Genomic DNA, 57671 nt, shown 5'->3' with positions numbered 1-57671 from the left:
AAAGTAGACCGCGAACGCGTAGAAAGCGGCGAAAGCCGATCCCTTTACGAATTGTCGGTTGTAAATTTGGCCCAAGCCCATGAAAACAGCCGAGAGCGCTGCTGCCGTAATCCGATGCTGGCGCAATGTCGGACTCTCCTCTCATTGGACAATCACCCGCAGAAGTTTACGGGTGATTGTCGGTTAATCGAAATTCTTGCCTGCCGTAAAACTAATTACTTCGATTGCTGAATCAGCGTCTTCATGTCGGAGACTGCTTTGTCCAGCGTCGCCTTCACGTCCGCGTTGTTATCCCAGATTTGCGGATAGACGGCGCCCATCGCGGTCCAGAACGAAGCGGTCTCCGCGATCGAAGGCATCGCCTCCACGTTCTTGAACTGCTCGACGAACGCGGCGACCAGCTCGTTGCCCGCCAGCGCCGGGTCTTGATCCAGCCCGTTGCGTGCGGAGACGACGCCGGACATCTGGTACATCTTGATCGCGGCGTCCTGCGAGGAGACGAAGTGCGCGAACAGCTTGGCCGCGTTCGGATATTGCGAGAATTGGCTGACGAAATACGCCTGCACGCCGGCGAACGGCTTGGGAGATTTGCCGTTCGGCATCGGAGGCAGCGGCACGGCGCCGACGTCGAAGCCCAGCTTCTCCTTCGTGAACGAGCCGAGCTGCCAGATGCCGTCCATATCGATGGCGAGCTTGCCCTTTTGGAACAGGTCCGTCTTCACGTCCGGTGTCGCGTCGGCCACCTTGAACGGCATGACTTCCTTCATGCTCTGCATGAACTTGAGGCCTTCGACCGATCCTTCGTTGTTAAGGCCGATGTCTCCCGGGTCGGTGTTGTTGTTGCCGAATACGTAGCCGCCGTTGCCGCCCATGAATGCGTAGTTGAAGTAGGAATCGTCCAGCTTCCACATGATGCCGAATTTTTTCTCTGCCGGTACGTTGTACGCTTTCGAAAATGCCTTGATCGCGTCCCAGGACGCCAGATCTTCGGGCTTGGCGAGATTTTTGTTATAGAAAAGCAGATACGTTTCGATATTGCGAGGGTAGCCGTACAGGATGCCGTCGGTCGCCGTCACCGCATCGACGGCGGTCTTGGCGAAGTTGGCCTGGGTATCTTCGGCGTAGAAGTCGTTAGGAAGAATGACGCCCGCTTGAACCGCGCGGTTCAATTGATCGTGCGCGAGCATGAACACGTCCGCGCCGACGCCGGCAGGACCGTCCTTTACGATCTTGTTGAGCGCGTCGGCCGAACCCACTTTTTGAAATTCGACCTTGATGCCGTATTTCGCTTCGAATTCTTTGCCCATCGTTTCCAGGAAATCCTTCTGTTCCTGGGCAGCCCACACGACAAGCTTGGCGCCCGCTTCAGGCTCGATGTCCGTCGCTTCCGGCGATGCGGATTCGGACGGCGCCGAAGAAGTTGCGGAAGCGGAAGGCGAAGCGGCGGATGCCGACGGCGATGCGTTGTTGCCTCCTCCGTTGTTGCCGCTGCAAGCGGCGAGCGATACGGCCATCAGGGACAGGGCGGAGATCATCGTCAAAGATTTGTTTAATTTCACTGCTTTTTCCCCTCTCTTCAGATCGAGTGCGAGCTCGGACACCTTGCGCAAACGTTTGTACGAATGGGCAAAAAAAAGGACGGAACATCTCCTTTTAACGATTCGATAATCGTTTAAGTTGTCCCGTATTCCCCTGTCTTCCGTCATGGAAGCGCTTTAGGCGCCGCACCAATAATATACAACATTTTCCCTGTATGTAAAAACGATCGCGGATGCCAAAAACAGATTGGATTTCCTTCAAAACTTCTAATTTCTCATGAATTCTCTTTATTTCTCACTAATTCTAAAATCTCATTTCTTTTTTATTACATTTATAAAAGCAGGTACACAGAAATAGTACCGGTTTCCCTTTCTGATTATTTTCCAGTCTAAGGTACCGTTTACAATAACGGAGCGTTCATGTAACATAGAATTATTAAAGAAGTTCAAACGCTTGCACAAGTGGAGGTCGCCATGACAGTCACGATTAAGGACGTCGCCAAGAAGGCGGGCGTATCCCCGTCCACCGTCTCCCGCGTGCTCTCCAACCACCCGCGCATCAGCAAGGAAACGTCGCAGAAGGTGAAAGAGATCGTCGAGGAGCTTGGCTATCATTCGAATATTATGGCCCGCGGGCTCATCAGCAACAAGACGTACACGCTTGGCATGGTGCTGCCGCGTCCGGCGGAGGAGCTTTTTCAGAATCACTTTTTCTCGGAGAGCATTCGGGGCATCACCACCCAGGCTTCCCGCCAGGGCTACGATGTGCTGATGACCGCCGGCAGCTCGGAGCAGGACGAAGTGGAGGCGGTCACGCGCCTGGTCAAGGGAAGACGCGTCGACGGCATCATTTTGCTGCAGTCCCGGAAGAACGATCCTATCATTTCGTTTTTGCAAAAAGAAGCGTTCCCCTTCATTCTGATCGGTCACTACGGCAGCGAGAATATCCTGTGCGTGGACAACGACAACGTGCAGGCCTCCTACGACGCCACCGTCCATCTGATCTCCCAGGGACACGAGCGGATCGGCTTCGTCAGCGGACCGACCAATCTCACCGTGTCAGACGACCGTCTGAAGGGCTACAAGAAGGCGCTGTCCGAACACGCGCTCCGGATGGAGCCGGACTGGATCGTCGAGGGAGAGTTCCTTCAGGAGAGCGGCTATCGGGCGATGGCCTTCTTCATGAATCTTCCGGAGCGGCCTACCGCGCTGGTCGTCATCGACGACATCGTCACCTTCGGCATCCTGCGGGGATTGACGGAGCTCGGCTACAAGGTCCCCGACGACCTGAGTCTGGTCAGCTTCAACAATATCGCGCTTTCCGAGCTGTCTTCGCCTCCGCTCTCGAGCGTGGACATCGGCATTTACCAGCTCGGCTACATGGCCTCGCAGCTGCTTATTCGGCATATCGACGAAGACAAGACCCAGCAGTTGCGCACGATCGTGCCGCACAAGCTGATCGTCCGCGAATCTTCCGTTAATCTCAAACGCAATTGGAGCTGAACCTCATTGAACGACTTTACGCTTAACAAACCGCATTTGATCGACGCCGTCGCGGGCAACGGCCGCATGCTTGCCTCGCTGGGACGGACAGGACGGCTGTACCGGCTTTGGTGGCCGCATGTGGATTTCCCGCAGCACGTCGACGAGATTCGTACCGGACTCAAGCTCGACCATTCGACTTCGGGCACGGTCTGGTTCGACGACGGCGACGACGGCTGGCAGCACCGCATCGCATACGTGCCGCACACCAATATCGTCCAGGTGCGCGCCGAACATCCGAGCTTTCCGCTCGCGGTCGAACAGACCGACTATGCGGTGCCCGGTCAGGATTTTCTGGTGCGGGCGTACAAGATCGACAACCGTTCCGCAGAGCCGCTCTCTTTCACTTTCGTCTGGTACGCTTCCTTTCGCATCGAAGAGAGCGCGCTGTACAATACGACCCTGTTCGACGAGACGAACGATGCGATGGTCCATTACCGTCACCGCTACTTTTTCGCCGTCGGCAGCGATCGCGAATGCGTCGGCTTCCAGTGCGGATCGTCCCGAGAGCAGGCGGAGCATGCCTGGCTGAACGGCAACGATATCGACATGCAGCCGGACGGCGCGCTCGTCTGGCGCATCGAGGAGCTTCAGCCCGGCGAATCGTTCGTCCTCCCCGTCTACATCGCAGCAGGCCACAACCGGCAGGAAGCGCTCGACGCGCTGGCGCACGCCAAGAGCCGCTCCGTCTCCGAATGGCGCGAACGGACGACAGACGATTGGCATCAGTACCTTCGCGATGCCAATCGCGCGCCGGCCGGCGTCGATCCGGCGATCGCCGAGGCATACGAACGCTCGCTCCTGACCTTTAGGCTGATGGCGGACGAGCGAACCGGCAGCCTGCTCGCGGCGCCCGAGCCGGACGAGCAATTTTCCCGCTGCGGCGGTTACGCCTATTGCTGGGGCCGCGACGCGGCGTTTATTACGACCGCGCTTAACAAGTCCGGATTAACGAGCGTCTCCGAAAAGTTTTACGAATGGGCATTAAGCGCCCAAGAGCCGGACGGCTCCTGGCAGCAGCGGCATTACCACGACGGCAGCCTCGCGCCTTCCTGGGGGCTGCAGATCGACGAAGGCGCCTCAGTCATCTGGGGCATGTGGCAGCTGTACGAGCACAACCGCGACGCGGCGTTCGCGGAGCGGATGTGGCCGGCCGTCGCCAAGGGCGCGGCGTTCCTCGCGGGCTACATCGACGAGGAGACGGGGCTGCCGCTTCCCAGCATGGACCTGTGGGAGGAGCGCAAAGCCGAGCATACTTACTCCGCCGCAGCCGTTTGCGGCGGACTGCGCGCCGCCGCTTCGTTCGCGGAGCTGAAGCACGAGACCGGGCTGGCCGGCCGCTGGCGGGACGTCGCGGACCGGATCGCCGCTTCGATCGAGTCGCTCTGCTGGAACGAAGACGCCGGCAGCTTCTACCGCGGGCTTAAGCTCAAGGTAGATGGCGGCGTGTACGCGCATGCCGCCGCTCAAGGTTTGGAAGGCAAGGCCGGCCGGACTGCCAAGGGCTACGAACATTACGAGCTGCGGCACGATCCGATCGTCGATATCAGTCTGCTCGGCGTATCCATCCCGTTTAACGTGCTGCCGGCAGAGCATCCGTATATGCAGCGGACGGCGGATACGATCGCCGGCTTGCTGCATGTCGAGGGCGTGGGCGGCATCAAGCGCTACGAGAACGACGGCTACATCGGCGGCAATCCGTGGATTCTGACGACGCTGTGGCTCGCGCAGTATCGCGTGCGCAACGGTCAGTTGGCAGAGGCGTACGCGCTGCTGCAGTGGGCGGCCGCACACCGCACGGAGACCGGCCTGCTGCCCGAGCAGATCGACCGCGTCACCGGCGAGCCGGCCTGGATCGTGCCGCTCACCTGGTCGCATGCGATGTTCGTGCTGACGGTGTCGATGCTGGAAGAGGCAGGTTATTGGGCGAAATAAATGAAGAAGAACCGCTGCGATGCGGTTCTTTTTTCACTACCATCCACAAGGTCGAAATGTCTGCACCAGCGTCCCCCGCCCCCGCTTCGACGGCAACCTCGGCATACGCCCCGTTGATAAGCGTCAGCTGCGGCGGCTTGTGTCCGCAATCGATATCATACGCGACCGGCACGCCGATCTCTTCTGCGATCTCTTCGAACAGGTCGAGCTCGGTATAGCCTTCTCTCGGAATATGCACGCCGCTGCGTCCGAACAGAATGCCCGAGCAATTTTCAAACCAGCTGAGCGACCGCATGACGCACGAACCAATGCCGTTCCTCGGAAACGCCCGATGACGGCGCCATGACCCCGATCGCAGCCTGCTGCGGCAATTTCGGATAAAAGATCATCGCATTAGCCTCCCGGCGGCTTCGCCAATCGCCCTTGCCGATCATCTGCGCAAAAAAGCAGCGGCCTCGGCCGCTGCTTCGCCATCTTAAGCATCAAATGCTCCAATGCTGCCAATCCCGCTGCCGCTGCTCGTACCCGCCGAGCCAGTCGCCCGTCGCCTTAAAGAGCTGTTCCTTGTGCTCGCCCTTCGAATACGTATGATCAGCCTGGAAAATAATCGACTTCTCGCAGCGCCCTTCGCCGCGAAGCCAAAACGTCTTCTCCAGCAGAAACGTATAGTCGACTGGAATCGTCTCGTCCCCCCGTGCCGTGCACGAGGAACACGTCGCCCGGGAACTTCTGCGTCTCCTGAAACGGCTGATGCTTCATCAGCGCATCGAAAAACGCGGGCTTGATCTCGTAGCCGAGGTAGTCCGCTCGACCTTTGGTGACGGCTTCGTCGTACGCCTTGCGTCCGACGATCCGGAGAATGTCGTTAAACGGGTAGGCAACCGGCGACCAGAGCGCCAGCGACTTGACGCGCCGGTCGCGCACGCCCGTCAGCAAGGCGACTGCGCCGCCCAGGCTGTGACCCAGCAGCGTGACCCGCGTCGGATCGACGATATCGAGGCCGAGCGCATAATCGAGCACCGCCCGCGTCTGCTCGATCATCGAATCGAGCCCGTGGTCGCCGTAAGCGCCCTCGCTCTCCCCGCATCCCGCGAAGTCGAAGCGGATCACCAGATTGCCCCGTCCGGCGAATTCCCGCGCAGCCAGTAAGAACAGCCGGTCCACGCCGATACGATTGCCTACGAAGCCGTGATTGATGATGACGAGCGGCAGCTTATTGCATTCTGTCTTCCCTTCCTGAGAAGGATAATGAATCGTAGCCGCCAGCGACAAATCGCCGTATCGTATCGTTAAAGCGCGCTCCATCAGCGCCGCCCCCCTTTTCCGTAAATTCCGATTAATTTACTGTGTTTTTAATATAACCTGAGCTGCCTCTCCTGTCAACACGGCCGGCGAGAAATAAAGGCGCGTCCGGGGAACACTACCATAACGAATCGCATCAACCATTGAGGAGGTGGAGACGGATGGAAGCATTCACCGACTGGGTGTCCGCGCATGTACTCACGTCGATGCTGATCGTCGGATCGGTCGTCGCCGTCGTATTCGTATTCGCGAACCGCAAGACGCTGTTCTACAAGCAGTAACGGAAAGAGCCGCCCCGTCGCTGTATCAGCGCGGAAGCGGCTCCCGTATTCATTGCGATTAAACCAACGCCTTCGCGGCGATGTCCGTTCGGTTCTGCTTGCCTTCGAACGTAATGCCGGACGCGGTGCGATAAGCCGCTTCGCGCGCTTCGGCGATGCCTGCGCCAAGACCCACGATGCCTAGCACCCTGCCGCCTGCCGTCACGATTCGGCCGTCTTTTTCCGCGGTACCTGCATGGAAAACGAGTCCTTCGGTTGCCGCATCGAGTCCCTCGATCGGCAGCCCCTTCGGATAGGAACCGGGGTAGCCTCCGGACGCGAGCACGACGCAAACCGCCGCCTCGTCGCTCCATTCGATCTCGACGTCGCCCAGACGTCCTTCGAGCGAAGCCAGAATGATCTCCAGCAGATCGCTCTTCAGTCGCGGCAGCACGACCTGCGTCTCCGGGTCGCCGAAACGCGCGTTGAATTCGACCGTCCTGGGACCTTCCGCCGTCAGCATGAACCCGCCGAACAGCACGCCGCGGAACGGGCGTCCTTCGGCGACCAACGCCCGCGCGGTCGGCTTCACGATGTTCTCGATCGCGTCGTCGATGACCGACTGCGGGATGTGGGGCAGCGGCGAGTAGGTGCCCATGCCGCCCGTGTTCGGACCTTTATCGCCGTCGTACGCCGGCTTGTGATCCTGCGCCGCCGGCATCGCCCGCACCGTCTCTCCGTCCACGAACGCCAGGATCGACATTTCCTGTCCGGTCATGAACTCCTCGATGACGATGCTGTCGCCGGCCGCGCCGAACGACTTGTCGACCATCGTGTCCTTGAGCGCCTGCTCCGCTTCCTCGCGGGTGAAGCACACCGTGACGCCCTTGCCCGCCGCCAGCCCGTCGGCTTTGATGACGATCGGCACGGGCTGAGAAGCGAGATAATCGCGCGCCGACGCGTAATCGGTGAACGTCTCGTATTTCGCGGTCGGAATATCGTACTTTTTTGAGCAGGTTTTTCATAAAAATCTTGCTGCCTTCGATCTCCGCCGCAGCCTTGTTCGGCCCGTAAACCGGAATCGACGCCGCTTCGAACGCATCGACGATGCCCGCGGCCAGCGGATCGTCAGGACCGACGACGACGAGGTCGATCGCCTGATCCTTGGCGAACTGCACGAGCTTGTCGAACTCCAGCTCGCCGATCGGCACGAGCTCGGCAAGCTGCGCGATGCCGGCGTTGCCCGGCGCGCAGAAAATGTGCTCGGCCTTCGGATTTTTGCGCAGCGCCCAAACGATCGTATGCTCCCGGCCGCCGCGGCCGATGACTAAAATACGCATGTATTCGTGCTCCCCTCGCCGATCAATGCTTGAAGTGACGGACGCCCGTGACGACCATCGCGATACCGGCCGCATTCGCGGCTGCGACGGATTCCGCATCCTTGACGGAACCGCCCGGCTGGATAATCGCCGTGATGCCCGCTTGTGCAGCCAGCTCTACCGTATCGCCCATCGGGAAAAACGCATCGGAGGCGAGTACCGCGCCTTTAGCCTTGTCGCCGGCTTGTTCGATGGCGATGCGAGCCGCGCCGACGCGGTTCATCTGCCCGGCGCCTACGCCGACAGTCATGCTGTCCGCCGCGAGCAGGATGGCGTTAGACTTCACGTGCTTGACGACCTTCCATGCGAAAAGCAGCTGCTTCAGCTCTTCCGCCGTCGGCGCGCGCTCCGTGACGACCTGCAGGTCGGACTCATCCAGCGAATGAACGTCGCTCTGCTGAACGAGCATGCCGCCATCGACGCTCGTCACGAGCCATTCCGGCTTGCGCTCGGCCGCGGCCGTCGCTTGTTCGTTGCCCGTCGCGAGCAGACGGATATTTTTCTTGCGGCTCAAAATCTCCAGCGCTTCAGGCGTGAAATCCGGCGCGATGATGATCTCGAGGAAAATTTGCGCGAGTCGGTCGGCCGTTTTCGCGTCGATCGTGCGGTTTGCCGCGACGATGCCGCCGAAGATCGACGTCGGATCGGACTCGTACGCTTTAACGTACGCCTCGTCGATATCCGCGCCGATGCCGACGCCGCAAGGGTTCATATGCTTGATGGCCACGACGGCCGGCTCGTCGAACTCGGAGACGATCGCGAGCGCCGCGTTCGCGTCGTTAATGTTGTTGTAGGACAACTCCTTGCCATGCAGTTGCTTCGCCGTCGTGATGCTCGGGCCTTTCTTGGCGAGCGGCTTGCGGTAAAAGGCGGCCTGTTGGTGCGGGTTCTCGCCGTAGCGAAGCTCCTGGACCTTTTCGTAGGTAAAGGTCAGGCTCTCCGGCAGCGGATCGCCGAGCTGTTCGGCGAAGTATTCGGAGATGAGCGCATCGTAAGCGGCGGTGTGGCGGAACACTTTTGCCGCAAGTCGTTTGCGCGTCTCAAGCGTCGTGTCGCCGCTCGCCTGGATTTGCGCGAGCACATCGGCGTAGTCGCCTGCGTCGACGACGACGGAGACGAACGCATGGTTCTTGGCCGCGGAGCGCAGCATGGTCGGACCGCCGATGTCGATGTTCTCGATGGCGTCTTCATAGCTGACGTCGGGTTTGGATACCGTCTCCTTGAACGGGTACAGGTTCACGACGACGAGATCGATGTAGTCGAGACCGAGCTTTTCCATCGCCTCGACGTGCTCGGCGCTGTCGCGGATCGCGAGCAAGCCGCTATGAACGGCGGGGTGCAGCGTTTTGACGCGGCCGTCGAGAATCTCGGGGAAGCCCGTCACGTCGGAGATGCCGATAACCGGCACGCCTTCGCGTTCTAGCAGCGCATGCGTACCGCCCGTCGAGATGATCTGCACGCCTTGCGCGGCGAGCGCGCGGCAAAATTCGGTGATGCCCGTCTTGTCGGAAACGCTGACCAGCGCTCTTTTGATAGCCATGACTGTTCATTCACTCCTAGTAATAGGTTGATTAATGCCGGCGGGGTGGGGTTATCCCCTTCACTCAGTCACGGCTGCGCGCTGGTTCCTGAGCGAACGGGATAAGCCCACCCCGGGACGGTCTTGCGGTAAGTTCGGGGTGACGCAAACGGCCGATTAAAACGGCCGGTTTATCCAACTAAAACGTTTATTCGTTTTGCCAAGCGGAGGTTGAGGTGCAAATTGCGGCGCGCATTGCGGCACGGTAAAGCGTAATGCGGCAGTATCGGCGCGCTTGGCCTGGTAAATAGCGATACGGCGGATCGTTATTCGCAAAGTGTGGCGCGTCTTTGGACATATAGCGATGCGGCGGATCGTTATTCGCAAAGCGTGGCGCGTCTTTGGGCAGTTAGCGATACGGCGGATCGTTATTCGCAAAGTGTGGCGCGTCTTTGGGCAGTTAGCGATACGGCGGATCGTTATTCGCAAAGTGTGGCGCGTCTTTGGGCAGTTAGCGATACGGCGGATCGTTATTCGCAAAGTGTCGCGCGTCTCCGGGCAGATAGCGATACGGCGGATCGTTATTCGCAAAGTGTGGCGTGTCTTTGGGCAGTTAGCGATACGGCGGATCGTTATTCGCAAAGTGTCGCGCGTCTTTAGGCAGTTAGCGATACGGCGGATCGTTATTCGCAAAGTGTGGCGCGTCTTTGGGCAGTTAGCGATACGGCGGATCGTTATAGTACGGCAACCGCCCGCTTATCGGCGGTTAGCGATACGGCGCATCGTTGCACCGCGCTCCCAAACTAAGCGTCAACCGTGACAATACGCCCGGACAGCGAGACGCGGCCTTCCGCGATCAGGCGCACCGTTCCCGGCAGAAGCTCGTGCTCGATGGCATGAATGCGCGGCGCGAGCGTCTCCGCCGTGTCGCCGGGCGCAAGCTCGATCACCCGCTGCGCGATAATCGGGCCGCTGTCGAGGCCGCCGTCCACATAGTGCACGGTCACGCCGGTTACCTTGACGCCATAATCGATCGCCTGCTCGATCGCGCGAATCCCGGCAAAAGCGGGCAGCAGCGACGGATGAACATTGATCATGCGTCCTTCGTAGGCGCCGACCAGTACGTCCGTCAAAATGCGCATATAGCCGGCCAGCACGATCAGGCCGATCCCCCCGCGCGGCCAGCTCGGCCGCGATTACGGTCTCGTAAGCTTCGCGGGAAGCGTACTCTTTCGGCCGGAAGACGAAAGTCTCGACGTCAAGCTCGCGCGCGCGTTCTACCGCCTTGGCCTCCGGCTTGTCGCAGACGAGCAGCGCGATCTCGGCAGGACCGAGATCGCCGGCCTTCGCCGCTTCGGCCAGCGCCTGGAAGTTGCTGCCGCTGCCGGACGCGAATACGGCGATGCGGAGCTTGTCGCGGCTCATTCGAATTCGGCGCCCCCCGAACGTCACGACGCGAGAGCCTTCGGTCACGCGGCCGATGACGTAGGCTTTTTCGCCAAGCTCGCCTGCCAGCGCGACGGCTTGCTCCGCCTGGTCCGCCGGCACGACAAGCACCATGCCGATGCCCATGTTAAACGTCGTGTACATATCGCGGTCGCTGATCGCGCCGTCGCGTTGCATAAGCCCGAACACAGGCTGCACCGGCCATGCGCCGAGATCGATGTCGACGTTGACGCCTTCCGGCAGCACGCGCGGGATATTTTCGATGAAGCCGCCGCCGGTGATGTGCGCCATGCCTTTTACCTGCACGCTCTCGATCAGCTTCAGCACCGACTTCACATAGATGCGGGTCGGCTCGATGAGCACCTCGCCCAGCGTCTTGCCTTCGAGCTCGGGCAGCTTGTCCGAAAACTTGTAGCCCTTCGTGTCCAGCAACAGCCGGCGCACCAGCGAGAACCCGTTGGAATGAACGCCGCTCGAGCCAAGGCCGATAACCGCGTCGCCGGCCGCGATGCCGCTGCCGTCGATGGCCTTCGGCTTGTCCACGATGCCGACGGTGAAGCCTGCGATATCGTACTCGCCGTCCTGGTACATGCCCGGCATCTCCGCCGTCTCGCCGCCGATCAGCGCGCAGCCGGCTTGCTCGCAGCCGTCCGCGACGCCTTTGACGATCGCTTCGATCTTCTCGGGTACCAGCTTGCCGCATGCCAGGTAGTCAAGGAAAAACAGCGGCTCCGCCCCTGTCACGACCACGTCGTTCACGCACATCGCTACCGCGTCGATGCCGATCGTATCGTGCTTGTCCATCTCGAACGCCAGCTTCAGCTTCGTGCCGACGCCGTCCGTGCCGGAGACGAGCACCGGCTCCTCGTACTTGTCCTTGTTCAGGCCGAACAGCCCGCCGAACCCGCCGAGTCCCGTCAGCACCTCCGGACGCATCGTGCGCTTCACGTGCTTCTTCATTCGTTCGACCGCTTCGTTGCCGGCGGCAATGTCGACGCCGGCTTGTTTGTAAGCTTCGGACACTTGGGTTAAGCCCCCTTGGGTATAATTGTAAAACCAAACGGTTCCGCTATTGCACCACAACCACATCGGCGCAGGCACATAGCGGAAATACGTTCCGCTATTCGAACCACAGCAACATCGGCGCGGGCACTTAGCGGAAATATGTTCCGCTATTCGATCCATCGCATCCTCGGCGCGGGCACTTAGCGGAAATACGTTCCGCTATTCGATCCATCGCATCTTCGGCGCGGGCACTTAGCGGAAATATGTTCCGCTATTCGATCCATCGCATCCTCGGCGCGGGCACTTAGCGGATATATGTTCCGCTATTCGATCCATCGCATCCTCGGCGCGGGCACTTAGCGGATATATGTTCCGCTATTCGATCCATCGCATCCTCGGCGCGGGCACTTAGCGGATATATGTTCCGCTATTCGATCCATCGCATCCTCGGCGCGGGCACATAGCGGAAATATGTTCCGCTATTCGATCCATCGCATCTTCGACGCGGGCGAATAGCAGAAATATGTTCCGCCATTCGCCCTGCACCCCACCACAGCGCAGGCACTTAGCGGCATCAAACGCCGCTATTCCGCGTCCGCGGTGGCCGAGGCACCACGCGCCGCGCCAGTCACTAGCGCCATGCCTCAGTCGCAGCTGCAGCTCGTCGCCTTGGCATCCTCGAATTCGACCGGCGTCGGGTAGTCGTTGGTGAAGCAGCCGAGGCACAGGCCGCGGTCGTATTCGCCCTCCGCCCCGCCGACCGCTTCGAGCAGGCCCGGCTTGCTGAGGAAATACAGCGAATCCGCGTTGATCGCCTTGCGGATCTCCTCGACCGTCTTGCTCGACGCGATCAGGTCGCGGCGGTCCGGCGTATCGATGCCGTAGTAGCAAGGATTCGCGAAAGGCGGCGACGTGATGCGCACGTGCACCTCGAGCGCGCCCGCCTCGCGCAGCAGATTGACGATGCGCAGCGAAGTCGTGCCCCGCACGATCGAATCGTCGATCATGACGACGCGCTTGCCTTGCACGACCTTCCGGACGGCGGAGAGCTTCATTTTGACGCCCTTCTCGCGCAGCTCCTGGGAGGGCTGGATGAAGGTACGTCCGGTATATTTATTTTTGATAAGTCCGAGCTCGTAAGGAATGCCCGTCTGCTCCGCATAACCGATCGCGGCCGAGATGCTCGAATCCGGCACGCCCGTCACGATGTCGGCGTCGACGAACGACTCCAGCGCGAGCTGCTGGCCCATGCGCTTGCGGGCGCTGTGCAGATTGATCGCGTTGATGTCGCTGTCCGGACGCGCGAAGTAAATGTACTCCATCGCGCATACCGAGCGACGCTGAAGCGCCGCGTATCGCTCCTCGCGGCAGCCGTGCCGGTCCAGCACGATCATCTCGCCCGGCGCCACGTCGCGAACGTACTCCGCCCCGATCACTTCGAACGAGCAGGACTCGGACGCGAAGATGTACGCGTCGCCGAGCCGACCCATGACCATCGGACGAAGGCCGTTCGGGTCGCAGGCCGCGATCAAGACGTCCTTGGTCATGATAAGGAACGCGAAGCCCCCCGATCAACCGCGCGAACGCGTCCTTGACCGCTTCGACCAGGTCCTTGGACGAGCGCGCGATCATGTGCGCGATGACCTCGGTATCGCTCGTCGTCTGGAAGATCGAGCCGGACTCCTCGAGTTCGCGCCGGATGATCGGCTCGTTGACGAGGTTGCCGTTCGTGCAGACGGCCAGATCGCCGCCGCGGTACTTGAAGACGAGCGGCTGCGCGTTCGCAAGACGGCTTGCGCCGGCCGTCGAATAGCGGACGTGCCCGATCGCGTTGGCGCCGACGAGCGAGTCCAGCCGGTCGCGGTCGAACACTTCCTTCACGAGACCCATGCCGCGGTGATAGTGGAAATCTCCGCCGAGGTTCGCCGTGCAGATGCCGCAGCTCTCTTCGCCGCGGTGCTGGAGCGCATGCAGGCCGTAGTAGGATAGCTCCGCGGCGTCTTTATGGCCGAACACGCCGAACACGCCGCATTCTTCCTTCAGCTTGTCCATCATGCCGGACGCCTGATCGTTGCCCTGATTATAATAATCCCCCGGTCCAGAAACGCGCCTCGGCTGCCGGCAGGCCCTCCGTCTGCGAAGACGGCAGTTCGCCGGTCCGGACGCTCATGTCGTAAGGCTGGATGCTCGCGGTCGGACCGTGCGGATGCATGTCCATGTCGCCAGGGGCTCTCGCACCCTCGGCGACAGGCAGCACGCGGCCCGCTCCGGCGATTATTTCATCCGGCATGGGATCGCTTCCTTCCATTCTTTGCGGAATTCGTTCACGGATGCCTGAATTGCCGTATGTCCATTGACCGCAATGACAAGCTCTTCGCCGCCGACGACGCCGAGCTTCTGCGCCGGCACGCCTTGTTCCGACAGCCAAGCTTCGAGCGCCGCAGCGGATTCCGGCTTCGCCGACAGCAGAATGCGCGACTGCGATTCGCTGAACAGCGCCAGATCCGGACGCAGGTTCGTCGTGAAGTCGACCTTCGCGCCGAGACCGCGGCCGAACGTGGACTCCGCTACAGCCGCAGCCAGTCCGCCTTCGGACAGGTCATGCGCAGATGCGACGAGCCCTTGGCGGATCGCGCCGAGCACGGCGCCGTGCAGCGCTTTTTCCAAGGCCAGGTCGATGACCGGCGGGCGGCCTTCGGTCAAGCCGTGCACCGCGTATTGGAACTCGCTGCCGCCGATCTCCGCCTTCGTCTCGCCGAGCAGGTAGATGACGTCGCCCTCTGCCTTGAACTCCTGGGTCGTGATATGGTCGATGTCCGTGATCAGGCCGACCATGCCGACGACCGGCGTCGGGTAGATCGCGCCCTTCGCGTTCTCGTTGTACAGCGACACGTTGCCGCCGATGACCGGCGTCTCCAGGAAGCGGCAGGCTTCGGCCATGCCGTCGACCGACTTTTCCATCTGCCAGAACACTTCCGGCTTCTCCGGCGAACCGAAGTTGAGGTTGTCCGTGATCGCGAGCGGCTCGCCGCCAGAGCAGACGATGTTGCGCGCCGCTTCGGCGACCGCGATGCGTCCGCCGACCTCGGGATCGAGATATACATAACGGCCGTTGCAGTCCGTCGTCATCGCGAGCGCCTTGCGCGTGCCGCGGATCGCGACGACGGCGGCATCCGAACCCGGCACGACGGCCGTGGACGTGCGGACTTGATAGTCGTACTGGCTGTAGACCCATTCCTTGCTGGCGAGCGATGGCGATCCGAGCACTTTCTTCAAAGAATCTGTCAGATCGAGCATTTGCTCGTAGCGGTTCGTATCGATGGAGCCGTTCTTCAGATAATAATCCGGCACCTTGGACGGCTTGTCGTATACCGGGCAGTCGTCGACGAGCGCCTTGACCGGCATGTCGGCAACCTCTTCGCCCTTGTGGAACAAGCGGAGACGGCCGTCGTCCGTGACCTTGCCGACCTTGGCGCAGTGCAGTCCCCAACGCTCGAAGATCGCCTTGGCTTGCGCCTCGTGCTGCGGCTCGGTGACGAAGAGCATGCGCTCCTGCGACTCGGACAGCATCATCTCGTACGCGGTCATGCCTTCTTCGCGCTGCGGCACCTCGTCTAGGTACAGCTCCATGCCGTTGCCCGCCTTGGACGCCATCTCGGCGCTCGAGCAGGTGAGGCCCGCGGCGCCCATGTCCTGGATGCCGAGCACGATGCCGGAGTCGATCAGCTCGAGCGTCGCTTCCATGACGAGCTTCTCCATGAACGGATCGCCGACCTGGACGGCCGAGCGCTTGGCTTCGGACTCGGCGGTCAAGTCCTCGGACGCGAACGTCGCGCCGTGGATGCCGTCGCGGCCGGTGGCCGGACCGACGTAGAACACCGGGTTGCCGACGCCCTTGGCGACGCCGCGCTGGATCTTGTCGTGGTCGATGAGGCCGACGCACATCGCGTTGACGAGCGGGTTGCCCTCATACGCTTCGTCGAACATGACCTCGCCCGCGACCGTCGGGATGCCGATGCAGTTGCCGTAGCCGGCGATGCCGCTGACGACGTGCTCGAACAGGTACTTCACGCGATCGCTCTCGAGCTTGCCGAAGCGCAGCGAGTTGAGCAGCGCGATCGGGCGCGAGCCCATCGAGAAGATGTCGCGGATGATGCCGCCGACGCCGGTCGCGGCGCCTTGGTACGGCTCGACCGCGGACGGGTGGTTGTGCGACTCGATCTTGAAGACGACGGCCTGCTTGTCGCCGATGTCGACGATGCCGGCGCCTTCGCCCGGTCCCATCAGAACGCGCGGGCCGGTCGTCGGGAAGCGGCGAAGCAACGGCTTGGAGTTCTTGTACGCGCAGTGCTCGGACCACATGACGCTGAACACGCCGATCTCGGTGTAATTCGGCTGGCGTCCGAGGAAGCCGCAGATGAGTTCGAACTCGGAGTCGGAGACGCCGAATTGCTTGTATATTTTCTGCTCGGCGATCTGCTGGACCGTCGGTTCTTTAGCGGGTGCTTGCTGCGCCATTGCGTTCCCTCCATGCGTTCAGTACTGACGTGAACATCTTCGCGCCGTCCGCCGAGCCGAGCAGTTCGCTGACCGCGCGCTCCGGATGCGGCATCATGCCGACGACATTGCCCGCTTCGTTCGAGATGCCGGCGATGTTGCCGACCGACCCGTTCGGGTTCGAGCCGTCGTAAGTGAAGACGATCTGGCCGTTCGCCTTGAGGCGCGCCAGCGTCTCTTCGTCGCAGTAGTAGTTGCCTTCGCCGTGCGCGATCGGGATCGTCACGACCTCGCCCTTTTCGTAGTCGCGGGTGAACGCGGTATTCGCGTTCTCGACGCGCAGGCCCACCGGGTGGCAGCGGAACTTGAGGCTGTCGTTGCGGATGAGGGCGCCGGGCAGAAGCCCCGCCTCGGTCAACACCTGGAAGCCGTTGCATACGCCGAGCACGAACTTGCCTTCGTCCGCGGCCTTGCGAACTTCGTTCATGACCGGAGCGAGCTGCGCGATCGCGCCGCAGCGAAGGTAGTCCCCGTAGGAGAAGCCGCCCGGCACGAGGATGCCGTCATAGGCGGACAGATCGGTAGCCGTGTGCCAGACATAATCGACGTCCTCGCCCAGGACGTCGACGACCGCGTTGTACATGTCCAGGTCGCAGTTGGAGCCCGGGAATACGATGACCGCGAATTTCATGAGGTCTCAGCCCTCCAGTTCGAATCGGTAGTCTTCGATGACGGTGTTGGCGAGCAGCTTTTCGCACATGGCCTTCACGCGCTCTTCGGCAACGGCGCGGTCGGTCGTGTCGAGCGTGAGCTCCAGATACTTGCCGATGCGAACCTTCGCGACTTCGTCGAAGCCGAGCGTCTGCAGCGAGCCTTGAACGGCGTTGCCTTGCGGGTCGAGCACGTTTTCCTTGATCGTAACGTATACCGTTGCTTTCATGGGGCGGTTCTCCTCCTGGTTAGGAACATGGGTTAGGGGCTGTATGGTCGAAAATAAAACGGCGGCGGCAAAGGAACGGCGAGCTGCGGACGGGACTGCGGATGGAAGAGCGACGATGGCGCCAACCTTCCTATCGATCGGCTGCGCGATACGGAATAGCTGCAAATGTGCAGTTATTCCTCTCGCATCGGGCCGTTCCGGGCTAAATAACTGCAATTGTACAGTTATTTTGGCCTCAGACCCGCGCAACCCCGCAATTTCTAAGAAATAGATGTATTTTTGCAGTTATTTCGCCGCGCCATCTCGGTTTACGGAAAATAGATGTATTTTTGCAGTTAATGGCGACGATAGCGGCGATTGCTCAAGCCGCGAATCGCGAGCCGCTAGTACTTAATCGGCTGAAAAGCGGTGAAGCCGTAGCTCGTCGGCTCGGTCAGCCGCCGATAGATCTCCTGGTAGCGCGCCGTCGTCGCGTCCGCGACATCGTCGGGCAGACGCGGCGGCGGGCTGTTGCGATCCCAGTCGGTGCCGAGCAGGTAGGTCCGGACCGGCTCCTTGTCCATGCTGTCGATCTCGATGTCGAGCTCGTACTTCTCCTCGGCCCAGAAGCGCGAGGAATCCGGCGTGAACAGCTCGTCGATCAGGATGATCTCGTCGCCCAGCAGACCGAATTCGAACTTGCAGTCCGCCAGGATGATGCTTTTGTGCTCGCACACCGCGAGCGCGTAATCGTACAGCAGGAGGCTGCGCTTGCGAAGGCCCGCGGCCAGCTCCGAACCGATGCGGCGCTCCATCTCCTCGAACGAGATGTCCTCGTCGTGGCCGACGTCGTTTTTGCCGGCGGGGGTAAAGATCGGCTCCTCCAGCTTGGCGTTCTTGCGCAGGCCGGCGGGAAGCGGAATGCCGTTGACCTCGCCGTTCTTCTGGTACTGCCGCCAGCCGCCGCCCGTGATGTAGCCGCGCACGACGCATTCGATGTCGATCCGCTTCGCCTTTTTCGTGACCATGATTCGCCCGGCCAGCTTGTCCGGCTCGGAGACGAGGTCGCCCAGCTTGCGGACGTCCGTATGGACGACGTGGTTCGGGACGAGGTCCTTCGTCTTGTCGAACCAGAAGGCGCTAAGGCCGTTCAGCACCTTGCCCTTCTCCGGAACGGCGGGATCGAGCACGTAGTCGAACGCCGAGATCCGGTCGGTGACGACGATGAGCAGATGCTCGCCGAGGTCGTACAGCTCCCTGACCTTGCCCTTGTGGATGAGCGGCGCGTGTACGAGCCCTTCCGCGGTAGATAACGCTTCTGTAGACATGTCAGCCTCCTGCATACTTTATATAGAAGAAACTATTCCAAACCGAGACGCTTGAAAATCGTATCGACGTGCTTGAGATGCCACGAAGGGTTGAACGCGTCCTCGATCTCTTCCGCGCTCAGCGCGTCGGTGATCTCTTTGGTCTCCGAGACGATGGACTTGAAATCGCGCTGCTCTTCCCAGGCTTGCATCGCGCGCGGCTGAACCGTGTCGTACGCCTGCTCGCGGGAGAAGCCCTTGTCGATCAGCTTCGTCATGATACGGCCGGAGAACGGCACGTTATACGTGCTGCGCATGTTGCGCTTCATGTTTTCGGGGAAAACCTGAAGGTTCTTCACGATGTTGCCGAATCGGTTCAGCATGTAGTTCAGCAGCATCGTCGCGTCCGGCAGGATGATGCGTTCGACGGAGGAGTGGGAGATATCGCGCTCGTGCCACAGCGCCACGTTCTCGTAGGCGGTGATCATGTGGCCGCGGATGACGCGGGAGAGGCCGCTGATGTTCTCGCAGCCGATCGGGTTGCGCTTGTGCGGCATCGCAGACGAGCCCTTCTGGCCTTTGGCGAACGGCTCTTCGACTTCGCGGAACTCGCTTTTCTGAAGCGCGCGAATCTCGGTCGCGAACTTGTCGAGCGAGGAACCGATAAGCGCCAGCGTCGCCATGTACTCGGCATGCCGGTCGCGCTGCAGCGTCTGGGTGGAGATCGGCGCCGCGCTGATGCCGAGCTTGTCGCACACGAACTGTTCGACGAACGGGTCGAGGTTGGCGTACGTGCCGACCGCCCCGGACATTTTGCCGTACTGGACTTCGTCCGCGGCTCTGCGGAAACGCTCCAAATTGCGCTTCATCTCTTCGTGCCACAGGGCGAGCTTCAGGCCGAACGTCGTCGGCTCGGCATGCACGCCGTGCGTGCGTCCCATCATCGGAGTCGACTTGTACTTGATCGCCTGGTCGCGAAGGATCGCAATGAAGTTAACGAGGTCGCGCTCGAGAATTTCGTTGGCTTGCTTCAGTACGTAACCGAGCGCGGTGTCGACGACGTCCGTGGACGTCATACCGTAGTGCACCCACTTGCGTTCTTCGCCGAGGCTCTCCGAGACGGCGCGCGTGAACGCGATGACGTCGTGGCGGGTCTCCAGCTCGATCTCGTTGATCCGGTCGATGTCGAACTTGGCGTTCTGGCGCAGCAGCACGGTGTCCGCCTTCGGGATATGGCCGAGCTCAGCCCAAGCCTCGCAAGCGCAAAGCTCGACTTCGAGCCATGCTTTGAATTTGTTTTCTTCTGTCCAGATAGCCCGCATCTCGGGGCGGCTGTAGCGTTCGATCATGATGGATTAGACCCTCCAAATGGTTGATTCGTTGATCCAGGCGAGCGCCGCTTCGGCGTCCGCGGCCAGCACGTTGACGTGGCCCATCTTGCGTCCGGTCTTGGCCTCGGCTTTGCCGTACAGATGAATCTTCGGCGCGACGCCCAGACGCTCGGCCTCCGGATCGCGCGCCTGCATCCAGTCCAGCAGGGGCTCGACATGCTCGCCGAGGATATTGCCCATCACGACGGGCGACAATAGCGAGGTGTCCCCGAGCGGAAGGTCGCAGATCGCGCGGATATGCTGCTCGAACTGGGACGTGCGGCATGCTTCCATCGTATAGTGCCCGGAATTGTGCGGCCGCGGCGCCAGCTCGTTGACGAACAGCGTGCCGTCCTTCGCCACGAACATCTCGACCGCGATCAGGCCGACGGCGCCGAGCGTCTCCGCGATCGACACCGCTAGGCGCTCCGCCTCGGCGATGACGGCGTCCGGCACCCGCGCGGGCACGATGGACAAATGCAATATATTGCGAACGTGGATATTCTCGGCGGGGGGGGAACGTTCGGATCTCGCCCGAAGGCCTGCGTGCGGCGATAACCGAGATCTCCCGCTCGAAGTCGATGAACTTCTCGAGCACGAGCTCGGTGCCGGCGCGGCTCGCCTCATCCCAGGCTGGAGTCAGCTCGTCCGTCCCGCGCAGCACCCATTGGCCCTTGCCGTCGTAGCCGCCGGTCGCCGTCTTCAGCACGGCGGGCAGCCCAAGGCGTTCGGCCGCCTCCTGCAGGTCGGCGAGGCTCGCGATCTCGGCGTAAGGCGCCACGCGCGCGCCGGCCGCCTCGATGGCGCGCTTCTCGCGCAGCCGATGCTGCGTCGTATGCAGCAGGGCGCTGCCCTGCGGCACGTACGATTCCGCCTCCAGCATCGCCGCGACGTCCGCGTCCACGTTCTCGAACTCGTACGTGATGACGTCGCTGCGCCGCGCCAGCTCGCGCGCCGCGTCGCGGTCGGCGTAGCCGGCCACGATCTGCTCGGCCGTCTGGCCGCATGGCGCATCGGGCGTCGGATCGAGCGCCACGAAGCGATAGCCCATCCGGCTGCCCGCGTGCGCGAGCATCCGCCCCAGCTGCCCGCCGCCCAGGACGCCGATCGTGGCGCCGGGCAGGATCGGACGGGCCGGCTTCGCGCCGGCAGCTGCCGCCTGCACGGATTGGACGCCCGCTTCGCCCTCTGCGGCTCTGTCCTGCGTCGCTTCGCCTCGCACCCCATTGCCCCGTGCTGCCGCGTCCTGCATGCCGCCCGCCGGCCCGCAGCCGTCGACGCCGCACGCCTCGCCTTCGCCGCTCAGCAGTCCTTCAAGCTCGCGATCGAGTCCGCTCATGGCAGCACCGCGTTGTCCAGCACGTCCTGCGTGGTCCGCTCGCGACGCGCGGCGACGCGCGCCTGCACGTCCGCGTCGAACGCGCCGACGATCTGCGCCGCCAGCAGCCCGGCGTTGGTCGCGCCGGCCGCGCCGATCGCGACCGTAGCGACCGGGATGCCGCCCGGCATCTGCACGATCGACAGCAACGAGTCCAGCCCGTTCAGCGCGGCGGACTTCACGGGTACGCCGATGACGGGCAGGACGGTCTTCGCGGCGACCATGCCGGGCAGATGCGCGGCGCCGCCGGCTCCGGCGACGATGACCTTGAGCCCGCGATCCGCCGCGGTTGCCGCATATTCGAACATTAGATCCGGCGTACGATGCGCCGATACGACCTTTTTCTCATAGGGGACGTTCAGTTCGTCCAGCACCTCGCACGCCTTCTTCATCGTCTCCCAATCGGACGTGCTGCCCATGATGACCCCGACGATTGCCGACATGGTTCCACCCTTTCCCCCGTTAGCTTTTCCTTATTGTCATTATTGCACAAATGGCGGCGCAACTTGTCCGGTTCGCGAAATCGCCCGCATGCCGGGGCGATCCGTCACCGCGATTCCGGCGCAAAGCGCAAAAAAGGGCGACTTCCGGCCACCATAGGCCCTCCGTCTAACCCCGTCTCTCTCCCTGTATTCCCGGCTTTCGCTCCCAGGCGCCGCAAAGGCGCAACGCGTTCCTTCCCGCGAGGGATCGTCCCGCATTCCGCCTACCGTCCGTCCGAGAGCTCGTAGTCCGGAAATTTAAGGTCTCCGGGTAGAGACGATCGGGCCTTATTCCCGATAATATACGAGCGATTCCGATTCGATTTGCCGGTTTTTAGTTTAACCCAAACCTTACATGTCTGTCAAACGAAAAGGCGAACGCTAGCGAATGCAGAAAAAACGAATGTTCGGATTTTGACCTTGCAATTCCGAGGGCAAAGGTTAGATTAAGAAATTTTCAGTAAATTTATTATTATGGAGGATAAACAAAAGATTTTCGCTCATCCGTCCCAACATGCAAAAGGATGCCTCAAGCCCCTAAGGCCTCCGGCACCCTTAATCATGGCGTTCGACGAAGCTTCCTTCTGTCCGCGCGCTTCGACTTGAGCCCCCGAATCCATCGTTCCAGCTCGACGATCGGCAGCTTGTACAGCGTCAACGCCCCCCGCTTCGGTACGCGACGCTTCCGGCAAAGACGCGATACGGCGCAGCAGCCGCCCGTCCTCCGAATCCCGCGACGCGGGCACCCAGAACTGGATGTGCCTGGCTTCCGAATGGCCCTCGCGCATGTCGTCTACGAGCTCGCTTGCCGCGGCAAGCAGCACATCCGGCGTCCTGCGGTTCTCTTCGATATAAAACACTTCAAGCTGACAGTTCTCGCGGTCCTCGTATTCGCCCGGTCCGGTACCGTAAGCGAATCCGAAGGCGCCCACATTTTCGTATGTATCTTCGCAATGAATCATCGTCGCCCTGCCGAGCACGAGCGGACTCGCAAGGAAGCTCAGCTTGGTTGCGAACGGGTAAGGAAGATTCAGACTGGCATGACGCGATATTAAATAACGGAGGTAGGAAGCATGATCCATCTCCAGCTCGCAGCGTCTGAATATGCAATTCGCCTGGAGGAACGCCCTGCCGGCCACCGTCCCTACCTCCCTTGTAAGATGGAGCGAAGCCGCTCCGCCGTCTTCCGCGCGGAACGGCCGAAGTTGTTACTGCTGCGGCTTTACGCGGAGATTGTCATTCGCGATGACGATTTTGCCGAAACCGCTGCCCTTCTGAGAACCCTTATCGATCGTTGGGGGAACCGGGAACATGCTCTCGACCTCCTTCGACAAAAATTGGATATCCATCCACTACAACTATACACGATTCCATTTGACGAGCATAGACAAAATGTGCTCGATCGGGCCGGCGTAGAGCGTTTCTTCGCCCAAGGCGCCATCCCTTACGCCGTATGGCCGGGCGAACTTCGCGTACAGCCGGTTCAAGTATCGATTGTCGGACTGCGCGGCCAGCCGTACCTCCCGCACCTCGGGATGCCGTTCCGAGATCGCCCGGAGCATGAAGCCGAAGCCGTCCGCGAATACGCGGGTTCCGCGACGCGAGCGGGCGGCGAGGGCCAGGTCGATCAGCGCGATTTCTTTGTCGGCGAACGCTTCTTCTCTCGTCCCGTGATAGTAAGCGCCCAGACCCACGGCTTCGCCGCCGTCTCTCACCAATACGATGAACCCTTCGGCGATATAATGATAGACAAGCGTAACCGTGTCGAGCACGGAAAACGAAGGGTGTACGTCGCGCATATGGTCGAGCAAAAACAGGCTGGCTTGCGCAAAATCGTCATCCGTCTCGCAAACCGCGCATTGCAGCGCCCTCATTCGAACCTCTCCTCTCGCCGCCGGCCGCTCAAGCTCTCCGCTCGAGGGCACGGCTCAATTCGTCTTGAAGCTGCGTCGAGCCGCTGACCAGCCGCTGGAACGTCTCCCGGCGCATCGACAACAGCACGGAAGGACCGAGCGCGCGAACGGTAGCGGTCCGCGGCACCTGCCTCATGAGCGCGATCTCGCCAAAATAATCGCCGTCCCGGAGCGTCGCGACGCGACGTTCGTCCGCATCGGCCGTCTGCTTGGTCACTTCGAATTGTCCGCGGACAATAATATAGAAGGTATGGCCCTCCTCGCCTTCCCTGACGACCGCCTCGCCTTCCCTGCACGTCTGCGTAGAGAAGGCCGCGGACAGACTATCCAGCAACGCGGCATCGACGCCGGCCAAAAACGGCAGCCGCGCCAGCCATGCCGTGTCGACGTCCGCATGCATGCCGTCCTTGGACAACCGCAGGCCCTGCTGCTTCTCCCACAATCGCGCATAAACGCCGCCCTGGCCGAGAAGCTGCTCATGCGTGCCGCTCTCGACGACTTCGCCCCGGTCGAACACGTAGATAAGGTCGGCGTCCACGACCGCAGACAGCCGGTGCGTCACGGATACGACCGTCTTGCGGCCGCGCAGCGACAAGACCAATTCGTTAACCAGCGTCTCCGACGCCGGATCGAGCGCCGAGGTCACTTCGTCCAGCAGCAGCACGTCCGGATCGCGGAGCAGCGCCCGAGCCAGCGCGATGCGCTGACGCTCGCCGCCTGAGAAGCTGCCGCCTTCTTGCCGGACGAGCGTATCGAGCCCTTCGGGCCAACGGGCGACCGCCTCTTGCAGACCGGCCTGGCGAACCGCTTCGTTCACCTCGGCCTCGCCAAGGCCCTGCTTGTCCAGCAACAGATTGTCCCGCACGGTCGCGTTGAACAAAAACGTGTCCTGCCCCACGAGCAGCGCCAGCTCGCGCAGACTGCGCTCCCCCGATCTCGCGCAGATCGACGCCGTCCATCGCGACGCGCCCCTGCCTTGGGTCGTACAAGCGGGCGAGCAGTTGCAGCGCCGTGCTCTTGCCCGAACCGCTGGCGCCGACGAACGCCGTGTAGCTTCCCCCCGGCGAGGACGAGCGACACGCCCCGCAGTTGGTCCGCCCCCCTCTTGGTAGCCGAAGAAAACGCCGTCCATCGCGATCTCGCGAATCGGCGCAGCGGGCGAACGAGGCGCGGCGGGCTCGGGCAATTCCGGCTCGCTTGCCATCAGTTCGCCGATTCTGGCGAAGCTGACCCGCGCTTCGATAATGCCCGGAATCAGGTAGGTCAGGTTGGTAGCCGACTGGCCGACCGTCAGGAACAGCGTAAAAAAAGGCCATAAAACCGCCGATGGAAAGTTCGTCGCGGAAAATCAGATAGCCGCCGAAGCCGATCATCGAACCGTTCAGAATCATCAGCGACACGAGCGGCAAGCGCTCCATCCAGGAGGTGACGAGGCGCAGGCGCAAGCCGTTTTTGAGCATTTCTCCGATATGACCGGCGGCTATAAGGCGCACGCGCTCCTGCTGATGCAGGCTGCGGATCGTCTTGTGTCCCTTTACGGTCTCGTCGATCGCGTTCATGAAGCGCTCCTGCGACGACTTCATCAGCTGCTGACCGGCCTCGGCCCTGCGCTGCAGCAGCTTGGGACCCGCAATCATGAGCGAGGCCCCCCGCGAGCATGATCAGCGTGAGCCGCCAGTCGAGCGCGAACAGCATGCCGATCCCGAGACACGCGCCGAGCGTCTGCGCGAACAGCATGGGCACCGTCGCCCCTATCGTCCGCTCGACAGAAGCGGTGTCCGTCGTGAAGCGCGCGACCAGATCGCCCGTGCCGTACTGCCGGTAAAAGGAGATCGATTGGCGCTGAAGCCGCTCGAACAGATCGAGACGAAGCTTCGCGATGCCTTGGCCGACCAGCCTGCCCAGCGCATAATCGCCCGACAGCGAGGCCGCGATCGACAGCAGCCCGGCCCCGATCAGCAAGCCCAGAATCAGCGCGAACGCGCCGCCGTCCTTGGGGACGAACGCTTCGTCGACGAGATACTTCAGGCTGAGCGGCGCGGCGACCGCATAGGCGGCTTCGATCAGCAGGCAGAACAGAAGAAGGGCGAGCAGCCCTCTGTAGACGGTAAAATATTTCAGCATATGGTCTCCCCGGTCGTTGCGCGCGATTGATCGTTTGATAGATTAACCTTAGCTCACCTTTTCAAAAAGTGTCAATCCTTGTCGGGCGCTTTGCCCGCCGCCCGGAAGCGCCGTTGTGCGATCGTACCGCATAACTCCGCCACTTTCGTCTCCCGAGAGCGCCGTTGTGCGGTAGTACCGCATAACTCAGCCTTTTTCGTCGCCCGAGAGCGCCGATGTGCGATAGTGCCGCATAACTCACCCAATTTCGTCTCCCGAGAGCGCCGTTGTGCGGTAGTACCGCATAACTCCGCCTTTTTCGTCGCCCGAGAGCGCCGTTGTGCGATTGTACCGCATAACTCCGCCTTTTTCGTCGCCCGAGAGCGCCGTTGTGCGGTAGAACCGCATAACTCACCCAATTTTGTCTCCCGAGAGCGCCGATGTGCGATAGTGCCGCATAACTCACCCAATTTCGTCTCCCGAGAGCGCCGATGTGCGATAGTGCCGCATAACTCACCCAATTTCGTCTCCCGAGAGCGCCGTTGTGCGGTAGAACCGCATAACTCAGCCAATTTTGTCGCCCGAGAGCGCCGTTGTGCGGTAGAACCGCATAACTCGGCCACTTTCGCCACTCTAAAGCGCCGTTGTGCGACGGTAGCGCATATATCCTCATCCATACATAAAAATCCCCCGCTCCTTCTAGTTAAGAAGGAAGCGGGGATTACAAGCGTAAAAGTGAAGCTTAGCCTTCTGCGCCGATGAACACGTACCGCGCGATGACGAGCACGAACAGCACCCACATCAGCCAGTGCACCTGGTACTTCTTCTTGCCGGCCAGGTTGGCGATGACGGCCAGCACCACGTACGAGATGATGCCGAACGAGATGCCGTTGGCGATGTTGTAGGTGAACGGCATCATGGCGATCGTCAGGAACGCCGGAATGCCGAGGACGAGATCCTCGAAGTCGATCTCCTTGACGGACTGCATCATGAGCACGCCGACGATGATGAGGGCCGCGCTCGTCGCCGGGGACGGCACGAGCAGCGCGATCGGCGCTAGGAACAGCGAGAGCAGGAACAGCACGCCGGTCGTCGAGGAAGTCAGGCCCGTACGGCCGCCTTCGGCGATGCCGGCGGCGCTCTCGACGTATGCGGTCATCGTGCTCGTGCCGAGCACGGCCCCGCCGCTGACGGCGACGGCGTCGACGAGCATCGCCTTGCCGACGAGCTTGCGTCCTTTTTCCTTGTCCTTGAAGAAGCCCGCCCGGTTAGCCGTGCCGACCATCGTGCCGAACGTGTCGAACAGTTCGACGAACGTAAACGTAGCGATCGCCGAGAGGAGACCGGTCGTCAGCAGATCCGCAAAGTCGAAGTCCCAGAAGTTCAGCTTGCTGAAGTTCGGCACCCAATCCGCGGACTTCAGCGAATCGAAGGTGACGACGTCCACGCCGGGAATCGCGCCGACCAGCGTCGTGATCAGAATGCCGATGAGGATCGCGCCGCGCACGCGCAGCACCATCAGGGCGCTGATGACGAGCAGGCCGAGCACGGTCAGCCAGACCGAAGGCTCCGTGATGTCGCCCAGATGGAAAATCGTCTCGTTGCTGTTCAGGTTGTTGAAGGAACCCGCCGCGTAATCGGCGAACGGGCTCAGCGAGATCGTCAGCAGGCCGCTGCCCTTGAGCCCGATGATCGTGATGAACAGGCCGATGCCGACCGTGATCGCGACCTTGATGCTGTCCGGAATCGCGACGATCAGCATCTGGCGAACCTTGGTCACGGTCAGGATGATGAAGATAATGCCCGAGATGAATACGGCTGCCAGCGCCATCGACGCGCTGATCGCATGGCCCGAAGCCTCGGAGGCGACGACGGTCGTCGCGAAGTACGCGTTGAGGCCCATGCCCGGCGCGAGCGCGACCGGGAAGTTGACGAACAAGCCCATCGCGAGCGTAAAAATGCCGGCGCCAAGCGCCGTCGCGAGGAAAATGCCGTACATGTCGAGCCCCGTGCCGTTGCCCAGCACCAGCGGATTGACCGCCAGGATGTACGCCATCGTCATGAACGTCGTGATGCCGGCCATGATTTCCGTGCGTACGTTCGTACCGAATTCCTTCAGCTTAAAGAAACGTTCCATCGTCCCCAAAGCTCCCCTTTCGCCCCTTCAAAGTTGGCGCCACAACCAAAAAAAACCTAGAAGATGCTTCTCCTAGGTTCCGCATAAAAACGCGTTCTCATGCGCGAAGCGCGATCGCCTCGATCGCAGCTCCGCCTTGCGCGTTTTTCGTAGCCAGGTCCTTTGCGGTGACCTTGTAGAGACATCCGGGCCAATCCCCGGAAATATACGAATCGATATGCAATTGTTTTAGGTTATGGTCACTCGCTTATTCTAGAGCCGACATTTGCCGGATGTCAATACAAACCTGAATATTAACGGTTAAAACCTTTGATTTCGTTAATGATTTAGCAGTATTATCAAACAATCTCCTGCAAATGTATATTGTAAGCGGAATCAAAGTGAACATTGATACTCAAGGCATAGGCATACTTCAGCTTCGCCCCGCCGACGCCTCAACGAAGTTTAAGCGCCAGCAAGCCGAGGTACTCCTTGAGCGCCGTTCCGGTTGTGGCGGCAGCCGCGCTGCTTGGCGCAAGCAAGCCTGGGTAAAAGGAAAAACGCCCTCCGCTCGCGAGATAATCCGTCGGAAAAGGTTCGGGCTCGATTCCTGCCAGTCGGAATTCCCGCACAGCCCGCGGCAAATGGAAGGCGGAGGTAACGAGCACCGGATGCGACAACCCAGACGCCTTAAGCAATGCGGCCGTATAGACCGCGTTTTGTTCGGTATTCAGCGAACGGTTTTCGACGAGGATGTCGCGATCCGGCACGCCAAGCTCGATCAGCTGCCTTCTGGCGATATCCGCTTCGTTGCCGCTGTCGGAGAAGACTTGCCCGCCCGAGAAAAGAATCGGCAGTCCCGTCGTCCGGTGCAGCCGGACCGCCGTCAACAGCCGGTTGGCCGCGCCCCCCGAACAGATTGCCCTCTCCGCCAAGATCGGGCGTCCCGCGGCTGGCCCCGCCTCCCAGGACCACGATGACGTCGCCCTGAACGGCGCTCGGCTGATCGTATTGCCGCTCGAGCGCTCCGACCAAGAGCCGGCTCGTCAGCGGGATAACCGAGAGATATAACAGCAGCGCGATGCCGGCGATCAGCACCGCCTGCTTGCGCGATTTCCTCCATAGCCAGACCGAGGCCGCCAGGAGCAGCAGTAAGAAGATCCCCGGCGGCAGCACGAAGCTGTAAATAAACTTAATGATATAAATCAGCTTGACGCCCTCCCTCGACCGGTCATGAAAAATCCCTTTTATTTGCCGATGGCGCAAATAAAAGGGATTCGCTTGTTATTCCCACTCGATCGTCGCCGGCGGCTTCGACGTGATATCGTAGACGACGCGGTTGACGTCGCGCACTTCGTTGACGATACGGACGGAGATTTTCTCCAGCACGTCCCACGGGATGCGCGCCCAGTCGGCGGTCATGCCGTCGATGGAGGTCACCGCGCGGATGCCGACGGTATACGAGTAAGTGCGGCCGTCGCCCATGACGCCGACGCTCTTCATACCCGGCAGCGCCGTGAAATACTGCCAGATCTCGCGGTCGAGCCCCGCCTTCGCGATCTCGTCGCGCAGGATCGCGTCGGACTCGCGGACGATCTCGAGCTTGTCTTCGGTCACTTCGCCCAGCACGCGGATCGCAAGGCCCGGACCCGGGAACGGCTGGCGCCAGACGATCGCGTCGGGCAGACCGAGCTCGGAGCCGACTTTGCGCACCTCGTCCTTGAACAGCGCCTTCAGCGGCTCGACGAGCTTGAACTTCATGTCCTCCGGCAGGCCGCCGACGTTGTGATGCGACTTGATCGTCTGCGCCGTCGCGGTGCCGCTCTCGACGATGTCGGTGTACAGCGTGCCCTGCGCCAGGAAGGCGAAGTCGTCGAACTTGGCGGACTCTTCCTCGAATACGCGGATGAAGTCGCCGCCGATGATCTTGCGCTTCTGCTCGGGGTCGCTGACGCCCTTCAGGTTGCCCAGGAAGCGCGCGCTTGCGTCGATCTTGACGACGTTCATGTCGAACTTGCCGACGAACGTGTCCATGACGCTCTCGGCCTCGCCCTTTCGCAGCAGGCCGTGGTCGATGAACATGCACGTCAATTGGTCGCCGATCGCGCGGTGGATCAGCGCGGCGACGACGGAGGAGTCAACGCCGCCGGACAGCGCGCACAGCACCTTCTGGTCGCCGACCTCGCGCTTGATCTCGTCGATCATGTCCTCGATGAACGACTCCATGCTCCAGTCGCCCTTGCATTCGCAGATGTTATAAAGGAAGTTGCGGATCATCTCGTTGCCGTAGACGGAGTGGCGAACCTCCGGGTGGAACTGAACGGCGTACAGCCGGCGCTCCGGATGGCTCATGGCCGCGACCGGCGCGTGCGGCGTGCTCGCGTCGACGCGGAAGCCCGCAGGCAGCTCGGTGACATGGTCGCCGTGGCTCATCCAGACGGTCTGACGCATCTCAAGGCCGCGGATCAGATGCGAGTCGGCGACGAAGTCGACGTCCGACTTGCCGTATTCGCGCTTGGATGCCGGTTCGACTTTGCCGCCTTGCTGATGGGTGATCAGCTGCATGCCATAGCAGATGCCGAGGATCGGAACGCCGAGCTCGTAGACGCCCGGATCGACGGATGGCGCGCCTTCCGCATAGACGCTGGCAGGACCGCCGGAGAAAACGATGCCTTTGGGGTTAAGCGCGCGTAGCTTGTCCGCCGGCGTATTGTGGGGGAGCAGTTCGCTGTACACGCCGAGATCGCGGATCCGCCTGGCGATAAGCTGGTTGTACTGGCCGCCGAAGTCGAGTACGACGATCATTTCATGCGATTGGTTATTCACGAGAAGTAGACGAGCCTCCTATGCGGGCCTAACGCCTTCATACGGCGCCGGTGATGAACCGCGGTTCACTATAAACCGAATCAATTGAAGCTATTATAGACTTGCTGCGTGACAGCGTCAACCGGAGATGCTGCCGCCTCTCCGCCTGATCTTCCCTGCGGTCTGCAATAGCAGCGGAAGCATTTCTCCGCCTCGTGCGCCATACGACATCCGCAAGACCGGCAGGCCCAAAAACCGGGCACCGGAAGGCTTGCTATCCCGTCTGCCCGGCTGCATCTGCGACAACTATTGATCGATAAAATGCACGGCCAGCAGCAGCCGCTTCAATGTCGATGCCGCTTCCGCCCGTGTTGCGAAGGCTTTCGGCAGCATGCGACCGTCGGCCGTCCCGCGCATAATGCCGGCTGCGGCGATCCGTTCCGCCGCCGAGCGGGCCCAAGGCGAGACTTGCTCCTCGTCGGCGAAGCTTGCCAGGACGTAGCCGTAGCCGCCTGCTTTTGCCGGTTCTCCCGCAAGCGTCAGCGCATTGGCCAGCATCAACGCCATTTGCTCTCGCGACACAAGCGCGTTCGGGTCGAACCGCTCCTCCGTCACGCCTCTCGCCAGACCGGCTTTCACGCCAGCCGCCACCTCCGACGCGAACCAGGCGTTTGCGGGAACGTCGGCAAAGACTTGAGCCGTCGGGTCTGCCTGTGTCCTTAGCCCCATCGCGCGTACGAGCAGGGCGAGGAATTCCGCCCGCGTAATTTTTCCGTTCGGCGCGAATCTCGTATCCGACACGCCCTCCACGATCTGCTTGGCGGCCAGCAGTTCCACGTCATCTTTCGCCCAATGGCCGATCAAGTCATCGAACGAACGATTCGTCGTTTCCATAATGGCATAGATGCTGTTGTGCGGCGAACGCATGGACAGCTGCTTCTTGTCGTCGCTCCTCGTTCCCTTGACGGCCGGGACAAAGGACAGCGACGACGCGCTCGGATCGTAGACGACGGCCGTATAGCTGCCGCCCGCCTTGACGTCCTCCAGGACGATCGCACGGACCATGTACGTGCCGCCGAAGTCCTTCACTTCCAGCGACCTGCTGCCTGTCGATACCGTGATTCGGAATTCGACGGCTTGACCGATCAGCTTCATCCCTTTTGCTCCGGCCAACCGCTCCAGCCCGGTTCTCGTCGAACCCGCGACCTTCGATGCCCAGATATTCACCTTCATATTCTTCATATCGACGCCGAGCCGGGATGCGAGGTCCGCCAGATCAAGCACGCTCACCTGCAGTTCGAAGCTGGAGCCGTTCAATCGCGATTCGAATCGAATGTCGGGGAACGAGGTCAGCAGCGCCCCCCAGCTTTTCCGCCGGGAACTCCGTCTCTACGGCCTGCTCCGAATCGTCAATCACCAGGATTACCTTTGAAAGGTCGACTTCATCAAGCCTGTCCCGAATCTGATCCATCAGGTAGTCGGACAGTACGACTTTATCGATGACCGTGCCGTCCGCCTCAACCTCCCTCACGATGTCCGGCGGCGCGATGCGGACCAGAACGCCTTCCGGCGACGTTTCGATCGTCGTTCGCGGACGTTCAGGACCTTCCGGCGTGGAGATGGACGAGATCGTGATCGTCTTTACCGCCTCGTTGCCGGCAGCATCCCGGGCGTAAACGGAGTAGGGCCCGTTCGCCGTCACTTCAAACGCAGCGGATGGGAGAATTGAAGTTCCTGCAGTGCCGTTGGCAAAGTCGGAGACGCTGTGCGTTCCCGTCATCCAGTTCAGCTTTGCCAGCGAGTTTCCAGCAGTTTGTTCTCCATAGACGGTCGCCGTCGCCGCGACGTTCGCCTTGATACTCGAAACCGGCGTCGCCTCAAGCACGAGCTCCGGAGCTACGCCGAGCAATCGGATGCCGCTCGCATCCGGCACGTTGAAGCTTAAAGGGGCCTGCGCGGCGTCCGAGACAAAAGTGATATCGGCGCCATCCGCCAATTCAAGCTGCGAAGCCGGCTGTATGCCGTCCTCGTCCACCATTCCTTCGGTGAGCGTATAGCTAAAGGTTAACGTCTTCGTCGACTGGCCTGTCGCACCTGTATAAACCGCATAAACAGACTGCGTCCCCGAACCGGTGCCCGCCGTGATCGGCAGCCGCGGCGTGCCTGCGACGTTCACCGGCTCCAGGTAGGTCAAGGTGAAGACAAGCTGTGCGTTCTTCCCGTACAAGCCGGACGCCGGAACGTCCAGAACGACGCCGACTACCGTCAATTCAAATGCCGAGATGGCGGCGTTCAGCGTCGCCGTTGCCGCGTCCAGCTGTCCCTGCGTTCGATGCGCCGCATCGTCCGACACCGCCTGCGCCGCGTCGATCGCCGTCTGCAGCGTGTTCCGGGCGCTCGCCGGCGCCTCGCCGACGTTCGTCCCCTCCGGATGGTCCGTCAGCGCCTGCTGCGCCGTCGCGATCGCCGCGTTCAGCGCCGCCGCGTCGCCCGCTCCGATCACGGCTCCATTGAACACCCCGATCGCGGCGTTCAGCGTCGCCGTTGCCGCATCCAGCTGTCCCTGCGTTCGATGCGCCGCATCGTCCGACACCGCCTGCGCCGCGTCGATCGCCGTCTGCAGCGTGTTCCGGGCGCTCGCCGGCGCCTCGCCGACGTTCGTCCCCTGCGGATGGTCCGCCAGCGCCTGCTGCGCCGTCGCGATCGCCGCGTTCAGCGCCGCCGCGTCGCCCGCTCCGATCACGGCTCCGTTGAACACCCCGATGGCGGCGTTCAGCGTCGCCGTTGCCGCGTCCAGCTGTCCCTGCGTTCGATGCGCCGCATCGTCCGACACCGCCTGCGCCGCGTCGATCGCCGTCTGCAGCGTGTTCCGGGCGCTCGCCGGCGCCTCGCCGACGTTCGTCCCCTGCGGATGGTCCGCCAGCGCCTGCTGCGCCGTCGCGATCGCCGCGTCCAGCGCCGCCGCGTCGCCGGCCTGCAAAATGTTGGTCAAGTCAATCGTCTTGACCGTCTCACTGCCCGCCATATCCTTTGCATAAACCGTATAAGTCCCGTTGCTCGCCGCATTGAACGCCATTGAGACCGTGACGTCCGTACCTGAAGCTGCGAAGTCCGATACGACCTTGTTCCCGGACAACCACTTCAAGAGACTGAGCGAATTGCCGCTGCCGTTCGCGATCGCCGTTATGTTCACGGTCACGGGGTCGAACGTATCGCTCGTCGTCGAAGGCGTAAGCGTCAGATCGGGCGCTGCGGGCATGCTGACCTGGTGAGAGACGTTGGCGGAGACTTGCGACGTGTAGCTGTCGTCCCCTGAGTAATTGGCGCTTAGCGAATGCGTACTCACGCTCAGCGATGTTGTGGTCCAAGTCGCGACGCCGCCGATGAGCGGGACGCTGCTGACTAGCGAGGTGGAGCCGTCATAGAACTCGATCGTGCCGGTCGGCGTCTCTACATCGCCGGTCACCGTAGCCGTCAATGTAACCGACTGCAACTTGGTCGATGAGGATGCCGGAGAGACGCTCAGCGTGACCGAAGGGTCAAATTTTAATTTGACCGGCGCCAGCGTCCCGTTGCCCCAAGTCCAGATTCGGCCATCTTCGTCGATCGCGTACGACCGACCGTATCCGGCGGCAACCGATACGAAATGAACCGGCATTCCGCCATCCGTCACGGTCAGCTTACCCGGCGGCCCGCTATTGGTCGTACCGTTGCCGAGCTGTCCTTGGCTGTTTAGCCCCCAGCTCCAAATATCGCCGTTCGCATTCAGGCCCAGAACGAATCTATCACCGGCCGATACGGAATCGAAGAATACCGGGATTCCCGCTTCTTCGATCATTCGTTGCGCAGGCGTAAAGTCGTCCGTCGTTCCTCCGTCTCCCAGTTGGCCCGATTCGTTCTCGCCCCATGTCCAGACCCGGCCGCCGACATCAACGGCGGCGTGCAGCATGTAAGAGGAGGAGCTTCCCGAGCCGTTGCCTGTCGAGATCGACCGGAAGTCGACCGGTACCCCGCCGTCATCGAGCGCATATTTGCTGTTGACTAAACCGACTACGTAGAGGTTCCAGATCCGGTTGGACGTATCAAGCGCAATCGCATCTTCGTTGCTGTCCGATATTTGCTTAAATGCGACAGGCATTCCTCCGTCCGTAATGGACAGCTTGACCGGCGCATTGCCGATCGTACGGCCCCAGCCCCAAATACTGCCGTCGCGGCTGTCGATGGCGAACGCGGTGAATCTCCCTATCGTCATCCCCCGTGAACGTCACTTCCGTGCCGCCGTCCAATACGGGCAGCTTCGTCCAAAAAATCCGATCCCGGCGCGTTGCCTGAAGCCACCATGTAAGCGCCAGCCCACCACAGATTACCCTCAGTATCGAGCGCGATAGAACTCGACCAGCCCGTCTTGACATCCTGGAACGTCACGGGCGTTCCCCCCGTCCGTCACGTCGATTTTTCGGGGGATCGACGAATCCGTCTTCGTCCCGTCGCCGAATTGGCCGGAGCTATTGATCCCCCACGCCCAAATATGGCCGTCGCTGTCCAATGCGACCGTCGTGTTTGAATCCGAATAAACGGACTTAAACTTCAAGCCGGTCGCCGCGCTCGCCTGCGGAGGCACGAGCAACGGGCCAGCCATTAAGAGAATCGCTAAAAATGCAACCAACAGTTTTTTCAATTTCGACTTCCTTCCCCGCGTTCATTTCATCATTTGCGAATTCTATTTTATACCATTTCCCGCATTTCGGAAGACTTTTTTCGACAAAAGCGCATAAAGAAGAAACGCTGAGCCACAACCTTCTTAAAATTAAAACAGCCCGAGCGAATGCAACTGCCTCTAACGCTTTGGGCAGTTAATTTCGCTCGGGCCACGAAGCAACCCCTCAAACATAAATACGGCTATTAAAACAAACTGTCATGCGCAGCCCGGTTCAAACCTTCTCCTCCTCACCCTTTTACCGCCTCCAGCACCTTATCCGCATGTCCCTTCACCCGCACGTTGCGCCATTCGCGGCGCAGGATGCCTTCCTCGTCGATGAGGAACGTCGAGCGGACGATGCCCATGTATTCCCGGCCGTAGAGCTTTTTCTGCTGCCAGACGCCGTACAATTCGGCTACCCGGTGGTCGGGGTCCGACAACAGCAAAAACGGCAAGCCGAACTTGTCCGCGAACTTACGGTGCGACTTGAGATCGTCAGGGCTCACGCCGAGCACAACGGCCCCGGAATCTCCGAACGCCGGATGCGCATCGCGGAAATCGCATGTTTCCTGCGTGCACGTCGGCGTGTTGTCCTTCGGATAAAAGTAAAGCACGACCTTGCGGCCGCGATATTGGCCGAGACTGACCGGCCCTTCCGCGCTCTCCAGCACGAAGCCGGGCGCCGGCGAGCCGACATTAAGCGATGCTTCCACTTGCTCCACTTCTCTCCTTTAATCTACAGTTCTCCCCATAGCGTATCAGATGTCGTTAAAGGAGTAAAAGCATGTCGGCATCTCCGCGGCAATTGACGTTATTTCCCGGGAAAAGAACAACCGGATTCGCCACCCCTCGCGGGTCTGGCGAATCCGGTCAAGGAGCGGAATCCCGCTCAAATCAAGGATTCTCGGCTGCGGCGAGCTCGATCTCAAGACAGCATTCTCCGATGCCCTCCGGCAATTCGACGGTGTAAAAGCGCGCGGACGCGCTTCTAACTTCGACATCCGCGCCATCAGCCTGCGCGGATATCGGCGCTCTGTCGGAGACGAAGCCGAACGGTCCGCCGCCTTCCCGGACGCGGATGCGCATCCGGCCGCGGCTGTCCGCCGCGCAGGACAGCACCGCATGCGCGCCGGCGAACTTGTCGAGCCGGCCGAGCGGCGCGAAGTCATCCGCCAGCGGCGCGACGGTCCAGATCCCGCTGGCGCCTGGCGCGAGTGACACCGCGAGCGCCTCGTCGCGGCGCAAGATCGCTGCCACGCCCGAGCCGTGCTCGTGCAGCGCGAACCGTTCGCCACGCAGGCCCGGCACGTCTCTCGGACCGATCGACGCCGCCATCCCGGCTGTCTCGGCGTCGAGCCGGAAGACCGCGACCACGCCGGCGCCTCCAGCCATGTTCCAAAGCTTCAGCGGCAGCGCCTCCCGCGTCGGATCCCGAAGCAAGCAGTCGGGAGCCGGAACCGCGACCCTGTCGCAGCGAAGCAACGTGCCGTCGCGGTATGCGAGCGGCAGCAACAGCGCGGGGTCGGTCTGCCCGGGCGGATCGCTCACGTAGACCGGGCCGCCGCTGATCGCGCGGAGCAGCGCCCCGGCCCGCGCATCCTGGTGCCGCGTCCAGAACATGTCCCAATCTCCCCAGTAGAAGGCGCCGTGCCAGTATGAATTGTAGGCATTCTGCAGCGCATGCTCCGCAAAGCCGCGCAGGTCCTGCGGCACGAAGTCGTCGCTGCTGCGCGAGACGGCGGACCGCGGGCGGTGCCATACGTTCTCGGCCGCCATGCCCATGCAATTAATGAGCGCCGATTCGAAATGCAGCGCCACCGACGCTTCCAGCGACGCATGCGCCGCCGAGGCCGCGTCCCCGACGGCGTGCGAGCCTTCCCAGAAATTCGACACGGCGCTCTGGCTGTCCACTTTGACGAAATCTACGCCCTGGCGCGACAGCCAATCGTGCCAGCCGTGCCAGAAGCCGAACGCTTCGCCGTGCTCCGGCGACGGGAGCAGCTGCCCGCGGGCATTCGCGCGCAGAAACCGGCCGTACTCGCGCGCCTCCTCGCTTCGCGGATCGACGCCGCCCCAATAGCCCGCGATCGTGTGCCAGACGCCGACATGGCCGATGCCGAACCGGTCCTTAAGCTGGCTGACGGCGCGGCCGAGCCCGTGCGCGAACTTCGCCGCATCCGCCTCGAACCGCGCCAGCTTGCCGTCCCGGACGTCCGACCAGCCGTCGTCGATCATCATCCAGCCTACAGGCACGCCTAGACGCTGCAGCTCCTCCGCTTTTTGAAGCAGTCCTTCCTCGTTGACTTGGTGGTAAAACGCATCCCAGCTGCACCAGCCCAGACGATCGAGGAGCTGGGGATACGTCTTGGATGAACGCAGCAGGCCGGTCCTGCCGAGCGCCTTGGCGGCGACGGCCGCATGCCGCTCGACAAGGGCGTACGGATCGTCGCCGACGCCGAGCACGAACGCAACCGCGGCAAGCCGCGTCAGGCCTGACGCGCCGGGCGTCAGCCGGACGACGATGCCCGCTTCGCCGCCCGACACGTCTGCGCGGATCGCGCCGCCGCTGACGGGCAGCACCTGCAAGTAGCTTCCGTCGCCGCCGCAAAGCAGCGATTGGGTCCGTTCGGGGACGTCCCGCCAGTCGCTGCCGAAGGCAGGCCGCGTCCACCAGTCCTTGTGCTGGTAGACCGCCATCCAGCGTCCCGGCGCGGCGCCCGCGTCCAGCCGGAGCTCGACCGCGCCCGAGGGCGCGAACGTCCGTTGGCGTCCGAATGCGTTCTCGTTGACAATCTCCGCCTCGACACGCCCGGTCACGCAGTCGCCTTCCCGCCGGACGATCAAGACGACGCGGATGCCGCCCGCCTCGTCCGCAAAGACGAAGCGGGTTTCGCCCCGTGGATTACCGTCGCTATTCGTCGACGCTTCGTCCACACGGGCGAGCTGCAGCTCCGACGATGTGCCGCCGGCCTCGGTCAGCCTTACCGTGCAGCGCGCCTTCGTCGCTTCATCGGCCCCTCCGTACGAATCGGGAGCGAGTAACCAATCGAACATCATTCGTGCCTCCTTTGCCTTCCATTGCGAGACTCGCCGGCCAAACTGACCTTGTATGCCGGACAGGCCGTACGAGTCCCGCCAACCGCGCGTTCGCTCACGCCTCCAGCGCGTGCAGCGCGACCGACAGGCTCGCCGCGTCCCCGACGTTCTCCCTTAGCTGCGACGGCAAGATCCGACATGCGGCCAGCGAGCGCGGCAGCGCCTCTCGCCGCAGCGTCTCCAGCACGATTGGCGCGAGCAGCGGCTCCTGCCTGGCGTAGATGCTGCCGATGACGATCGCTTCTGGATTCAGCACGTCGACCATCACGGCGAGGCCTCGGCCCAACTCGATGCCGGTGACGCGCACGATCAGCGCGGCGAGCTCGTCGCCTGCCCTGGCCGCTTCGAAGATCAGGCGGGCCGTCAGCGTCGTCTCGGCGTCGGCTCCGGTAGGAAGCGCGGTCGTCTTGCCCGCTTGCAGCCATTCCTCGGTCATACCGATGCCCAGCCTCGCCATGCCGCCGCCGCTGCAAAAGCCCTCGAAGGAGCCCGCCTTACCGTAGCCGACCGGACCGTCTTCCCGCAGACGAATATGGCCGACCTCGCCCGCCATATCGTTCGCGCCGGCGTACAGCCTGCCGTTCAAGATCAAACCCGCGCCCATTCCGGTGCCAAATGTGAGGAACGCCATGTGCCGGGTGCCTCTCCCCGCGCCCCAGCGCCATTCCGCCAGCGCGCAGGCGTTGGCGTCGTTTTGCAGCGCGGCCGGCACGCCGAACCGCTCCCGCAGCGGCGCGAGCACGTCGACGGCGTCCCAGCCCGGCAGGTTGGGCGGCGACAGCACGAGGCCGGCCTCGCTGTCCAGGGGGCCGCCGCAGCTGACGCCGATCGCGGCCAGGCGGCTAAGCGCGCGATCATGCGATCGCGTTCCGTCCGGCTCCGGCGGCGCCCCTGCTTCGGCCGTCGCTATCGCCGCGTCCCCGCCCATGCCGATAGGTCCGCCATGCTCGGCCAGGAGCGCTTCGAGCGCCGCGATCAACGCCGACATCGTCGCCTCCGGCGTCGCGGGCGTCGGAAAGCTCGTTTTTCCGAGAATGTCGATCCCGGTCTCCGACGCCGCTCCGATGACAGCAGCGCACTTCGTGCCGCCGATGTCCAGCCCTCCGAGCAGCCGCCTCATGGGAAAAACGTCTCCTCGAGCATGATGCACAGCGCATGATAGATCGGCAGATGCCGCTCCTGGATGTCGGGCGTCCGCTCGCAGGGTACGCGAATGACGACGTCGCACAATGATGCGAGCTTGCCGCCTCCGCGGCCGGTGAACGCGATCGTCGCAAGGCCCAGCGACTTGGCGACCTGGACCGCGCGCACGACGTTGACCGAGTTACCGGACGTGCTGAATACGACAAGCGTATCCCCCCGGCCGGCCGTAACCGTACACCTGCTGGGCGAACACCATGTCGGCCGCCACGTCATTGATGTAGGCCGTCGCCAGCGCCGACTGGCTGACGAGCGAGATCGCCGGCAGCGCGCCCTGAAGCCTGTCCGCTATATACGCCCCCCTCTTCGCCCCACGCGGCAAACTTCTCCCGCTCGCCCTCTCCAAGCCGGCGCGGCGACATAAAGCCTTTCATCAGCTCGCCCACTACATGCTCGCAATCCGCGGCGCTGCCGCCGTTGCCGGCAAGCAGCATTTTTCCGCCTCGCTCGAACGAGCTGCGCGCGGCTTCGTAGGCCCGCTCGATATCCGCGCGGCAGACGGCCAGCTCCGGATATCGAGCGATCAGATCCTCCAACGTCCGGCTCATGCGCGGCACCTCCTTTTTTTATACTTTATGTCGCTGAAGTCTCTGGCTCCGGCGAGTACGCGTGCGATCGCGGTTTATCGCTTCAGCACCGACCGGCCTCGCAACGCTTTTGCACCGACCAACTTCTCTCACGACCGCTGTAGCGGAACTTTCTTCCGCTATCGCACCCGCCAAAATCGCTCTCCACCGCTTTAGCGGAACTTTCTTCCGCTATCGCACCCGCCAGCCTCGCTCTCCACCGCTTTAGCGGAACTTTCTTCCGCTATCGCACCCGCCAGAATCGCTCTCCACCGCTTTAGCGGAACTTATTTCCGCTATCGCACCCGCCAGCCTCGCTCTCCACCGCTTTAGCGGAACTTTCTTCCGCTATCGCACCCGCCAGCCTCGCTCTCCACCGCCTTAGCGGAACTCTTTTCACTAGCGTTGCATAAACGCTGACGTACATTAATCATTTCCCTCAAAAAGTTTCTTAGCGTAAAATTTTACATCCCCTTTTCGCTCCACTTTCCAAAAAGAGAAGAGGTGAGATAAAGTAGGTTGCGAAATCCAAAAATTGGGTTTTATCGTCTTTTTCTTTTCGACGGCTTCGTTAGCGCCACATCGCAGTGTTGCGGCTGTAACGGCGGAGCTGGTGTTTTACGAGCTTGGCGACCTTTGGTCCTTCCTCTTGGCACCTTGCTTGCGGCTTCCAGGAAGCCACGCCAACTTCGAAACGCATAGACACGTATCAGCCGCAACAGTTGCCACGGTGTTTGGTTCGCCTTGGTTTGCATCTTCAGCAGAAAGATCAAGCTATACGCAATCATGGCCAGCAAGATGTGGTTCCAAACCGCTTGCGGCTTGTAGCTGTAGAGCTTGGCGAACTTCAGATGCTGCTTCATCCAGCGAAAGAAAAGCTCAACCTGCCATCGCTGCCGGTATAAATCTGCGATTTCCCGAGCGGATAAATCAAACCGGGAAGTTGCGATTCGGTACAAGCGTCCCTTTTCATCACGAAACTCGACGAGCCGCACGGGATGCTCCATCCATCGAAAAGTGCCGCCCAGATAGACAATGGCATCCCGGCAGAGTCCCGGATCACTTGCATCGGTCGGATACGCTTCGAGCACTTGTTTAACCAAGTGGTGCGTGTTGATCCGCAGAACAAAGTGGCAATCTCGTTCGAGCCACTGATCCATCCGTTTGTAGGAGACGTAGCCACGATCCAGCAGGTAAGTGGCATCGGGATCGACGACAAGCAGATCCGAGCCCTCATAGTCGCTTACATTGCCCGTCGACGGTACAATGCGATCTGGGAAGCAGTTCCCATCCGGCAAAATGGCTAGGCGTGTGTGCACCTTAACGCCGCTGCGGCTTCGAGTCACATAGGTCCAGTCGGCCAATTGCTGCGGCAACCGCAGGTTGGTTGAATCGACAGCGTAGAGCTTAGCCGAAGGCCATTTCTTTTGCCGCACCGTGTGGTGATGAATACGGGAAAGCAAGGCATGAAAGAGGGCCTCAAGCACGCAGCTGGGAAAATCGTCGATGCGCCGGCAAAGTTGAGAAGCTGAGATTGCACAACCAAATTCCTGCTGCAGCAAAGGGTCCGCCGCGATTTCCAGCTCGATTCGGCGAAGCGAGTCCCACCCGCAGATTTGGGCAGCGATAAACACTTTAAGCAAGTTCGCACATCGGAGTTTGCGAACGCGATAATCCAAACAGGGAGCCGAGAAATCGGCCAGTGGCAACATAGACAAGCATTGACGCATTGTTGTAGAATCCGTTACACTCAAGGACGCAGGTCTCCTTTGTATTGGTGTACGGATTGCAACCTACACACCTCTACAATAGGAGATTTTTTCATGCCTATCCACGAAAAAGTAACACGGAATGGAAAATATAGTAATTAATTGGAGCTAAATTTAATGCGTTAGTTTTAATGCAACGCTAGTGAACTCTTTTCCCCTATCGCACCGAGCAGGCACCGACTGTTCCCAGCTTACGTCTCCGTGTCTTAAACGCCCCGCTCCAGCAGATCCGTCTCCGCCACCGGCCGCGCCGCATCCCGAGGCACGCGGAACGTCTTGATCTCGCTAGGTCCGAACGCCGCGCGAATCGTGCGCGCGAACCGCGGCAGCGCAATCTCCGCCTGCGTGGCGCGGCCTTCGGTCTCGTAGACGCGGACGATCAAGTCGCCGCTTCCGTCCTCCGCGGCCTTCACCGCGCTCACGACGACATTGTCCGCGAACGAAGCCACGTACGAATCGGCAAGCGGCAGGTCGCCCTCGTGATACGTCTCGATGACCGCCGTCGGCCGGCAGTTCAGCTCGGCCGCGCGGTGCGCGGTGCCGGCCTGCTCCCAGCCGCCTTCGTGCGGCAGCAGCGAATAATTGAAACGCTGGATGCCTTGATCGATGAACGAATATTCGCCGTCCGGCTCAGGCACGAGCGGGTCGTGATGCGCGTAAATCGGGCTGCGCAGGACGGTGAGCGCGAGTTCCTTTCCAGAGATGCTGTAGCTGTACTTGGCGTCGTTCAGCAGGCTCACGCCGTAGATTTTGTTCGTCAGGCGCGTGAGCCCCGTGTAGTCGACCCAGCTTTGCCCCGGCTCTTCTTCGCCGTTGTGCTCGCGCTGGATGGTGCCGTAAGGCGTCTCGTACGTATGCTTGCTGAAGATGACGTTGATCGGGAAAACAAGCTTAAGCATCTTAAACTTCTCGCGCCAATCGACGGTCACGCTCACGTCGATCAACTCGCGGTCCGGATACATCGCGAAGTCCTGCACCAGTTTCGAATCGCCGTACCGGCTTACGACCCGAATGACGGACTTGACCGGTCCGTGCTCGATGCGCGACACTTTAACCGCCTTAAATTCGCCCGCTACCCTATTAAAATGAAGCACGTCGTGGCTCCACGTATCCGACTTGTCGTCGATGACGACCGCGCGCGCCGCCGGTCCGGCGAACACGTCATGCTCCGCTTGCTTGTCTCGCAGGCTCTTGATCGCGCCCGTATCCCGATCGAACTCGAGACGGAATCGCCCGTTCTCAAGCACCAGATCGTTCGCCGCGATCGGTGCGCCGACGGCCTTGAGCGATTCGGACACCGCGACCAGCTTGTAGGTCCGATATCCGAGCGGCGGCAGTTCGGCCAGGAAGCTCAGCCGATAACGCCCGCCAGAGGTCGCCTGCGACTGCACCGTCTGAAACGGCACCGGCGCATCGTTTTCGTCCGTCAGCACGGTCTTCGGTCCGATGCCGCCGACTTCGAGCTCTACATTAACCTTGCTCGCCCAGGCATGCGGGTTGAACACGACGATCGGCTTCATGCCTTCGTCCTGCCGGATGCCGACCCGCCACGAGATCGACTGCACCGCATCGTTCAGCGCGCGGTCCGCGATCGCCATCGCCTCGCCGAACAGGTAACGCGCGTCCTCGTAGGCCGATTCCAGGCTCGTGCCCGCCAGAATGTCGTGGAACTGGTTGAACAGCACGTTTTTCCACGCGCGTCCGAACGCCGCGAGCGGGTATGGCTGTCCCGTGATCCAGGCGGCGAGCGCCGAATATTCTCCGCCGCGGCGAGACGGTTCTCGGCCTGGCGATTCCACTGCTTGATGCCCGAATGCGCGCTGTAGCAACCGCTCGCGTGGTGCTGCAGATCGTCGTGCACGACCGGGAACGACAGCCCAGACGCTTCCATGTCCGCAAAATATTGGTCGGGCGTCGAAAACACGAGCTTCGGCAGCTCAGGATCGTCGTTCAGCGCGCGGATGCTTTCGATGTTTTCCTTGGTCGGGCCGCCGCCGTGATTGCCGACGCCGTAGAAAAACAGCAGGTCGTTCAGCGGCTCCTTGAACTCGCCGAGCGCGCGGCGGACATGGCCGCCGAGCTCCTTGCCCCAGGACAGGTACTCGAACATAATGCGGAACGTCAGCACCTTCGAGCCGTCGTCCGATTGCCACCAGAACAGCCGGCTCGGTAAGCCTTTCTCGTTCGGCATCGGCCGCATCATCACGTAGTAATCCATGCCGCTCTTTTTCAAAATTTGCGGAAGCATGGCGTTGTGTCCGAAGCTGTCGACGTTGTAGCCGACTTTGGCGGTCACGCCGAACTTTTCCATAAAATAACGCTGTCCGTACAGTCCCTGCCGCACGAAAGACTCGCCGCTCGGAATGTTGCAGTCCGGTTGTATCCACCAGCCGCCGACGATATTCCACCTGCCCTCTGCCACCCGCTGACGGATCTCCTCGAACATGTCCGGCGCGTTGATTTCCACCCATTCGTACATCGCGGCGGAGCTGGACGTGAACACGAAGTCGTCGTACTCCTTCATCCGATCGAGCGCGGAGCGGAACGTCGCCTTGACTTCCTGGAAGCCCTCCTGCCATTGCCACAGCCATACCGGGTCCAGATGGGCGTTGCCGATCATATAGAACTTTCTGTGCTTCATTTAAACGATATCCCCTTCCGTCAGGCGGGCGCGGCCCATTCGGTCCAGCGCCTCGTCATAGTCTGCGAAAATGCCCGCGCATACCGCGGCATGCACGGCCGCGCCAAAGGCAGCTTCCTCCCGCGCTCCCGCGAGCTCCAGCTGTGCGCCGATCCGTTCCTCCAGCAGCCGGCGCAGCGCCGGATTGCGGCGAAGGCCGTTGCCCGCGCCGACCCGGCGGCGGACGCCCGCGAGCAGCTCCGCCGGCAGCTGCGCGGCGAACGCGGCGAGCTCGTCCGCGACGCCAGCCAGCAGGCCCGCGGTGAGCGCCTGGGGCGTTAACGTCGCCGGGGTCAGCGACGCGATCTCGCCCGTACGCGCCGGTTCGGCGCGCGTCCCGAAAAACGCGGCGTCGACGCGCGGCAGCGGCCGCCCCTCGTCAAGCGCCGCCAGCGCCCAGCGATTCATCGCGTCGTACAAGCGATCGCTCGGCACGCTGCCCGCGCCCCCGCCGAGCGCCTCCGCTATCTCGCGGTAGAAGGCGGCGAGCAGCGCGTACGTTTTGCCGCCGCCGAGCGACGCGCCGGACAGCAGCCAGCCGCCGTCCGGAAACGGCCGCAGCTCCAGTCCGCCGGTCGGCTCGATCCGCTCCGCCGTGTAAAGCGACAGCTGCGCGCCCGTTCCTATATTAAGAAGCAGGCTCCCCCGCGAGCGCCGGCACGGTGCCGAGGTAGCTCGCCTGGTTATCGCCGATGGCGACGGCGACCGGGATGCCGTCCGCCGTCCTTCCGGCAATGGCGCCATCCCGTGCCGCGAGCGCAAAGTCGCGGTCCGGCGCTTTGCAAGCTGGATCCGCGCCCTCCCTTGCACCCGCCCGGGCGCCGGCCGCCCCGGCAAGCTCGGGCAGCAGCGAAGCGTCGATGCCGGCGCGGGCCGCCGCGGCCGCATCGAACGACCGGCTTCGCAGGTCGAACAGACCGAGGCCCGCCGCCTGCGTGGCGTCGATGAGCGGCAATGCCCGGCCCGCGAGACGCATCGCGGCGTAGTCGCCGACGGTGCACAGCTTGGCGGCCGCCGCGGGCACCGCGCCGGTCCGGCGCAGCACGTCGTGCGTCAGCAGTCCGTAGCCTGACGGAACGGAATAGCCGCTGAGCGCCTCCAACTGCTCGCGGTAGGTCGCCCCGCCGGAGTCCGCGGCCGCCTGTGCCCGCTTAACGCCCGGTCCGCTTTCCTTCGCCCCCGGTCCGCTTTCTTCGGGGCCCGATCCGCTTTCATTCGCCCCCGGACCGCTTTCCTTGGCACCCGGACCGCTTTCCTTCGCATCCGGTCCGCTTCCCTTCGCATCCGAAGCCGCTTGCCCGCTCTTCGTCGCGACGGCGCCCGGTTTCCCGCCTGCGGCCTTCCGCCCCGTAGGTGCGGCGCCATTTTCGGCTGCCTCGGTCTCCGCGTTGGCCGCCGGCCGATCGCCTCGTCCGTCCTGCCACGTATACAGCGGACTGACGGCCCTGCCGCGACCGTCGACATAAAGGATGCCGTGCATCTGCGCCGAGATGCCGATCGCCGCCGTCCCCGGCAGCAGATCCCGCCATTCTTCGAGCATCGCGCGCAGCTCGTCCACGATTCGATCCGGATCCTGGAGCCGCTCGTCCGTCGCCTCGCCGGGGATCGCGGCGAGGTTCGGCCGAACGAGCGTCCGTACGACGGTCCCGTCGCGTATATCGACCGCCGTCGCGCAGAGCGAGGTCGTGCCGATATCGAGGCCTAGCGCATACCTTCTTCCGGCCGTTTCCGCCGTTTGCGCGGCGTTCCCTTTATTTTCGCGCATGACACGCCTCCTCCCCGCCACCTTCAACCACGCACTCTCGCCGGCACCTCATTTAAAAAGTTACTTTACAGCTTCGCAAACCGGTCTAAACGGCGCTGTAAAGGCAAAAAGTTACTCTACATCTCCGCAAATCGGTCTAAATGGTACTGTAAAGGCAAAAAGTTACTCTGCAGCTCCACAAACCGGTCTAAACGACGCTGTAAAGAAAAAAAGTTACTCTACACGCTCACGAACCGGCCTACATGCTACTGTAAAGGCAAAAAGTTACTCTAAAGCTCCGCGACACGATCCACATGGCGCTATAGAGGCAGAAAATTTTGCGAGGTCACGTTCTTTGCAAGCCTACTGCGAAAACTTTGCCAGCGTCCGCATCTTGCCTTTATACTCGCACTTAAGCGAAATAGCTTTGTTAACTCATCCCTTCCAATCCGTACAGCTCGATGATGTTGCCGCGGAAGATGCGATTCGCGAAGTCGATCGCCTCGGCCTCGCCGAGCGCTCCCGCTTCCACCTTCTCGCTGAGCGTCTCGGCGACGATGCGCCGCGCCAGCTTCAGGTGCGAATAGGTGCCTTCGATATGATTGTAGTCCCCGCCGAAGCCCTGGATCTTGTTCGCCGGCACCATCTCGATCGCCTGATGCAGCGTCTGCTTGGCGGCCGTCGGCGTGATGATGTAGACCCACGTGAAGTCCATATAGGCGTTCGGGAAATTTTTGACCATGCTGAGATACACTTGATGATAGGGAAAACCGACATGCAGCAGCACGAAGCGCGCATCCGGGTAGGCGAGCAGCAGCGGCACGAGATGTTCGGCGTTGGAGCGCCCGATGATGTTGCCGTCGCCGGAAACGCTGGTCTCGTGGTGGCCGGTATGGATCTGTACGGGAAGGTCGATCGCGGTCGACCGCTCGATGACGTGCCGGATGATATAATCCTGCAGCGGCCGCAGCTCGCTCTCCGTCATCGTCGCCCCGCCGAGCAGCCGGTCGTAAAGCCGCTCCGCGTCGTCCCGCGACGGATCGCCGCAGGCCAGCGTCCTCCAGTAGGCGTGGCCCAGCTTGGTGGCGACCATGCCTTCTTGCTTGTATCGTTGCAGCAGGCCGTCCGTCGCGTCCAGGTAGGCGCCGAACGAACGCGCGATCGCGTCCTTGTCCATCGCCCGCCAGACGGCAAGGAGGTCCTCCGTCGTATTCAATCGGAAAGTAAAATCGAGAAACATAATGGGCCTGAACCGGTCGTAGCCCAAATCCGTCGTCTGGATAAGCGTGAAAGCCAGGTCGATGCCCGACCGCTCGCCAAGCACGTCGTCGTACCAGCTCGGGTTGGCGCTGGCCGCGAGCACGCTCGCATTGGCTTGCAGAATGCCTTCCGCGTTCCATTCGCGAAGGCCGTGAAGCTCCTCCATCGCCTGCTTGAACATGCGGGCATAGGTCGTATTGGACGTGCGTTGCCAGTACTTCAAAAAGATCGAAGTCCGTTCTTCGTTCGACAGGCCCAGACGCCGGTCGAGCGCGCCGCGCTTCATGCCGGCCGTGATGAGGTCCGATTCCAAATAATGCAGAAGCGAGAATAGGTCGTGATTCTCTCTGCGGCGAATCTCGGGCGTCGCCAGATGTTCGTGCGCGTCGATAATGCGGAGCTGCCGGATGTGATCGTGTATGGTTTGCATCTCTTTGTCTCTCCTTCCGCTAGCCCGTGCGGCGCAAGGGCCGGCCGGCGTCGGACCGGAGGCAAACGGGAACGTTCCCGCTTAACTCCGGTGCCGCATGTTGCCGCAAGTTGCCGCGCGATGCCGAGAATTGCCTCTCGATTCCGCAGCCCGCGGCGATCAGCCGGTCCCTGCCGCTGCCGCTCCTTCGAATGCTGTCTTAGTCGACTTTTATTTCGGGGAAGGCGTTTTTGACTTCCTTCTTGAAGCTCGCGACAACCTTGTCGTAATCGGTCTTGTTCGTGATGCCCTGGCCGGCCGTCTTGCGCCACAGGCTCAGGATTTCTTCGCCGTACTTGTCTGCGGACAGCGCGGGAAGCTTCATGACGGTGTCGTAGTAAGGCTTAAGGATGTTCTGGTCGCCGAAGAACGTCGACTTGAACGAATCCATGTTGTCCTGATACACCGTAGCGAGGCCCGGCATGTTGCCCGTCTTGCCGAGGTTGTACGTCTGCCATTCGGAGCTTGCGATATACTTGACGAATTCGTAAGCCAGCTCTTTGTTGGGCGACTTGTCGTAGATGCCGCGGTACGTGCCGCCGGTGTAGAAGCCGAGCGGCGTAGAAGCGACGCCGAACTTGCCGACGGCCTTGTCGTCCTTGTTGTCGATCATGAAGCCGGCCCATGCGGGCATCGAAGTCAGCACGACCGTGCCGCTGTTAAGCGCCGTGCCCCAACCGGCCGACATGAAGTCCAGCTTGGCGTCGACGTTGTTTTCGCGGATTTTTTGCTGAACGGCATAGGTGTCTTTCCACTTCGGATCGATGTTGAGCGCGCCGTCCTTGACCCATGCTTCCGTGTTGTATGCCATAATGTCGAACAGATCGTTCGCGCTTTCGATCAGATGGACTTTGCCGCCGCTTTGCTCATACACCTTTTTGCCGGTCTCGACGAGCTTATCCCAGTCGCTCACCATCGCGCCGATTTGGGCCGCGTCGTCCGTGCCGAGATATTGTTTCGCCGTCTCCTTCAGGTACCAGAAGCCGCCCGGGGAGGAGTGGTCGGAGATCGCCTTCAGCTTGCCGTCGGAGGAACGCCCGAGTCCTTGCACGTAAGGGACATAGTCCTTGACGAGATCTTCCGCGCCCATCGCGGACAGGTCGGCCAGGTACTTGGAGTCGATGAACTTGCCGATATAGCCGCGCTCCAGGTCGAAGATATCCGGCAGATCCTTGCCGCTCTGCAACGCCGTCAGCAGCTTCGTCTGATATTGGTCGCCCGGGAACATCTTGACTTCAACCTGCACGCCCGGGTTCTTTTCCATAAATTTCGCCGCCATGTCCTTCACCTGGTCGAAAAACGTCCAGATGACGAGCTTGCCCGACAGCGCGCTCGGCGCAGCCGACTCGGACGCCGATGGCGAGGCCGATGCGGAAGGGGATGCCGGCTCCGAAGCCGACGGAGACGCCGATGCGGAAGACGACGGGGAAGCGTTGTTATTGCCGTTGTTGCCGCCGCAAGCGGACAGCAGCGTCAGGATAAGGATGAGCGCCAGCGATACGGGAAGCCATGATTTTCTTTTCAAAGCAATCGCCCCTTTAGATCGTTTAGTGGGAAACCTGAGCTAGCCGTAAAACGGGTTCGTTGCGGTTGACTGCGCTTTCACAACTTCTTCAGTCCGACGGGACCCGCATCACCTCTTTCGCGGAGTGTCATTGCCGTTCGTGCGTGCATGCCCGGATCAGCCCTTGACCGCGCCTGCCGCTACGCCGCTGATGATCTGCTTCGACATGAAGGCGAAAAACACGAGCAGCGGGATGACGGAGATGGCGATGCCGACATACTGGGCGCCGAAGTCGGAGGAGAACGCCGACTTGACGCTGGCGATCATGACGGGAAGCGTCTGCTTGTCGTTGTCGAACAGGATGATCATCGGGGTCAGGAAGTCGTTCCACTTGCCGATGAAGGAGAAGATCGCGAGCGTCGCGATGGCCGGCCCCATGAGCGGGAGCACGATCCGATGGAAGATCCGCCATTCTCCGCAGCCGTCGATCCGTCCGGACTCGATGATCTCGTCGGGGATCGAAGCGTCCGCGAATTGGCGCATCAGGAAGATGCCGAACGCGTTGTACAGCGATTGAAGCAGCAGCGGCCAGTAGGTGTCGGTAAGCTGAAGCATGCTCATGACTTTATAGAAACCGATGATGCCGAGTTGACCCGGGATCATCATCGTGCCGAGCACGAACAGAAACAAAAAGTTCCGGTAGCGGAAGCGGTACTTGGAAAAGCCGAAGCCCGCCAGCGCCGCGAAGTAGACGTTCAGGATCGTCGCCGTCACCGAGACGAACACGGTGTTCGCGAAGCCGCGCCAGATGTTGACGGAGCCTACGAGCCGGTCGTAATTGTTGGCAAGCTCCGTGCCGGGCCACAGCAGCAGCTTGCTCGCGATCTCGGCGTTCGCATGGGTCGACGTGATCAGCATGCTGTAAAAGGGAACGAGACAAATGAACGCGACGGCTGCCAGCAAGAGATACAGCACGGCTTTGGTGTGGGTATATCCGGATCTCATAGGCGAGACGCCTCCTATTCCTTCGTTCTCGTGGCGAGCGTAGTTAACGCGGTGAAGAACATGACGACCACGAAGATGCCGTAGGCGACGGCCGAGCCGTAACTGTAGTCGAAGTTCTTGAATGCGGTCTCATACAGGTACATGATCATCGTGCGCGTCGCGTTGCCCGGCCCGTCTCCGAGCATGAGCGGCGCGTCGAACAGCTGCAAGCCGCCGATAACCGAAGTGATGAAGGTGAACAGCATGACCGGGCGAAGCAGCGGCAGTATGATTCGGCGAATGATGACGGGTTTGGTCGCCCCGTCCACTTCGGCCGCTTCGTAAACTTCTTTGGAGATGCCCTGAAGCCCGGCGATGAAGATGATGAGGTTAAAGCCGAAGTATTGCCAGCAGATGACGCCCGCGACGATGATCCTCGACCACCACGGGTTGTTGAACCAGTTGACCGGGTCGTCGACGAGACCGATGTTCATGAGCACTTTGTTGATGCTGCCCGTCTGCCAGTCGAACATGAGGCTGAACAGGACGCCGAGGGTGACCGGGGTTACGATGTGCGGAAAGTAGAATACGGCTCTGAAAAAGTGCTTGCCCCGGATGAACCGCTCGTTCAGGATGAGGGCGAGCCCCAGGGCGAGCAGGATTTGCGGGACGATCGACATGATCCATATGACCAGCGTGGTGCCGATCGTCTGAAAGAAGAAGCTGTCGTGAACGAGCCGGGTATAGTTGGCGGCGCCGACGTATACGGGATCGCTGAAGCCGTCCCACTTGGTCAGGCTGAGGTAGAAGGTGTACAGGATCGGCGCCAGGCCGACCAGCAGAAATCCGATAAAAAACGGCGCGATGAAAATGTAACCGTAGAAGGACTTGTTGATTTTCGTGTTCATGCGCATCAACCCTCTTTTAAGTCAGATGGAAGTCGGTCTGTCGCAAGAATCGCGGACGATCAGATGAGGCTTCAGCAAGCTGTAAGAGCGGCTGTCGACATTTTCATATTCCCCCCTCGATTCGACGGAATAATCCCTCGGCCGCCAGCATGCCGATCTCCTGGAACGGCTGCCGCACCGTCGTGAGCGAAGGGAACACCCACTCCGAGATCGAGATATCGTCGAAGCCGACCAGCGAGAGCCGCGACGGTACGCTCAGTCCCTGCTCCTGGATCGCCCGGAGCGCGCCGATCGCCGTCTCGTCGTTCGAGGCGACGACGGCCGTGAAGCCGCCGACCTTGAGCAGCTTGCGCATCGCTTCGTAGCCCCCCTGGTTGCTCCAGTCCGACTCCGCGATCCAGGCAGGGTTCTCCGTCAGGCCGAGCGCCTCCATCGATTGGCGGAAGCCCTTGAGCCGATACTTGCTCGCCCCGGCGTGCGGCGGACCCGCGATGTAGGCGATCTCCCGGTGGCCAAGGCCGTGCAGATAGCTCACGATCTCTTCCAGGCCTGCAGCGTTGTCGACGTCCACCGACAAGAGCCCTTCCAGCTCGCCGTGATCGCCGACGAGGGCGATGGGATACGCCGAGTCCCTGAATTCGGCCAAGTCTTCCTCGGTCCGCTTCTGGAAGCTGACGAGGATCAGCCCGTCGACCTGTCCCTCGTATAGAAGCGACAAGAACTCGCGCTCGCTGCCGTAGTTGGACGTCCAGCTGTAGAAGATGCAGTTGAAGCCTCTGCGTCCCGCGACGATCTCGATGCCGCGGATAATGCCGGAGTAGAACACGTTCGAGATATTGTCGACGACGACGCCGATCGTGTTGGTCTTATCCATGACCAGCCTGCGGGCATTGGCGTTGCGATGGAAGTTAAGCTCCTCGATCGCCCGGTCCAACGCCTCCTGGGTGGCGCGCTTGACCTTCTGTCCGTTAAGATAACGCGATACCGTGCTTTTGGAGGTGTTCGCCAGCCTCGCTACGTCGTGAATGGTAGGTCCCATGATTCGTCCCGCTTTCCGTAAAGTAATTCCCGAGCAATTTCGGGAACGTTCCCAAAAGAAACGATAACATGAGATTATCAGATCCGCGAAGCGATGGCTATCTCGATTTCTCGTTAGACGGTTCGTGCATGGCGGGCAGGTTCGTCAAGTCCGTCAAGAGCTTATACCGCACGCATGACAGACGCCCTGATGGCGGCAATTTTCCGCTCCGTTATGAAGCGCTTTCTTCTAATCGCTAAAACGGGAACGTTCCCAAACAAGCATAAACGATCGTTTGGCTTCGTGCCGACCGAACCTCGCGTCATGGAATGCCGCGTCTGAATGCCGCATCAATCGCGGCAAGCTGCCCGCACAAGCTGAAAGACTCGCCGTGTCGCCGACCCCAAACGTGCCGATACGGATGCCGCCATTTCTGGGAACGTTCCCAAAAAAGTAAAACGAATATTTATGTACTCATATTAGTGCGGCCTCGCTCTTTTTGTCAACTCTTATTCGGAATTTCTATGCGAAACTTTTTAACACCCCCACTTCCCCCGCCCAGCTCGTCTCTGCGAATGTTACGATCGAATCCCGGTCCTCCGCGCGGCCGACCGCGACCGTCAGCCAATGCCTGTCGCCGACTTGCGCCGTATGCCAGCGATAATGCCAGTCCTCCGCAAGCCCCGTCCCGACGGGCACAGGGCAATCCAGCGGCGCAAGCGCCAGCCCGGTTCCCCGGGCCTTCATCGCCGCCTCCTTGCGCGACCACAGCATGCCGAACCGATCCGCCGACTCCCGCTCGTCCCGCGCTTCGCGAATGTAAACCGACTCTTCCGGCAAAAACAGCTGATCCGTCAAGGCCAGATGCTCGGTCCCGCAGCGCGCGACATCGATGCCGAGGGCGTCGACCCGGCCGAACGCGCACGCAGCCAAGCCGTCTGCATGCGTCAGATTGAAGTACAGTCCCAGCCGTTGCGCCAATTCCGGTTCCGCCGCCGCGTAGAGCTTGCCGCCGCTCGCTTTAATCAGGCGAATGGCGCTCGGCGGCATTCCGAGCATGCGTGCCAGACGATTTTTGACAAGCAGCCTGCCCGCCAGGTATTCGATGCGATTGCGCGACAAGCGGTATCGGGCATAGGCCGCTTGCTCTTCTTCGTCGAACAACAGTTTCCGAAGCGGCGCCAACTCGGATTCGTCTTCCCCGTCGGGCAGCCGCATCCAGACGGCTTCGCAAGCTTCGCTCATTTCGCCTCCTCCTCCTTGTGCGCGGCGCCGTTTATAACGGCGAACGGGTATCGATGAATCGTCATTGAATTCTCGCGAACCCTATGGTATATTGTAGGAAATTTAAAGGCAATGAAACTTTCGGGTTCAACCTCGCTTTCATCTGAGGTTGAGCCCTTTTTTGCGTTTATTGCCGAATAAGGAGGCCTTTTTTTTTATGATTCAGCTCGAAGCCGTATACCACCGAATGGGGCAGAATTGGTCTTACGCATACGACGACGACACGCTCCACATACGCCTGCGGACCAAGCGCGCGGACGTCCCCCGCGTCGACCTGATCTGCGGAGACAAATACGATTGGAGCAAGGCGAACGAAGAGGTCGCGATGGAGCGTTGGTGCTCGGACGCGCTGTTCGACTACTGGCAGGCCGCGGTGCGGCCCAAGTATCGGAGGCTGGTCTACTACTTTGCGCTGCGGGACGGACAAGAGACCGTCTATTATTTGGAAAAGGGCTTTTTCGAGCAGCCGCCGACCGTCATGTACGAAGGCTTGTTCGACTTCCCCTATCTCAATCCACAGGACGTGCACAAGCCGCCGGCATGGGTCAAGGAAGCCGTATTCTACCAGATCTTCCCGGAGCGCTTCGCGAACGGCGACCCTTCGATCAGCCCGCCGGACGCGCTTCCTTGGGGCGGCGTGCCCACGCCGACCAACTTTTTCGGCGGAGATCTGCAGGGCGTCATCGATCATCTGGATCATCTGAGCGAGCTTGGCGTCGACGCCGTCTATTTCAATCCGCTGTTCGCCGCGACGACCAATCACAAGTACGACACGACCGACTATATGCGCGTCGATCCGCAGTTCGGCACCAACGAGAAGCTGAAGGAGCTCGTCGAGGCCTGCCATGCGAGAGGCATTCGCGTATTGCTCGACGGCGTGTTCAACCACTGCGGACGCAGCTTCGCGCCTTTCCAGGACGTTCTGGAGAAGGGCCCGGAATCGCGGTATGCGGATTGGTTCCGCGTGCGGCAGTGGCCGCTCGGCGTCGTGGACGGCGTGCCGACGTACGAGACGTTCAGCTTCGAGCCGATCATGCCCAAGCTCAACACCGGCAACCCCGAGGTGAAGGACTACCTGCTGAACGTCGGGCGCTACTGGATCGAGGAGGTCGGTCTGGACGGCTGGCGCCTCGACGTCGCCAACGAGGTCGATCACGAGTTCTGGCGGGAATTCCGCCGTGTCGTGAAGCAGGCCAATCCCTCCGCCTACATCCTGGGCGAGATCATGCACGATGCGATGCCTTGGCTGCAGGGCGACCAGTTCGACGCGGTCATGAACTATCCGTTCACGAACATTCTGCTGAACTTCTTCGCGCACCGTACGACCGACGCGACGCGATTCGCCCATGCGATCGGCGCGCAGTTGGCCAGCTATCCGCAGCAAATTTCCGAAGTCGCGTTTAATCTGCTCGGCAGCCACGATACGGTGCGTCTGTTGACGCTTTGCGAAGGCGACAAGCGCCGCCTGATGCTGGCTACGCTCTTCCAGATGACGTTCCAAGGCACGCCGTGCGTCTACTACGGCGACGAGATCGGCATGGACGGCGCGCACGATCCGTTGAACCGCCAATGCATGGAGTGGGACCCGGCCAAGCAGGACCGACCGCTTTTCGACTTCTTCCGCAGCCTCATCGCGCTGCGCAAGGCACATCCCGCAGTGCGAGGCAGCGGACTCGCGTTCGTGCCGATCGAGTCGCAGCCCCAGGTGCTCGCTTACGAACGCTGGGACGCGAACGAACGGTTCCTGATCGTCATGAACAATCAGGAGCGTCCGGTCTCGATCGACGTGCCGGTGGCGCAGGCTGACGCCGGGTGGCGCGACGCGAATACCGGCGCGGCTGTCTCCGCCGGCGCGGCAGGTGCGCTGCATGCGGAGCTGCCGGCCTACGGCTACGCCATCTGGCGGGCGCCGGCAAGCGCTCGCGCGGCTCTGACGGCCGAAGCGAGCGTGGCCGAGTAAGGCGGAGCGAGAGCGTGGGCACTTGCTGGTACTTACGGGCAAAGGGGGGACACGGGCGAAGTTCTGTCGTTCGGACGCCCTGGCCAGGCAGCCCAGGCTGCTCGGTAAGTGCAGCCCACCAGCGCCGAGCGACTGCCGGGGACCATAGCGGCAGCCCTTGCCGCTATCCCCCTGCGCCGAGCGACTGCCGGGGACCATAGCGGCTGCTTTTGCCGCTATCCCCCTGCGCCGAGCGACTGCCGGGGACCATAGCGGCAGCTTTTGCCGCTATCCCCCCTGCGCCGAGGATGATGTAAATTAGTCTGTGTACCAGCATCTGGCGTCTAGGCAGCATGCAAAAAAGTAGGGTATCCTCGGGATTGCGACACCACCAAGGAGGGACCCTACTCGATGACTAATGTACCCCAAAATGCGTATAACGATCTACTGGATAATGCTGTAACGCAACTGATTAAAGACAAACTCGAGCTACTGTTTCGTGAAGAAATCAAAAACTTTATGGAAGTCGAACAGTCCGAGAACGCCCGTAACTTCCGTAACGGTTATTATGAACGCACCTACGATACCCGTTATGGCAAGATCGATGATCTTCGTGTACCTCGCGACCGCAACGGTGAGTTCCATACCCAGCTCTTCGAGCCCTATCAGCGCCGCGAGGGCTGGCTCGAAGAGGCAGTCATCCAGATGTATAAGGGTGGCATGAGCACGCGTGAGGTCGCTAAGTTCATCGAGAGCATGTACGGCGCGCAGTACTCGCCCACTACCGTCAGCAACATCACACGGACCGTCATGGAGGACATCGAGGCTTGGCAGAAGCGTCCGCTTGAGAGGCGTTACTCCGTGATTTATTTGGATGGCCTCTACGTGAAATTGCGACGCAACAGCGTAAGCAGCGAGGTCGTCTACCTGGCCATGGGCATCGATGAAAAAGGTTACCGGCAGATCCTGGGCTTTTACGTCGGCGGTCACGAGAGCTCAAACGGCTGGCGTGAGGTGTTAAAGGATTTAAAACAACGGGGAGCAACGGATGTGCTGGTTGGTGCTTTCGACGGTCTGCCAGGGCTCGAAGAAGCATTCCGCGAGATCTATCCGAAAGCCGATGTCCAGCACTGCATCGTGCACAAAGTCCGTGCCACGTTCCCTAAAATCCGGGTTGCCGACAAAACCGAATTCTTGGGCGATCTTAAGCTGGTCTACACGGCGTTGGATGGAGAGGTCGCAAGGGCCGTGTTTGACGGGTTTAAGGCGAAGTGGAGTAAGCAGTATCCCAAAGAAGTGAAGAGTTGGGAAGAGCAGTTGCCGACGCTGCTGACTTTCTACAAATATCCACAGCTCACTTGGGCGGCCATCTACACCACCAATGCCATTGAACGAACCAACAAAGAACTGCGCAAACGTCTACGACCCATGAACAGCCTAACAAACATTGAAGCGGCAGAGAAGATCATCTACCTGCAAGCCACGGATTATAACGAGCAATGGTACGGTAGAGCGATCCGAGGCTTTAGTGATCCTGAGACGAAGGCTGTCTTCGAGAAGATGTACAAGGAAAGATACGGGAGCAACGAGTAAAGCCTCCCGCGCCTTCGCTTGAGCGATGCACCTTTGCAGAACAACTTCATACCGGGCACAATTCCCGATGGATAATCTTACTACACAGACCACTTGACACTACCGCGCCGAGCTGCTGCACGGGCCAATAGCGGAAGTTTCT

38 protein-coding genes, 10 pseudogenes and 2 riboswitches (1 of these 50 running past the window's edge) are annotated in these 57671 nt (G+C 61.2%); of the genes and pseudogenes, 4 read left to right on the top strand and 44 right to left on the bottom strand.

Annotated elements, in window-relative coordinates; all coding sequences use genetic code 11:
* Together OMP40_RS40095 and OMP40_RS13175 are read right to left on the bottom strand one after the other, a co-directional pair.
* Window positions 1–126, bottom strand: the 5' end (the start) of a protein-coding gene (locus OMP40_RS40095; RefSeq protein ID WP_338131112.1) for a hypothetical protein. 129 nt of this gene lie to the left of the window's left edge; 126 of the gene's 255 nt are visible here — the first part of the coding sequence; it begins with the start codon at window positions 124–126; the stop codon falls past the left edge of the window.
* A gap of 89 nt (window positions 127–215) precedes the next feature.
* On the bottom strand, window positions 216–1559 hold the full coding sequence (locus tag OMP40_RS13175) for a sugar ABC transporter substrate-binding protein (RefSeq protein ID WP_277531891.1): 1344 nt from the start codon (window positions 1557–1559) through the stop codon (window positions 216–218).
* A gap of 453 nt (window positions 1560–2012) precedes the next feature.
* Between OMP40_RS13175 and OMP40_RS13170 the strand changes: the two genes are divergently transcribed.
* Together OMP40_RS13170 and OMP40_RS13165 are read left to right on the top strand one after the other, a co-directional pair.
* Complete coding sequence (locus OMP40_RS13170; RefSeq protein ID WP_277531890.1) at window positions 2013–3041, top strand: LacI family DNA-binding transcriptional regulator; 1029 nt, start codon at window positions 2013–2015, stop codon at window positions 3039–3041.
* Between the two features lie 6 nt (window positions 3042–3047).
* Window positions 3048–5015 (top strand): glycoside hydrolase family 15 protein, encoded by a 1968-nt coding sequence (locus OMP40_RS13165; RefSeq protein ID WP_338131111.1) that lies wholly within the window; start codon window positions 3048–3050, stop codon window positions 5013–5015.
* Here OMP40_RS13165 and OMP40_RS13160 read toward each other — a convergent pair.
* The 42 genes and pseudogenes from OMP40_RS13160 to OMP40_RS12955 form a co-directional block, all read right to left on the bottom strand.
* Window positions 4945–5310, bottom strand: coding sequence for a S66 peptidase family protein (locus OMP40_RS13160; protein ID WP_277531888.1), 366 nt, complete (start codon window positions 5308–5310; stop codon window positions 4945–4947). The two genes, OMP40_RS13165 and OMP40_RS13160, sit on opposite strands and share 71 nt — an antisense overlap.
* 187 nt (window positions 5311–5497) lie before the next feature.
* A pseudogene (locus OMP40_RS13155) lies at window positions 5498–6320 on the bottom strand (alpha/beta hydrolase family protein).
* A 336-nt stretch (window positions 6321–6656) separates the two neighbouring features.
* Window positions 6657–7917: pseudogene (gene purD / locus OMP40_RS13150) on the bottom strand (phosphoribosylamine--glycine ligase).
* Between the two features lie 22 nt (window positions 7918–7939).
* Window positions 7940–9496 (bottom strand): bifunctional phosphoribosylaminoimidazolecarboxamide formyltransferase/IMP cyclohydrolase, encoded by a 1557-nt coding sequence (purH, locus tag OMP40_RS13145; protein ID WP_277531887.1) that lies wholly within the window; start codon window positions 9494–9496, stop codon window positions 7940–7942.
* Window positions 9497–10278: 782 nt separating this feature from the next.
* A pseudogene (purN, locus tag OMP40_RS13140) lies at window positions 10279–10900 on the bottom strand (phosphoribosylglycinamide formyltransferase).
* Window positions 10901–10903: 3 nt separating this feature from the next.
* Window positions 10904–11944 (bottom strand): annotated as a pseudogene (gene purM / locus OMP40_RS13135) (phosphoribosylformylglycinamidine cyclo-ligase); the annotation flags it as partial.
* Window positions 11945–12570: 626 nt separating this feature from the next.
* Window positions 12571–14096: pseudogene (gene purF / locus OMP40_RS13130) on the bottom strand (amidophosphoribosyltransferase).
* A 104-nt stretch (window positions 14097–14200) separates the two neighbouring features.
* Entirely contained in the window at window positions 14201–16444 is a 2244-nt protein-coding gene (purL, locus tag OMP40_RS13120) for a phosphoribosylformylglycinamidine synthase subunit PurL (RefSeq protein WP_277531884.1), read from the bottom strand.
* Complete coding sequence (purQ, locus tag OMP40_RS13115; RefSeq protein WP_277531883.1) at window positions 16422–17114, bottom strand: phosphoribosylformylglycinamidine synthase subunit PurQ; 693 nt, start codon at window positions 17112–17114, stop codon at window positions 16422–16424. The genes purL and purQ overlap by 23 nt, the downstream gene beginning before the upstream one ends.
* Window positions 17115–17120: 6 nt before the next feature.
* Complete coding sequence (gene purS / locus OMP40_RS13110; RefSeq protein ID WP_277531880.1) at window positions 17121–17363, bottom strand: phosphoribosylformylglycinamidine synthase subunit PurS; 243 nt, start codon at window positions 17361–17363, stop codon at window positions 17121–17123.
* A gap of 383 nt (window positions 17364–17746) precedes the next feature.
* Window positions 17747–18670, bottom strand: a complete 924-nt coding sequence (locus tag OMP40_RS13105; RefSeq protein WP_277531879.1) for a phosphoribosylaminoimidazolesuccinocarboxamide synthase — start codon at window positions 18668–18670, stop codon at window positions 17747–17749.
* 32 nt (window positions 18671–18702) lie between these two features.
* Window positions 18703–19998, bottom strand: coding sequence for an adenylosuccinate lyase (gene purB / locus OMP40_RS13100; protein ID WP_277531878.1), 1296 nt, complete (start codon window positions 19996–19998; stop codon window positions 18703–18705).
* A gap of 6 nt (window positions 19999–20004) precedes the next feature.
* Window positions 20005–21184, bottom strand: a pseudogene (gene purK, locus OMP40_RS13095) (5-(carboxyamino)imidazole ribonucleotide synthase).
* A 170-nt stretch (window positions 21185–21354) separates the two neighbouring features.
* Window positions 21355–21840 carry a 5-(carboxyamino)imidazole ribonucleotide mutase gene (gene purE / locus OMP40_RS13090; protein ID WP_277531875.1) on the bottom strand — a complete coding sequence of 162 codons (486 nt, stop codon included), beginning with the start codon at window positions 21838–21840 and terminating at the stop codon, window positions 21355–21357.
* A gap of 265 nt (window positions 21841–22105) precedes the next feature.
* A riboswitch (purine riboswitch) is annotated at window positions 22106–22207 on the bottom strand.
* 172 nt (window positions 22208–22379) lie between these two features.
* Window positions 22380–23018: a hypothetical protein gene (locus OMP40_RS13085; protein ID WP_277531873.1), complete on the bottom strand. Its 639-nt coding sequence runs from the start codon at window positions 23016–23018 to the stop codon at window positions 22380–22382.
* A 219-nt stretch (window positions 23019–23237) separates the two neighbouring features.
* Window positions 23238–23753, bottom strand: coding sequence for a hypothetical protein (locus OMP40_RS13080; RefSeq protein WP_277531870.1), 516 nt, complete (start codon window positions 23751–23753; stop codon window positions 23238–23240).
* 28 nt (window positions 23754–23781) lie between these two features.
* Window positions 23782–25108: pseudogene (locus tag OMP40_RS13075) on the bottom strand (ATP-binding cassette domain-containing protein).
* A 51-nt stretch (window positions 25109–25159) separates the two neighbouring features.
* Window positions 25160–25375: pseudogene (locus tag OMP40_RS41640) on the bottom strand (hypothetical protein); the annotation flags it as partial.
* Between the two features lie 79 nt (window positions 25376–25454).
* A pseudogene (locus OMP40_RS41635) lies at window positions 25455–25916 on the bottom strand (ABC transporter transmembrane domain-containing protein); the annotation flags it as partial.
* 721 nt (window positions 25917–26637) lie between these two features.
* Complete coding sequence (locus OMP40_RS13065; protein WP_277531864.1) at window positions 26638–28032, bottom strand: NCS2 family permease; 1395 nt, start codon at window positions 28030–28032, stop codon at window positions 26638–26640.
* A gap of 130 nt (window positions 28033–28162) precedes the next feature.
* A riboswitch (purine riboswitch) is annotated at window positions 28163–28263 on the bottom strand.
* Window positions 28264–28466: 203 nt separating this feature from the next.
* Window positions 28467–29220: pseudogene (locus OMP40_RS13060) on the bottom strand (YdcF family protein).
* 75 nt (window positions 29221–29295) lie between these two features.
* A complete protein-coding gene (gene guaA, locus OMP40_RS13055) occupies window positions 29296–30816 on the bottom strand; it encodes a glutamine-hydrolyzing GMP synthase (protein ID WP_277533161.1) in 1521 nt (506 codons plus the stop codon).
* A gap of 306 nt (window positions 30817–31122) precedes the next feature.
* The gene (locus tag OMP40_RS13050; RefSeq protein WP_277531862.1) at window positions 31123–32133 is read right to left on the bottom strand and encodes an S-layer homology domain-containing protein; all 1011 of its coding nucleotides are present in this window, start codon (window positions 32131–32133) and stop codon (window positions 31123–31125) included.
* Entirely contained in the window at window positions 32093–35068 is a 2976-nt protein-coding gene (locus tag OMP40_RS13045; RefSeq protein WP_277531859.1) for an Ig-like domain repeat protein, read from the bottom strand. Before OMP40_RS13045 ends, OMP40_RS13050 begins: the two co-directional genes overlap by 41 nt.
* A gap of 117 nt (window positions 35069–35185) precedes the next feature.
* Window positions 35186–35407, bottom strand: coding sequence for a hypothetical protein (locus OMP40_RS13040; protein WP_277531858.1), 222 nt, complete (start codon window positions 35405–35407; stop codon window positions 35186–35188).
* A complete protein-coding gene (locus OMP40_RS13035; RefSeq protein ID WP_277531857.1) occupies window positions 35397–35612 on the bottom strand; it encodes a hypothetical protein in 216 nt (71 codons plus the stop codon). Before OMP40_RS13035 ends, OMP40_RS13040 begins: the two co-directional genes overlap by 11 nt.
* A gap of 151 nt (window positions 35613–35763) precedes the next feature.
* A complete protein-coding gene (locus OMP40_RS13030) occupies window positions 35764–36237 on the bottom strand; it encodes a peroxiredoxin (RefSeq protein WP_420871925.1) in 474 nt (157 codons plus the stop codon).
* Window positions 36238–36409: 172 nt separating this feature from the next.
* Complete coding sequence (locus OMP40_RS13025) at window positions 36410–38569, bottom strand: Sip1-related alpha-galactosidase (RefSeq protein ID WP_277531854.1); 2160 nt, start codon at window positions 38567–38569, stop codon at window positions 36410–36412.
* A gap of 97 nt (window positions 38570–38666) precedes the next feature.
* Window positions 38667–39731 carry an ROK family protein gene (locus OMP40_RS13020; protein ID WP_277531853.1) on the bottom strand — a complete coding sequence of 355 codons (1065 nt, stop codon included), beginning with the start codon at window positions 39729–39731 and terminating at the stop codon, window positions 38667–38669.
* The gene (locus OMP40_RS13015) at window positions 39728–40027 is read right to left on the bottom strand and encodes a D-sedoheptulose-7-phosphate isomerase (RefSeq protein ID WP_277531852.1); all 300 of its coding nucleotides are present in this window, start codon (window positions 40025–40027) and stop codon (window positions 39728–39730) included. The genes OMP40_RS13020 and OMP40_RS13015 overlap by 4 nt, the downstream gene beginning before the upstream one ends.
* On the bottom strand, window positions 40024–40359 hold the full coding sequence (locus OMP40_RS13010) for a phosphoheptose isomerase family protein (protein ID WP_277531849.1): 336 nt from the start codon (window positions 40357–40359) through the stop codon (window positions 40024–40026). Before OMP40_RS13010 ends, OMP40_RS13015 begins: the two co-directional genes overlap by 4 nt.
* A 560-nt stretch (window positions 40360–40919) precedes the next feature.
* Window positions 40920–42089 (bottom strand): IS4 family transposase, encoded by a 1170-nt coding sequence (locus OMP40_RS13005; RefSeq protein WP_277533158.1) that lies wholly within the window; start codon window positions 42087–42089, stop codon window positions 40920–40922.
* A 263-nt stretch (window positions 42090–42352) separates the two neighbouring features.
* The gene (locus tag OMP40_RS13000) at window positions 42353–43831 is read right to left on the bottom strand and encodes a glycoside hydrolase family 38 C-terminal domain-containing protein (RefSeq protein WP_277531848.1); all 1479 of its coding nucleotides are present in this window, start codon (window positions 43829–43831) and stop codon (window positions 42353–42355) included.
* Window positions 43720–44787 carry an alpha-mannosidase gene (locus OMP40_RS12995; protein ID WP_277531846.1) on the bottom strand — a complete coding sequence of 356 codons (1068 nt, stop codon included), beginning with the start codon at window positions 44785–44787 and terminating at the stop codon, window positions 43720–43722. Before OMP40_RS12995 ends, OMP40_RS13000 begins: the two co-directional genes overlap by 112 nt.
* The gene (locus tag OMP40_RS12990; RefSeq protein WP_277531844.1) at window positions 44788–45561 is read right to left on the bottom strand and encodes an acetate and sugar kinases/Hsc70/actin family protein; all 774 of its coding nucleotides are present in this window, start codon (window positions 45559–45561) and stop codon (window positions 44788–44790) included.
* On the bottom strand, window positions 45455–46591 hold the full coding sequence (locus OMP40_RS12985) for an FGGY family carbohydrate kinase (protein ID WP_277531842.1): 1137 nt from the start codon (window positions 46589–46591) through the stop codon (window positions 45455–45457). Before OMP40_RS12985 ends, OMP40_RS12990 begins: the two co-directional genes overlap by 107 nt.
* 409 nt (window positions 46592–47000) lie before the next feature.
* Window positions 47001–48260 (bottom strand): amidohydrolase family protein, encoded by a 1260-nt coding sequence (locus OMP40_RS12980; RefSeq protein ID WP_277531841.1) that lies wholly within the window; start codon window positions 48258–48260, stop codon window positions 47001–47003.
* Window positions 48261–48459: 199 nt separating this feature from the next.
* Window positions 48460–49824 carry an ABC transporter substrate-binding protein gene (locus tag OMP40_RS12975; RefSeq protein ID WP_277531840.1) on the bottom strand — a complete coding sequence of 455 codons (1365 nt, stop codon included), beginning with the start codon at window positions 49822–49824 and terminating at the stop codon, window positions 48460–48462.
* A 156-nt stretch (window positions 49825–49980) separates the two neighbouring features.
* On the bottom strand, window positions 49981–50808 hold the full coding sequence (locus tag OMP40_RS12970; RefSeq protein WP_277531839.1) for a carbohydrate ABC transporter permease: 828 nt from the start codon (window positions 50806–50808) through the stop codon (window positions 49981–49983).
* A 14-nt stretch (window positions 50809–50822) separates the two neighbouring features.
* A complete protein-coding gene (locus tag OMP40_RS12965; protein ID WP_277531838.1) occupies window positions 50823–51695 on the bottom strand; it encodes a carbohydrate ABC transporter permease in 873 nt (290 codons plus the stop codon).
* A gap of 103 nt (window positions 51696–51798) precedes the next feature.
* Window positions 51799–52734, bottom strand: coding sequence for a LacI family DNA-binding transcriptional regulator (locus tag OMP40_RS12960; protein ID WP_277531836.1), 936 nt, complete (start codon window positions 52732–52734; stop codon window positions 51799–51801).
* 501 nt (window positions 52735–53235) lie between these two features.
* Window positions 53236–53958: a 4'-phosphopantetheinyl transferase family protein gene (locus OMP40_RS12955; RefSeq protein WP_277531834.1), complete on the bottom strand. Its 723-nt coding sequence runs from the start codon at window positions 53956–53958 to the stop codon at window positions 53236–53238.
* Window positions 53959–54154: 196 nt separating this feature from the next.
* Here OMP40_RS12955 and OMP40_RS12950 point away from each other — a divergent pair, with 196 nt between their 5' ends.
* Window positions 54155–55957 carry an alpha-glycosidase gene (locus tag OMP40_RS12950; protein WP_277531832.1) on the top strand — a complete coding sequence of 601 codons (1803 nt, stop codon included), beginning with the start codon at window positions 54155–54157 and terminating at the stop codon, window positions 55955–55957.
* A gap of 390 nt (window positions 55958–56347) precedes the next feature.
* On the top strand, window positions 56348–57529 hold the full coding sequence (locus OMP40_RS12945) for an IS256 family transposase (RefSeq protein ID WP_277531830.1): 1182 nt from the start codon (window positions 56348–56350) through the stop codon (window positions 57527–57529).
* Window positions 57530–57671: the final 142 nt, after the last annotated feature.

The organism is Cohnella rhizosphaerae (assembly GCF_029525575.1).
GTDB classification, from domain to species: domain Bacteria; phylum Bacillota; class Bacilli; order Paenibacillales; family Paenibacillaceae; genus Cohnella; species Cohnella rhizosphaerae.
This window is presented reverse-complemented; position numbering and strand designations above follow the sequence as displayed.

Coding starts and splice junctions, on each gene's coding strand:
- OMP40_RS13170 (WP_277531890.1), top strand. CDS start 2,013: ATGACAGTCACGATTAAGGACGTCGCCAAGAAGGCGGGCGTATCCCCG.
- OMP40_RS13160 (WP_277531888.1), bottom strand. CDS start 5,310: ATGCGGTCGCTCAGCTGGTTTGAAAATTGCTCGGGCATTCTGTTCGGA.
- purH (WP_277531887.1), bottom strand. CDS start 9,496: ATGGCTATCAAAAGAGCGCTGGTCAGCGTTTCCGACAAGACGGGCATC.
- purL (WP_277531884.1), bottom strand. CDS start 16,444: ATGGCGCAGCAAGCACCCGCTAAAGAACCGACGGTCCAGCAGATCGCC.
- purQ (WP_277531883.1), bottom strand. CDS start 17,114: ATGAAATTCGCGGTCATCGTATTCCCGGGCTCCAACTGCGACCTGGAC.
- purS (WP_277531880.1), bottom strand. CDS start 17,363: ATGAAAGCAACGGTATACGTTACGATCAAGGAAAACGTGCTCGACCCG.
- OMP40_RS13105 (WP_277531879.1), bottom strand. CDS start 18,670: ATGTCTACAGAAGCGTTATCTACCGCGGAAGGGCTCGTACACGCGCCG.
- purB (WP_277531878.1), bottom strand. CDS start 19,998: ATGATCGAACGCTACAGCCGCCCCGAGATGCGGGCTATCTGGACAGAA.
- purE (WP_277531875.1), bottom strand. CDS start 21,840: ATGTCGGCAATCGTCGGGGTCATCATGGGCAGCACGTCCGATTGGGAG.
- OMP40_RS13080 (WP_277531870.1), bottom strand. CDS start 23,753: ATGAGGGCGCTGCAATGCGCGGTTTGCGAGACGGATGACGATTTTGCG.
- OMP40_RS13065 (WP_277531864.1), bottom strand. CDS start 28,032: ATGGAACGTTTCTTTAAGCTGAAGGAATTCGGTACGAACGTACGCACG.
- guaA (WP_277533161.1), bottom strand. CDS start 30,816: ATGATCGTCGTACTCGACTTCGGCGGCCAGTACAACCAGCTTATCGCC.
- OMP40_RS13045 (WP_277531859.1), bottom strand. CDS start 35,068: ATGACGATAGGGAGATTCACCGCGTTCGCCATCGACAGCCGCGACGGC.
- OMP40_RS13025 (WP_277531854.1), bottom strand. CDS start 38,569: ATGTTCGATTGGTTACTCGCTCCCGATTCGTACGGAGGGGCCGATGAA.
- OMP40_RS13020 (WP_277531853.1), bottom strand. CDS start 39,731: ATGAGGCGGCTGCTCGGAGGGCTGGACATCGGCGGCACGAAGTGCGCT.
- OMP40_RS13015 (WP_277531852.1), bottom strand. CDS start 40,027: ATGACGTGGCGGCCGACATGGTGTTCGCCCAGCAGGTGTACGGTTACG.
- OMP40_RS13010 (WP_277531849.1), bottom strand. CDS start 40,359: ATGAGCCGGACGTTGGAGGATCTGATCGCTCGATATCCGGAGCTGGCC.
- OMP40_RS13005 (WP_277533158.1), bottom strand. CDS start 42,089: ATGTTGCCACTGGCCGATTTCTCGGCTCCCTGTTTGGATTATCGCGTT.
- OMP40_RS12995 (WP_277531846.1), bottom strand. CDS start 44,787: ATGAAGCACAGAAAGTTCTATATGATCGGCAACGCCCATCTGGACCCG.
- OMP40_RS12985 (WP_277531842.1), bottom strand. CDS start 46,591: ATGCGCGAAAATAAAGGGAACGCCGCGCAAACGGCGGAAACGGCCGGA.
- OMP40_RS12980 (WP_277531841.1), bottom strand. CDS start 48,260: ATGCAAACCATACACGATCACATCCGGCAGCTCCGCATTATCGACGCG.
- OMP40_RS12970 (WP_277531839.1), bottom strand. CDS start 50,808: ATGAGATCCGGATATACCCACACCAAAGCCGTGCTGTATCTCTTGCTG.
- OMP40_RS12965 (WP_277531838.1), bottom strand. CDS start 51,695: ATGAACACGAAAATCAACAAGTCCTTCTACGGTTACATTTTCATCGCG.
- OMP40_RS12960 (WP_277531836.1), bottom strand. CDS start 52,734: ATGGGACCTACCATTCACGACGTAGCGAGGCTGGCGAACACCTCCAAA.
- OMP40_RS12955 (WP_277531834.1), bottom strand. CDS start 53,958: ATGAGCGAAGCTTGCGAAGCCGTCTGGATGCGGCTGCCCGACGGGGAA.
- OMP40_RS12950 (WP_277531832.1), top strand. CDS start 54,155: ATGATTCAGCTCGAAGCCGTATACCACCGAATGGGGCAGAATTGGTCT.
- OMP40_RS12945 (WP_277531830.1), top strand. CDS start 56,348: ATGACTAATGTACCCCAAAATGCGTATAACGATCTACTGGATAATGCT.